57 protein-coding genes (1 of these 57 running past the window's edge) are annotated in these 57671 nt (G+C 39.9%); 21 read left to right on the top strand and 36 right to left on the bottom strand.

Annotated elements, in window-relative coordinates; translation table 11 throughout:
• Positions 1 to 455 carry the 5' end (the start) of a DNA-processing protein DprA gene (dprA, locus tag T432_RS0104665; protein ID WP_028884368.1) on the bottom strand. 673 nt of this gene lie to the left of the window's left edge, so 455 of the gene's 1128 nt are visible here — the first part of the coding sequence; it begins with the start codon at positions 453 to 455; its stop codon lies beyond the left edge, outside the window.
• 115 nt (positions 456 to 570) lie between these two features.
• On the opposite strand from dprA, the gene def reads away from it, so the two are divergent.
• Positions 571 to 1083, top strand: a complete 513-nt coding sequence (gene def, locus T432_RS0104660; protein WP_014112092.1) for a peptide deformylase — start codon at positions 571 to 573, stop codon at positions 1081 to 1083.
• Here the strand turns inward: def and T432_RS0104655 are convergent.
• Positions 1080 to 1802 carry a YggS family pyridoxal phosphate-dependent enzyme gene (locus tag T432_RS0104655; RefSeq protein WP_014112093.1) on the bottom strand — a complete coding sequence of 241 codons (723 nt, stop codon included), beginning with the start codon at positions 1800 to 1802 and terminating at the stop codon, positions 1080 to 1082. The genes def and T432_RS0104655 overlap by 4 nt on opposite strands.
• A gap of 93 nt (positions 1803 to 1895) precedes the next feature.
• Between T432_RS0104655 and T432_RS0104650 the strand changes: the two genes are divergently transcribed.
• The 3 genes from T432_RS0104650 to msrAB all read left to right on the top strand — a co-directional run bounded on the left by T432_RS0104650 (position 1896) and on the right by msrAB (position 6702).
• Positions 1896 to 3179: a hemolysin family protein gene (locus T432_RS0104650; RefSeq protein ID WP_028884367.1), complete on the top strand. Its 1284-nt coding sequence runs from the start codon at positions 1896 to 1898 to the stop codon at positions 3177 to 3179.
• Positions 3180 to 3276: 97 nt separating this feature from the next.
• Positions 3277 to 5115, top strand: coding sequence for a glutamine--fructose-6-phosphate transaminase (isomerizing) (gene glmS / locus T432_RS0104645; protein WP_028884366.1), 1839 nt, complete (start codon positions 3277 to 3279; stop codon positions 5113 to 5115).
• A 12-nt stretch (positions 5116 to 5127) separates the two neighbouring features.
• On the top strand, positions 5128 to 6702 hold the full coding sequence (gene msrAB / locus T432_RS0104640; RefSeq protein WP_028884365.1) for a bifunctional peptide-methionine (S)-S-oxide reductase MsrA/peptide-methionine (R)-S-oxide reductase MsrB: 1575 nt from the start codon (positions 5128 to 5130) through the stop codon (positions 6700 to 6702).
• Between the two features lie 137 nt (positions 6703 to 6839).
• On the opposite strand, the gene ssb is transcribed toward msrAB, so the two are convergent.
• The 3 genes from ssb to T432_RS0104625 all read right to left on the bottom strand — a co-directional run bounded on the left by ssb (position 6840) and on the right by T432_RS0104625 (position 9075).
• Positions 6840 to 7343: a single-stranded DNA-binding protein gene (gene ssb / locus T432_RS0104635; protein WP_015551936.1), complete on the bottom strand. Its 504-nt coding sequence runs from the start codon at positions 7341 to 7343 to the stop codon at positions 6840 to 6842.
• A 62-nt stretch (positions 7344 to 7405) separates the two neighbouring features.
• Positions 7406 to 7807, bottom strand: coding sequence for a single-stranded DNA-binding protein (locus T432_RS0104630; protein ID WP_028884364.1), 402 nt, complete (start codon positions 7805 to 7807; stop codon positions 7406 to 7408).
• An 80-nt stretch (positions 7808 to 7887) separates the two neighbouring features.
• The gene (locus T432_RS0104625; RefSeq protein ID WP_028884363.1) at positions 7888 to 9075 is read right to left on the bottom strand and encodes an MFS transporter; all 1188 of its coding nucleotides are present in this window, start codon (positions 9073 to 9075) and stop codon (positions 7888 to 7890) included.
• A gap of 57 nt (positions 9076 to 9132) precedes the next feature.
• Between T432_RS0104625 and uvrA the strand changes: the two genes are divergently transcribed.
• On the top strand, positions 9133 to 12003 hold the full coding sequence (gene uvrA, locus T432_RS0104620) for an excinuclease ABC subunit UvrA (RefSeq protein ID WP_028884362.1): 2871 nt from the start codon (positions 9133 to 9135) through the stop codon (positions 12001 to 12003).
• 27 nt (positions 12004 to 12030) lie between these two features.
• Here uvrA and T432_RS0104615 read toward each other — a convergent pair whose 3' ends face one another.
• The gene (locus T432_RS0104615) at positions 12031 to 13215 is read right to left on the bottom strand and encodes a deoxyguanosinetriphosphate triphosphohydrolase (protein WP_028884361.1); all 1185 of its coding nucleotides are present in this window, start codon (positions 13213 to 13215) and stop codon (positions 12031 to 12033) included.
• Between the two features lie 50 nt (positions 13216 to 13265).
• Here T432_RS0104615 and T432_RS0104610 point away from each other — a divergent pair, with 50 nt between their 5' ends.
• Entirely contained in the window at positions 13266 to 15734 is a 2469-nt protein-coding gene (locus tag T432_RS0104610; RefSeq protein WP_028884360.1) for a penicillin-binding protein 1A, read from the top strand.
• A gap of 20 nt (positions 15735 to 15754) precedes the next feature.
• On the opposite strand, the gene lysA is transcribed toward T432_RS0104610, so the two are convergent.
• Both lysA and T432_RS0104600 read right to left on the bottom strand, forming a co-directional pair.
• Complete coding sequence (lysA, locus tag T432_RS0104605) at positions 15755 to 17035, bottom strand: diaminopimelate decarboxylase (protein WP_081799295.1); 1281 nt, start codon at positions 17033 to 17035, stop codon at positions 15755 to 15757.
• 6 nt (positions 17036 to 17041) lie between these two features.
• Positions 17042 to 17275, bottom strand: a complete 234-nt coding sequence (locus T432_RS0104600; RefSeq protein WP_028884358.1) for a lipoprotein — start codon at positions 17273 to 17275, stop codon at positions 17042 to 17044.
• A gap of 20 nt (positions 17276 to 17295) precedes the next feature.
• Between T432_RS0104600 and cyaY the strand changes: the two genes are divergently transcribed.
• On the top strand, positions 17296 to 17616 hold the full coding sequence (gene cyaY / locus T432_RS0104595) for an iron donor protein CyaY (RefSeq protein ID WP_028884357.1): 321 nt from the start codon (positions 17296 to 17298) through the stop codon (positions 17614 to 17616).
• Here cyaY and ccsB read toward each other — a convergent pair.
• The 3 genes from ccsB to T432_RS0104580 form a co-directional block, all read right to left on the bottom strand.
• The gene (gene ccsB, locus T432_RS0104590) at positions 17613 to 18962 is read right to left on the bottom strand and encodes a c-type cytochrome biogenesis protein CcsB (RefSeq protein WP_028884356.1); all 1350 of its coding nucleotides are present in this window, start codon (positions 18960 to 18962) and stop codon (positions 17613 to 17615) included. The two genes, cyaY and ccsB, sit on opposite strands and share 4 nt — an antisense overlap.
• Positions 18955 to 21012 (bottom strand): cytochrome c biogenesis protein ResB, encoded by a 2058-nt coding sequence (locus tag T432_RS0104585; protein ID WP_028884355.1) that lies wholly within the window; start codon positions 21010 to 21012, stop codon positions 18955 to 18957. The genes ccsB and T432_RS0104585 overlap by 8 nt, the downstream gene beginning before the upstream one ends.
• An 83-nt stretch (positions 21013 to 21095) precedes the next feature.
• Complete coding sequence (locus T432_RS0104580) at positions 21096 to 21803, bottom strand: c-type cytochrome (RefSeq protein WP_028884354.1); 708 nt, start codon at positions 21801 to 21803, stop codon at positions 21096 to 21098.
• Positions 21804 to 21943: 140 nt separating this feature from the next.
• Here T432_RS0104580 and yihA point away from each other — a divergent pair, with 140 nt between their 5' ends.
• The 3 genes from yihA (at position 21944) to T432_RS0104565 (ending at position 25666) form a co-directional block, all read left to right on the top strand.
• On the top strand, positions 21944 to 22564 hold the full coding sequence (yihA, locus tag T432_RS0104575) for a ribosome biogenesis GTP-binding protein YihA/YsxC (RefSeq protein ID WP_014112111.1): 621 nt from the start codon (positions 21944 to 21946) through the stop codon (positions 22562 to 22564).
• A gap of 32 nt (positions 22565 to 22596) precedes the next feature.
• Entirely contained in the window at positions 22597 to 23607 is a 1011-nt protein-coding gene (hemB, locus tag T432_RS0104570) for a porphobilinogen synthase (protein ID WP_028884353.1), read from the top strand.
• Between the two features lie 115 nt (positions 23608 to 23722).
• Positions 23723 to 25666: a cytochrome c biogenesis protein CcdA gene (locus T432_RS0104565; RefSeq protein WP_028884352.1), complete on the top strand. Its 1944-nt coding sequence runs from the start codon at positions 23723 to 23725 to the stop codon at positions 25664 to 25666.
• A gap of 73 nt (positions 25667 to 25739) precedes the next feature.
• On the opposite strand, the gene T432_RS0104560 is transcribed toward T432_RS0104565, so the two are convergent.
• The 21 genes from T432_RS0104560 to rplN form a co-directional block, all read right to left on the bottom strand.
• Positions 25740 to 27014, bottom strand: a complete 1275-nt coding sequence (locus tag T432_RS0104560; RefSeq protein ID WP_028884351.1) for a DUF2254 domain-containing protein — start codon at positions 27012 to 27014, stop codon at positions 25740 to 25742.
• A 3-nt stretch (positions 27015 to 27017) separates the two neighbouring features.
• The gene (gene gltS / locus T432_RS0104555) at positions 27018 to 28211 is read right to left on the bottom strand and encodes a sodium/glutamate symporter (protein WP_014112115.1); all 1194 of its coding nucleotides are present in this window, start codon (positions 28209 to 28211) and stop codon (positions 27018 to 27020) included.
• Positions 28212 to 29237, bottom strand: coding sequence for a formimidoylglutamase (locus T432_RS0104550; protein WP_028884350.1), 1026 nt, complete (start codon positions 29235 to 29237; stop codon positions 28212 to 28214). It abuts the gene before it with no gap.
• A 247-nt stretch (positions 29238 to 29484) separates the two neighbouring features.
• A complete protein-coding gene (rplQ, locus tag T432_RS0104545) occupies positions 29485 to 29874 on the bottom strand; it encodes a 50S ribosomal protein L17 (RefSeq protein ID WP_015551158.1) in 390 nt (129 codons plus the stop codon).
• Between the two features lie 68 nt (positions 29875 to 29942).
• Positions 29943 to 30926, bottom strand: coding sequence for a DNA-directed RNA polymerase subunit alpha (locus T432_RS0104540; RefSeq protein ID WP_015551159.1), 984 nt, complete (start codon positions 30924 to 30926; stop codon positions 29943 to 29945).
• A gap of 98 nt (positions 30927 to 31024) precedes the next feature.
• Complete coding sequence (gene rpsD, locus T432_RS0104535; RefSeq protein WP_014112119.1) at positions 31025 to 31648, bottom strand: 30S ribosomal protein S4; 624 nt, start codon at positions 31646 to 31648, stop codon at positions 31025 to 31027.
• 22 nt (positions 31649 to 31670) lie between these two features.
• A complete protein-coding gene (gene rpsK, locus T432_RS0104530) occupies positions 31671 to 32069 on the bottom strand; it encodes a 30S ribosomal protein S11 (protein ID WP_013521707.1) in 399 nt (132 codons plus the stop codon).
• Positions 32070 to 32085: 16 nt separating this feature from the next.
• A complete protein-coding gene (rpsM, locus tag T432_RS0104525; RefSeq protein WP_014112120.1) occupies positions 32086 to 32451 on the bottom strand; it encodes a 30S ribosomal protein S13 in 366 nt (121 codons plus the stop codon).
• 28 nt (positions 32452 to 32479) lie between these two features.
• Entirely contained in the window at positions 32480 to 32593 is a 114-nt protein-coding gene (rpmJ, locus tag T432_RS08285) for a 50S ribosomal protein L36 (RefSeq protein WP_003805360.1), read from the bottom strand.
• Between the two features lie 22 nt (positions 32594 to 32615).
• Complete coding sequence (infA, locus tag T432_RS0104520; RefSeq protein ID WP_014112121.1) at positions 32616 to 32834, bottom strand: translation initiation factor IF-1; 219 nt, start codon at positions 32832 to 32834, stop codon at positions 32616 to 32618.
• Between the two features lie 27 nt (positions 32835 to 32861).
• Positions 32862 to 34190 carry a preprotein translocase subunit SecY gene (secY, locus tag T432_RS0104515; protein WP_028884349.1) on the bottom strand — a complete coding sequence of 443 codons (1329 nt, stop codon included), beginning with the start codon at positions 34188 to 34190 and terminating at the stop codon, positions 32862 to 32864.
• Between the two features lie 52 nt (positions 34191 to 34242).
• Positions 34243 to 34686 carry a 50S ribosomal protein L15 gene (gene rplO / locus T432_RS0104510; protein ID WP_028884348.1) on the bottom strand — a complete coding sequence of 148 codons (444 nt, stop codon included), beginning with the start codon at positions 34684 to 34686 and terminating at the stop codon, positions 34243 to 34245.
• Between the two features lie 10 nt (positions 34687 to 34696).
• A complete protein-coding gene (gene rpmD / locus T432_RS0104505; RefSeq protein ID WP_014112124.1) occupies positions 34697 to 34882 on the bottom strand; it encodes a 50S ribosomal protein L30 in 186 nt (61 codons plus the stop codon).
• Positions 34883 to 34885: 3 nt separating this feature from the next.
• Positions 34886 to 35407: a 30S ribosomal protein S5 gene (gene rpsE, locus T432_RS0104500; RefSeq protein ID WP_015551161.1), complete on the bottom strand. Its 522-nt coding sequence runs from the start codon at positions 35405 to 35407 to the stop codon at positions 34886 to 34888.
• Positions 35408 to 35420: 13 nt separating this feature from the next.
• Positions 35421 to 35786, bottom strand: coding sequence for a 50S ribosomal protein L18 (gene rplR, locus T432_RS0104495; protein WP_014112126.1), 366 nt, complete (start codon positions 35784 to 35786; stop codon positions 35421 to 35423).
• 21 nt (positions 35787 to 35807) lie between these two features.
• Positions 35808 to 36341, bottom strand: coding sequence for a 50S ribosomal protein L6 (rplF, locus tag T432_RS0104490; protein WP_028884347.1), 534 nt, complete (start codon positions 36339 to 36341; stop codon positions 35808 to 35810).
• A 12-nt stretch (positions 36342 to 36353) separates the two neighbouring features.
• Positions 36354 to 36749 (bottom strand): 30S ribosomal protein S8, encoded by a 396-nt coding sequence (gene rpsH, locus T432_RS0104485; RefSeq protein ID WP_014112128.1) that lies wholly within the window; start codon positions 36747 to 36749, stop codon positions 36354 to 36356.
• A gap of 10 nt (positions 36750 to 36759) precedes the next feature.
• Entirely contained in the window at positions 36760 to 37065 is a 306-nt protein-coding gene (rpsN, locus tag T432_RS0104480; RefSeq protein WP_014112129.1) for a 30S ribosomal protein S14, read from the bottom strand.
• Between the two features lie 11 nt (positions 37066 to 37076).
• The gene (rplE, locus tag T432_RS0104475) at positions 37077 to 37616 is read right to left on the bottom strand and encodes a 50S ribosomal protein L5 (RefSeq protein WP_014112130.1); all 540 of its coding nucleotides are present in this window, start codon (positions 37614 to 37616) and stop codon (positions 37077 to 37079) included.
• A gap of 10 nt (positions 37617 to 37626) precedes the next feature.
• Positions 37627 to 37947, bottom strand: coding sequence for a 50S ribosomal protein L24 (gene rplX / locus T432_RS0104470; RefSeq protein WP_014112131.1), 321 nt, complete (start codon positions 37945 to 37947; stop codon positions 37627 to 37629).
• Positions 37948 to 37958: 11 nt separating this feature from the next.
• Positions 37959 to 38327, bottom strand: coding sequence for a 50S ribosomal protein L14 (rplN, locus tag T432_RS0104465; RefSeq protein ID WP_014112132.1), 369 nt, complete (start codon positions 38325 to 38327; stop codon positions 37959 to 37961).
• Positions 38328 to 38799: 472 nt separating this feature from the next.
• On the opposite strand from rplN, the gene T432_RS0104455 reads away from it, so the two are divergent.
• The 5 genes from T432_RS0104455 to T432_RS0104435 all read left to right on the top strand — a co-directional run bounded on the left by T432_RS0104455 (position 38800) and on the right by T432_RS0104435 (position 45299).
• Positions 38800 to 40119: a Na+/H+ antiporter family protein gene (locus tag T432_RS0104455; protein ID WP_028884345.1), complete on the top strand. Its 1320-nt coding sequence runs from the start codon at positions 38800 to 38802 to the stop codon at positions 40117 to 40119.
• Between the two features lie 77 nt (positions 40120 to 40196).
• Positions 40197 to 41534, top strand: a complete 1338-nt coding sequence (locus tag T432_RS0104450) for a Na+/H+ antiporter family protein (RefSeq protein WP_028884344.1) — start codon at positions 40197 to 40199, stop codon at positions 41532 to 41534.
• A 187-nt stretch (positions 41535 to 41721) separates the two neighbouring features.
• Complete coding sequence (gene nirK, locus T432_RS0104445; protein ID WP_028884343.1) at positions 41722 to 42924, top strand: copper-containing nitrite reductase; 1203 nt, start codon at positions 41722 to 41724, stop codon at positions 42922 to 42924.
• Between the two features lie 67 nt (positions 42925 to 42991).
• The gene (locus T432_RS0104440; protein ID WP_028884342.1) at positions 42992 to 44065 is read left to right on the top strand and encodes an SCO family protein; all 1074 of its coding nucleotides are present in this window, start codon (positions 42992 to 42994) and stop codon (positions 44063 to 44065) included.
• Position 44066: 1 nt separating this feature from the next.
• Entirely contained in the window at positions 44067 to 45299 is a 1233-nt protein-coding gene (locus tag T432_RS0104435; RefSeq protein WP_028884341.1) for a twin-arginine translocation signal domain-containing protein, read from the top strand.
• Here the strand turns inward: T432_RS0104435 and T432_RS0104430 are convergent.
• Positions 45296 to 47440: a heavy metal translocating P-type ATPase gene (locus tag T432_RS0104430; protein WP_028884340.1), complete on the bottom strand. Its 2145-nt coding sequence runs from the start codon at positions 47438 to 47440 to the stop codon at positions 45296 to 45298. The genes T432_RS0104435 and T432_RS0104430 overlap by 4 nt on opposite strands.
• Positions 47441 to 47494: 54 nt before the next feature.
• Here T432_RS0104430 and T432_RS0104425 point away from each other — a divergent pair, with 54 nt between their 5' ends.
• The 6 genes from T432_RS0104425 to T432_RS0104400 all read left to right on the top strand — a co-directional run bounded on the left by T432_RS0104425 (position 47495) and on the right by T432_RS0104400 (position 52725).
• On the top strand, positions 47495 to 48055 hold the full coding sequence (locus T432_RS0104425) for a tripartite tricarboxylate transporter TctB family protein (protein WP_028884339.1): 561 nt from the start codon (positions 47495 to 47497) through the stop codon (positions 48053 to 48055).
• A complete protein-coding gene (locus T432_RS0104420) occupies positions 48055 to 49563 on the top strand; it encodes a tripartite tricarboxylate transporter permease (protein ID WP_028884338.1) in 1509 nt (502 codons plus the stop codon). Before T432_RS0104425 ends, T432_RS0104420 begins: the two co-directional genes overlap by 1 nt.
• Before the next feature lie 73 nt (positions 49564 to 49636).
• Positions 49637 to 50104, top strand: coding sequence for a hypothetical protein (locus T432_RS0104415; protein WP_028884337.1), 468 nt, complete (start codon positions 49637 to 49639; stop codon positions 50102 to 50104).
• A 5-nt stretch (positions 50105 to 50109) separates the two neighbouring features.
• Positions 50110 to 50583 carry a DUF1828 domain-containing protein gene (locus tag T432_RS0104410; protein ID WP_028884336.1) on the top strand — a complete coding sequence of 158 codons (474 nt, stop codon included), beginning with the start codon at positions 50110 to 50112 and terminating at the stop codon, positions 50581 to 50583.
• A gap of 123 nt (positions 50584 to 50706) precedes the next feature.
• Positions 50707 to 51318 carry a glutathione S-transferase family protein gene (locus T432_RS0104405; RefSeq protein WP_028884335.1) on the top strand — a complete coding sequence of 204 codons (612 nt, stop codon included), beginning with the start codon at positions 50707 to 50709 and terminating at the stop codon, positions 51316 to 51318.
• A gap of 177 nt (positions 51319 to 51495) precedes the next feature.
• A complete protein-coding gene (locus T432_RS0104400; RefSeq protein WP_028884334.1) occupies positions 51496 to 52725 on the top strand; it encodes an ATP-binding protein in 1230 nt (409 codons plus the stop codon).
• Between the two features lie 12 nt (positions 52726 to 52737).
• Here the strand turns inward: T432_RS0104400 and T432_RS0104395 are convergent, their stop codons facing one another.
• From T432_RS0104395 to T432_RS08795, 3 genes are all read right to left on the bottom strand, one after another.
• Positions 52738 to 54105: an FAD-binding oxidoreductase gene (locus T432_RS0104395; protein WP_028884333.1), complete on the bottom strand. Its 1368-nt coding sequence runs from the start codon at positions 54103 to 54105 to the stop codon at positions 52738 to 52740.
• A 102-nt stretch (positions 54106 to 54207) separates the two neighbouring features.
• The gene (locus T432_RS0104390; RefSeq protein ID WP_028884332.1) at positions 54208 to 57156 is read right to left on the bottom strand and encodes a YadA-like family protein; all 2949 of its coding nucleotides are present in this window, start codon (positions 57154 to 57156) and stop codon (positions 54208 to 54210) included.
• A gap of 336 nt (positions 57157 to 57492) precedes the next feature.
• Positions 57493 to 57671: YadA C-terminal domain-containing protein (locus T432_RS08795; RefSeq protein WP_156026337.1), on the bottom strand; the 179-nt coding region annotated here is incomplete at its 5' end.

The raw sequence follows: 57671 nt of genomic DNA, 5'->3' as shown, positions 1-57671 counted from the left end.
CCACTGTTTGCAAAACCTTTAGCAAAACTTCGTGCCGTGAAATTCGAGTGATACGTTGACTTACGTGAACCTACTAGGGCTATGCATGGTTTGCTTATTGTTTCTCTTTTTCCGCGTAAATATAAAAGTACTGGTGGATCTGGAATTTTTTTAAGCAATGGTGGATAGTCCGAATCGAAAATACTTAATATCTGATTATGTTCTTCTTCAAGCCAATCCAGTGTTCTATTTAGCTGGCTATGGTTAAAGCGATTTTCTTGATGTATTAAGGTATAAATATCTCCCCTATAGTTTCCACCAGATGCTTTAAATAAACTTAACGCAGAATTAAATTCAGACTCTTGAACCTCAAATACTTTATGTGCCTCCTTAAAATGTTTGATTAAGAAAAAAATTAGTTTCGATGGTAACTCATCAAATAATGAGAGCTTTATAAGAGATTTTGTGTTTTGCATGTGAACTCAAAAAATCCCAGTATAAGAATTAACGCAGATTCATTTAAGGGGGTGGAAAAATTTGTCCATAATGAGTTTTTACTATAATTAGCTATTCATAATTTCATTTTTAACTATGGCTTTATTACCTATTCTTAAGTATCCTGACCCTCGTTTAAAAAAAATAGCTAGTGATGTTGAAGTCGTTGACGATTCTGTTCGAAAAATTGTTGAGGATATGGCAGAAACGATGTATGCATCAAATGGTGTTGGACTGGCGGCCACACAAGTTGATATTCATAAACGCATAGTTGTGATTGATGTGAGCGAAGAAAGAAATAACCTACTCGTATTAATTAATCCTGAAATTACTTGGTTTAGTCCAGAAAAAATTGTGCATGAGGAAGGCTGCCTTTCTGTTCCAACAATTTACGATAATGTTGAACGATTTTCAGAGGTGCGAGTTAAGGCCTTAGATTTAAACGGCAAAGAATTTGAGCTAAAAGCTGATGGGCTCTTAGCGATTTGTATTCAACATGAACTTGACCACTTAATGGGTAAAGTTTTTGTAGAAAAACTGTCGGCCTTAAAACTAAATCGAATAAAAACTAAGATTAAAAAAATGCAAAGGGAAGAAAGTAAAAACTAAATTCTCTCAGACATACCTTGTTTGTAATCACGGTCACCGAAAATTGCGGTTCCAATTCGAATTTCAGTGGCCCCTTCCTGAATTGCAATTTCAAAATCTCCACTCATACCCATAGATAATTGTGGCAATGCTAAACCTGTAATATCACGGCAACGCTCCGCCAACTCTCTTAAGTCAGAAAAGCACTTACGAACTGCATCTTGATTTGAAGTATTTTCCGCAATCGTCATAAATCCTTGTAGATCTAGAGTTTGTATACCAGATTCTTTTAATTCATTTAAAAATTTAGGAACTTCGCTAATTTCTAGACCAGATTTCGTCTCCTCAGGACTTGTTTTTACTTGTATCAAAGCTTTAATTGATTTCCCAGCGGATTGAAGACGGTTATCCAATGCTTTAGCTAATTCAATACGATCTAAAGATTGAATCTCTGAAGCATAAGTAGCAACTTCTTTAGATTTATTAGTTTGTAAATAGCCGATAATCACCCACTTTAATTGATCGTATTCTTCAAGTTCGATTGCTTTTTCCTTTAATTCTTGAGCCTTATTTTCTGCGAACCTGTGATATCCCAAATCGATGGCCATTTTAATGGTATCAGTGGAAAACGTTTTTGTAACTGGCAATATATTTACTGACCCTGGCTCTCTTCCAGCTTGCTTACAGGCTTCGTTTACTCTTTGCTCTATTGCACGAAAATTATCTGCTAAAAAAGTCATAATAAATCCTCGAATCAAAAAAAATTAAAAAATGTAATAATTTAGCCTTAAAATGAAAAACCTTGTTTTTAAAATGGTGGTGGCACCAACTATATGATAGATATATTAATAATCTTATTTCTAACCTTCATTAATGGCATATTCGCCATGTCCGAAATCGCAGTAGTGTCATCCAAAAAAACACGCCTTCAAAAACAAGCAGAAGATGGAAAATTATCAGCAAAAGCTGCACTAGCACTTCAACATGATCCAGCAAGATTCCTATCTACAGTTCAAATTGGTATTACCTTAATAGGAATTTTTTCGGGTGCTTTTGGTCAAGCTTCTTTAGTTTCAAAGCTGACTCCAATTTTAACGCCTATTTTCGGCAATTTTGCCAGTGAAATATCTTTAGCAATAGTAGTTATATCAATTACTTTCTTATCGATAGTTTTTGGGGAGTTGGTTCCTAAACGACTTGCGATTCACTATCCGGAGCGCATTGCCAACTTAATATCGCGGCCTATGACCATACTATCAAAAGCCGTTGCTCCATTTGTGTGGATTCTTTCTTTTAGTACCAATCTTGTTTTAAAACTAATCGGTATATCAAAAAAAGAAGAAAACAGTTTGACCGAGGAAGATATAAGCGGCATTTTGCATGAAGGGGCCTCGGCTGGTTTATTTGAGAAAACAGAGCACAATATCGTGGAACGGGCACTTAGTCTTGACGACAGGCACATTGCCTCCATAATGACTCCTCGAAGTGAGATTCATTATATTGATATTAATGCACCATTGAGTGATACCTTAAATACTATTGCAGATAGTCCGTATTCAAGGTTTCCTGTGGTCGACGGGCAGTTAGATAATGTTTTGGGCATAGTTGATGCGGGTTCTTTATTTGAGCAGCAAATTCGTGGGCAAGAAACTGATATCCGCAAGACAATGAAGCCTGTTAAATTTGTTCCCGAAAACATAAGTGCCATGGATTTATTGGAATCATTGCAGGAACATAAATCTGAAATTGCTGTGGTCATAAATGAATATGGCGAAGTTGAAGGTGTAGTTACACTAAGAGATATATTGACTGTATTGGTAGGCCATACTATTCCAGTTAATGAAAATGAAATGCTAGATGCAGTCCAGAGAAAAGATGGTTCATGGCTTATTGATGGCACGATGACTCTAGAGAGATTTGAGGAAATTTTTGATCAAGATTTAGAGGAAGCAGGAGATGAAGACTCGCATTATCACACAGTTGCAGGCTTTATCATGCATAAATTGGGCCATATTCCTAGAGAAACTGAATCGGTTGAATGGAACAACTATTATTTTGAAGTAGTTGATATGGACAAGCATAGAATCGATAGAGTATTGGTTAAGATTCAAAATTAACGCAATAGAATTACAAATTATTTCATGGGGTAGGCTAGTGGTCTACCCTTTTTCGTATAATTTATTACCGTTTTATTAAGCGTAAGTGGAGAGCAATATGTGCGGCATTGTGGGTGGCGTTTCACAAAGTAAAGATGTAACTTCAATCTTAATTGAGGGGCTTAAAAGGCTTGAGTATCGAGGATACGATTCATGCGGGGTTGCAGTTATACAAGACGGTGAACTACGTAGATCAAGAAGCACCCAAAGAGTACAAGAACTAAAGTTGCAAGTCGAATCTGATGGGCTGCATGGAAGCGTAGGCATTGCCCACACAAGATGGGCTACGCATGGAGCTCCTGAAACTTATAATGCTCATCCTCATTTTTCGCTTAAAGAAGGAGTACCATTCATTGGCATAGTACATAACGGGATTATTGAAAACTATGAATCTCTACGTGATGACCTTAAGCAAAAGGGATTTGTATTTGAAAGCCAAACAGACACAGAGGTAATCGCCCATCTGATCCATTCAGTGTACGAAGGGGATATTTATGAGGCCGTAAAAAAAGCTTGCAAATATCTTCAAGGTGCTTTTGCATTAGCTATTGTTTCGAAAACCGAACCCAATGTTTTAATAGCGGCTAGACGTGGGTCGCCTCTTGTAATTGGTTTGGGAGATGGACACAAAGCTAATTACATTGCCTCTGATGCACTTGCCCTTTCAGGTGTAACTTCTAAAATCATTTATCTTGAAGAAGGAGATATAGCAAGGGTTACGAAAGATTCAATTGAAATTGTCGATGAAGATTTAAACCCTGTCGAACGCGAATTTCATAACGTAAATGCCTACACGGCTTCAGCTGAATTAGGGCCATATAGCCACTATATGCAGAAAGAAATATTTGAACAACCTCGTGCAGTATCAGACACATTGCAGGATATTGAAAATATTAATCCGTCATTATTTGGTGAAGGTGCTGAAGAGATTTTCAAACGTATAGATAAAATTCTAATCTTAGGATGTGGAACTTCTTATCATGCTGGATTGGTAGCGAAATATTGGATTGAATCTATAGCGAAAATACCTGTGTCTGTAGAAATTGCGTCTGAATATCGTTATCGTGACAGTGTTCCAAGCCTTAACACTCTTGTTATTACGATTTCTCAATCTGGAGAAACGGCAGATACTATTGCGGCCTTAAATCATGCAAAATCTCTTGGCATGGAAGACACTCTTACTATTTGTAATGTGGCTACTTCGGCCATGGTTAGAGAATGTAAGCTTAGATTCTTAACTAGAGCTGGAGTTGAAGTTGGTGTCGCATCTACAAAAGCATTTACCACTCAATTAGTTGGGCTATATCTTTTGACAGTGTGTTTGGCTCATATTAAGGGACATGTTTCACAACAAGATCAAGAAAATATCATTAAGCAGCTGCGTCATTTGCCAGTAGCAATCTCATCGATTTTAGCTCTAGAGCCACAAATAATCGCATGGGCCGAAAAATTTTCTCCTCGTGAACATGCACTATTTTTAGGGCGTGGTGTTCACTACCCTATAGCAAAAGAAGGTGCTTTAAAACTAAAAGAAATTAGCTATATTCATGCTGAAGCATATCCAGCAGGAGAATTAAAACATGGACCTCTTGCACTTGTCACAAGAGAGATGCCAGTCGTGGTCATTGCCCCCCATGACAAACTTTTAGAAAAACTTAAATCAAACATGCAAGAAGTCAAAGCACGTGGCGGTCAATTATATGTGCTTGCAGATTCCGATACGCATATTGTTCAAGCTGATGGAATGCATGTAATTCGAATGCCTGAACATTATGGGCATTTATCACCGATTCTTCATACTGTGCCTTTGCAATTATTGGCTTATCATACGGCCATTGCCAGAGGTACAGATGTAGATAAACCTAGAAATTTAGCAAAAAGTGTAACCGTTGAATAAAGAGACTTACCTATGGGTAAATTTTTGAAAGTTTTATTTTCTGTGTTCTTAGTGGCTGCAACTCAGATTGCTTGCTCACAAGCAAAATCTAATAGCACACTATCGCAACTAAAGGACGTGGACAACAAAAGTTTTAATATTGATTCGTCAAAACCAACACTAATTAAATTTTGGGCTAGTTGGTGTCCATTATGTTTGGGTGAACTGCCAGATGTAGAAAATTGGTATAAGGATGAAGCATTTAAAGGAGTTAATCTCGTGACCATTGCCTCCCCCTCATATCTATCAGAAAAAAAGGAAGAGGCCTTTAAAAATTGGGCCAAGCAATCTGGTATATATGAAAGTGGAAGCTTCCCAATATATGTAGATCCTAAGGGTTCACACGCAAAAAAATGGGGCATAAAGGTCTACCCTTCATGGGTGCTTTTAGATAAAAATCAACAAGTTCAAAGAATTATCAAAGGAAGCATTTCTAAAAAACAAGCATTAGCACTAATAAACAACAAGGATGCAAATTTAATGGAAACCGAAAAGAAATACTATAAAGAATCAAATAACGGAGAAAGCAAAATACCTCTACGCACAGAGACAATTTATCTTGCAGGGGGCTGCTTTTGGGGTGTTGAAGCTTACTTTCAAAAAATACCTGGCATAGTGGATGCCGTATCAGGCTACGCAAATGGCAATGTTGAAAACCCTCATTATCGCTTGGTCACAACTGGCACCACTGGATTTACAGAAACCGTAAAAATTACATACGATATCGATAAAATCGGTATCCAAGAGATTCTTGCACATTACTTTAGGATTATTAATCCTACAAGTTTAAATAAGCAAGGTAATGATAGGGGCACGCAATATCGCACTGGTATTTATTACGAAAAACCTGAATACAAAGAGATTGTCGCTAAGGCTTTGGAAGACTTACAGAAAAAATATTCTGAACCAGTAGTCGTAGAAAATATGCAATTGAAAAACTTCTACATGGCCGAGGAATATCATCAGGATTATCTTATCAAAAATCCAAACGGATATTGCCATATTGATTTAAGTTTAGCGGACAAACCTCTTGAGGGAGTTAAAAAAATGAAAAAGGGATTCGATGAGGCTTCATACGTAAAACCGTCAGACGAGGAATTAAGAAAAACATTGACACCTGAACAATATCGTGTGACTCAAGAGGAAGGTACTGAGTTCGCATTTAGCCATGAATACGACAATTTATTCGAACCTGGCATCTACGTGGATGTTGTAAGTGGAGAGCCATTATTTAGTTCAGATGATAAATATAATTCTGGATGCGGTTGGCCAAGCTTCTCTAAACCAATTGAAGACGATAATATTCACGAGAAAAAAGATTTCAAAATCGGATATCCACGTACTGAAGTTCGTAGTAGTGCCGCTGACTCGCACCTTGGTCATGTTTTTAATGACGGTCCTAAGGAATTGGGTGGCCTTCGTTATTGCATAAATGGAGCTAGTTTGCGATTCATTCCTTATAGCGAAATGAAAGAGCAAGGCTATGAAGAATGGATGGATAAAGTTAAACCAATCAAAGGCGGTGCTACCGAAGTAAATAAAAAATAATCGCACATGAATAATCATTAAGGGCCTATTAAAGGCCCTTTTTTATATATTTATGCATTCTTTAATAAAGTTCGAATAACTATTTCCGTTAGAGTCTAATTCCAGTAAAAAACCCACATAAAAGTGGGTCATAAAAATTAGAATGGAAAGTCATCTACTACAAAATCAACATCCGAATGAGAAGAACCTACATTCGGGGCATCAGGTCTAGTAGAGCTTGAACCTGTGCCATATCCAGTTCCTGAAGATCTGCTAGGCCTTTGATTACTAGTAGATTCTCTTGAGTAACCGCTGCCACTATCAGAATCACCCTTACTCCCAAGCATCTTGAGAGTTTCAGCGATAATGTCAGTAGAGTATTTTTCTATGCCATCCTTATCTTGATATTTATTAGTTTTGAGACGCCCTTCCACGTAAACTTGAGCACCTTTTTTAAGATAATCTCTAGCTACTTCAGCAGTGCGTCCGAAAAACACTACTCGATGCCACTCTGTTTCTTCGCGGCGCTCTCCAGTATTTCTATCATTCCAAACAAGATTAGTACCAAGACTAATTCTAGTCACTACTCTGTTATCCTGACCAGTTCGAACATCTGGATCATTTCCCAACCTACCAATAAGAATAACTTTATTTACTGTCATAAGAGCACCTTGAATTTGATTATTTAGTAATTTTAACGGTAAAAAATCAAAAAAGCGTCGAATTAATTTGCTTCAATCATTTCGATTTCTTCCTCCCCTTCTGCCTCATGACCTCCATTATCCTGACTAGGTGGGCGATTAAGCATAAGCATAGAATTCGCATAGATTTCGGTGATATATTGATCATTTCCATCTTCGTCCTCCCATTTCCTGTTTCTTAGACGTCCCTCTATATAAACATGACTTCCTGTTTTAAGAAATTTCTCAGCCAAGTCCGCAAGGTACCCGAACATAATTACGCGATGCCAGTCGGTGCGTTCGTGACGTTCTGAATTTTCCTTATCCGTCCAAACCACAGAGGTGGCAATGCTTAGTGTCGCTACTTTTGTATTATTTTTATTCGCACGTATTTCTGGATTACGGCCGAGATGACCTATAAGAGTTACTTTGTTTAAATTTGCCATGATATCTCCTTAAAAAGTAATAGCCTTATTAGATTAAGAAGATAAAGCTTGATTTATAAGAGGCTGGATAAAAAAGTCTATTAGGATTTAGACGCAGAGAACTTGCTTGAGAATGCCACTACAAGCCATGATGCATAAAGTAGTGCAATTAATAAAAAAAGTGATACTTCACTGTAGTATTGAAGAACATAACCTCCTACAAAACCGCCAAAAGCCACACCAATGGCTTGGGCCATGTTATAAAGCCCCATAGCCAATCCCTTATGCTCAATAGGCGTTACACGAGAAACCATAGAAGGAATCAAAGCCTCGATAACATTAAATGCCGTAAAAAAAACCGTAAGCAACGCAGCCGTCCACCAAAACGAACTCAGATTCACTGCCCAAAGCAATGCTATCGCCAATAACACTAAAACGCTAGCTAACAACCCCTCTTTATGCTTATAACGTGTCTCTATGCGAATTATGGCAGGAATCATCGCAACAATTGCAACAAGAATAACGGGCAGATAAACGGTCCATAAATTCCCGACTGCAATGCCCATTCGTCCTAGCAAATCGGGCATAAGCACAAACAAAGCCATAAGAGAGGCATGCAGAACAAACATTCCATAATTAAGACGCATCAACTCAGGAGAAAAAAATACGCTCGCAATAGATGCATTGGACATGGACTTCGTACTCATATCTACCACTGGAGTAAGCAAGGTGGCAATGCCTATGCATACTATCCCTAGTCCTGTAATCACCCAAAATAGCCCGCTCAATCCAAGATATTTAACCAATAATGGCCCAAGAACAAGCGATAGTGCAAATGATAAACCGATAGAAGATCCAACCATAGCCATGGCACGTGTTCGAACTTCTTCGCGAGTGGCATCAGCCACCCAAGCCGTAATAGCCGCAGATACGGCTCCAGCCCCTTGTATGGCCCGTCCAATCATTACTAAATGCACCGAATCAGCAAGTGCACAAATGGCTCCACCAATTACAAAAAGTGAAGTGCCGATAATAATAATGGGTTTTCTACCAAATCGATCTGACAAAAATCCAAATGGCAACTGCATTATTGCTTGTGTAATGCCGTAAATTCCTATGGCGAGCCCGACCAAGGATTTTTGATCACCGCCTTCTAATTCAACAGCGGCAGCTGCAAAGACAGGGGTAAGAAGAAATAACCCGAGCATGCGAATAGCAAATAAAAATGCCAGCGAGGAAGATGTTTTTTTCTCAAGGGATGTAAAGGAAACTTTACTTTCTTTAGGCATATTTACTGGGTTAAAATGATAGATTAGTCGTAAATTTTAGCAAAGCTTTTTGGGGATATGAATAATTTCATTAGAATTCGTGGGGCTAGAACTCACAATCTAAAGAACATATCGATCGATATACCTCGAGAAAAATTCGTAGTAATTACGGGTGTTTCTGGATCTGGTAAGTCGTCGCTAGCATTTGACACCCTATTTGCTGAAGGACAAAGAAGGTATGTAGAAAGCCTCTCCCCATATGCTCGTCAATTTTTACAGCAAATGGGCAAACCTGATGTGGACTTGATAGAGGGTCTTTCGCCTGCTATTGCTATTGAACAAAGGTCTGCTAGCCAAAATCCTCGCTCTACAGTAGCAACGACAACCGAGATACATGATTATTTGCGCCTACTTTATGCACGAGTAGGCACCCCATATTGTCCCGAACATCATATTCCTATGATAGCCACGACTGTAACTGAGATAGTCGATATGATACTGAGTCAGGCGAATGAAGATAAGATTATGATATACGCACCCATTGCCACAGGGATTACGGGAGCTCAGGGTATTTCTGATCTGAAATCTAAAATCGCTCAATTTGTATCTCAAGGGTTTATAAGGGCTAGGCTAAACGGAGAGACTTATCTACTGGAGTCATTGCCAGCTCTATCTGAAAATGAGATATATGATCTGCAATTAGTTGTGGATAGGCTTCGTGCAAAACCTGAAAACAAGCAACGCTTAGCCGATAGTTTAGAGATGGCTTATGAACTCTCAGGGGGGCGACTTATTGTAGAGCGCGATAACGGCAAGGAAACGACTGCCGCTATTTATTCGAGCAATTTCTCCTGCCCTATGTGTGAGCGGAATATACCAGAGCTAGAGCCTAGGCTTTTTAGTTTTAATAACCCGGTGGGGGCTTGTCCGCATTGCAAGGGGCTTGGGCAGCTTGATGTGTTTGATGAGCGGAAAGTGGTGTCATTGCCATCGCTAAGCATTAACGGTGGGGCTATTGCGGGATGGGACATGCGAAACAGTTTCACTCGAAGCATTATGAGCAGTTTAGCGGATCATTACGGCTTTAGCTTAGATATACCATATGAAGAATTGTCGGCACAGGTCCGCGAAGTTCTTTTGCACGGATCTGGAGATGAAAACATAGGTTTTGCTTATCTTGGGCAAAATGGTCGAACAAGCATTCAATATCATCCTTTCGAAGGGATTATGCCTAATTTGCTTAGGCGTTGGGAAACGACCGATTCTTCAAACGTTAAAGAAGCTTTAGGCAAGCTTCGCACTAATACAGTTTGTCCAAGCTGCCACGGTTCTCGATTAAGGGAAGAGGCACGATTCGTAATGCTTGGAGATCAAAAGCGTGAAGATTCAGAGAGCATGAAGGGCCTAGGAATCTATGAGATTGAGGGGCTATCTCTTGTTGATTGTTTAAGCTGGTTTAAGGAACTAAAACTTGAGGGTGCGAAGGGAGACATTGCCACCCCAATGCTGCGGGAAGTTGTGAATCGCCTTCAGTTTTTAAATGATGTAGGTCTATCATATCTATCGCTTGATCGGCGGGCAGACACAATCTCGGGCGGAGAGGCTCAGCGCATCAAGCTTGCTTCGCAAATCGGGTCGGGCCTATCGGGTGTGATGTATGTTTTGGATGAACCTTCAATTGGTCTTCATCAACGAGATAATGAGAAATTAATTCGCACTTTGCAAAATCTTCGTGATATTGGAAATACAGTAATTGTGGTCGAGCACGACGAGGACATGATTCGCGAGGCAGATTGGATTATCGATATGGGGCCAGCTGCTGGAGAACATGGTGGACTCGTGATTTCGCAGGGTACTATCGATGAAATACTGGCTGATAGTGCATCTGTGACGGGGCAATATTTAGGCGGTAAGGTGAGCATGATCTCAAGTGAGGCTCGTGTGCTGGATGAAGAACAAAAATGGCTTAAATTCACTGGCTGCCGAGGAAATAATCTGAAGAATATCGATGTGCAGATTCCGCTCGGGCGATTTGTATGCTTTACGGGAGTTTCGGGCTCAGGAAAATCGACTTTGGTAAACGAGACCATTGCCACCACATTAGCGAGAAAACTAAATCGAGCACAGGCTGAATCTCAACCATTCGAAGAAGTGCATGGACTCGAGTTCTTGGACAATGTAATAGTTGTAGATCAAAGTCCAATTGGACGAACGCCAAGAAGTAATCCTGCGACATATGTGGGCGTTTTTATAGCGATTCGAGAACTTTTTGCATCTACTAAGGACGCCCGTCAACGCGGATATGATGCGGGCCGCTTCTCATTTAACATTAAGGGCGGGCGATGCGACGTGTGCGATGGGGATGGCATAAAAAAAGTGCAGATGCATTTTTTGCCGGATATGTATGTGAAATGCGAGGCCTGTGATGGTACGCGATATAACCGTGAGACGCGTGAAATTTACTATCGCGGGAAAAACATAAGCGATGTGCTTGAGATGACCGTAGAGCAAGCAGCCGAATTTTTTGCGAATATTCCTAAGATTTCAAATAAGCTTTCGACATTAGTTGAGGTGGGACTTGGGTATATCAAACTTGGGCAAAGTGCGACCACATTATCAGGCGGTGAGGCTCAACGCATGAAATTGGCCCTGGAACTATCTAAGCGAAGTACAGGGCGCTCTGTTTATATTTTGGATGAGCCTACTACTGGATTGCATTTTTCTGATATTGATCAGCTGCTTCGTGTTTTGCAAAAATTTGTTGACAGCGGAAATACTGTGATTGTGATTGAACATAATCTTGAAGTTATTAAGAATGCCGATTGGATTATTGATCTTGGACCTGAGGGAGGACATAGGGGCGGCCAAATCATCGCATTTGGTACTCCTAAAGATATCGCAAAACATCCTAAGAGTGAGACAGGAAAGTATTTGGCTAAATTGATTTAGGTTTTTTTGCTGTTCCTAACAAATCCCCTAATTCCCTACATTGAAAATCTTTTTATGTTCTTTGATTGCAAATCTGTCTGTCATCCCCGCCACATAATCCGTCACAGATAAAATCAATTCATCTGTAGATGATTTTTGGTAATCAGGTGGCAATAATCTCGGTTCCTCCATAAACACATCAAATAAATCTGTGATGATTTTCTGTGCTTTAAATGCCATTCTCCAGACCTTATAGTGCCTATAAAGATTAGTTAGCAAAAATTTTCTAAGCTCCGCCTCTTTTAAAGCCATATCAGGAGAAAACTCTACCAAAACTGGGGCTTCATATACATCTTCCAACGATTTAATATCGTGAGCAACAATATTTTTTCTTGTTTGCTCAACCAAATTCACAATTAAGGTATTAATCATGCGACGAGTAGTTTCCGATATGATGCGTCGTCCTTTGAGATCTGGATATTCTGCCATAACCACATCAAAATGTTCTTTAAATAGAACGACTTCCTGCAGTTGCTCAAGGTTTATAAGCCCAGATCGCACCCCGTCATCTATATCATGATTATTGTAGGCAATACCATCGGCTACATTCGTTACTTGTGCCTCCAAACTTGGCCGCTTATTGCTTAAAAATCTCTCTGCAATATCCCCAAGTCGTAATGCATTTTTTCGAGAGCAATGCTTTAGTATTCCTGCACGTGTCTCAAAACTCAAATTAAGCCCAGGAAATTCCGCATACCTTTCTTCGAGCAAATCTACAATCCGCAAACTATGCATATTATGCTCAAATCCAAAACCGTCGGGGTCATATCGTTTAACGCAATCGTTTAAGGCATCTTGCCCTGCGTGTCCAAATGGTGTGTGACCTAAATCGTGAGCAAGGGCTATGGATTCGACTAAATCTTCATTCAGATGCAGTTGTCTGGCAATGGCTCTGGCTATCTGTGCAACCTCTAATGTATGCGTCAGACGGGTTCTAAATAAGTCTCCTTCGTGATTAACAAAAACTTGCGTTTTATATTCAAGCCTACGAAAGGCTGTACTATGGGTTATACGATCCCTGTCTCTTTGAAACACGCTTCTTGCTGGATCAGAGGGTTCACTGTGAATTCGGCCTCGAGTTTCATCCTCTTTGGTCGCATATGAAGCGTGATAATGTGCACAAAAACTAGAAGTCATAAGCATTGCCATTTCAATAGGTTTAAATCTTAACATTTCACCATAGAAATGACTTAAAAATAATGCTTATAGGATAAAATTGCCATATGAGCAAAAAAGTTAATAGTACAACTAAGAAGCCCTCAAAAACCAATAAGAGTTCCTTCTTATCTCGATATATCCTTAAGCCCCTAGTATTTGTTGCGGGCTTAGGTTTATGTTTTCTTTTAATAGCCGTTCTAGCAATCAAGTTGACATGGTCATCATTGCCAGATTTAAGTGCTATGACGGAATATAAACCTAGACTACCGCTTTATGTATATTCTAGTGATGGCGTTCTATTAGGTGAATATGGGGACGAAAGACGTAATGTTTTGAATCTCCAAGAAATTCCTATGGTCATGCGTCAGGCGATTCTTGCAGCTGAAGATGATGGATTTTATAAGCATGGTGGTGTGGATTGGAAGTCCATGGGACGAGCAGTGCTTGCCAACCTTACTTCAGGAAGACATAGCCAAGGGGCCAGTACTATTACGATGCAGGTTGCACGTAATTTCTATTTATCTTCAGAAAAGAAACTCACTCGTAAGTTCTATGAGTTGTTATTGACCTACAAGATTGAGCAAACACTAACTAAAGATCAGATTCTTGAACTCTATATGAATCAGATTTATTTAGGTCACAGGTCATATGGATTCGCAGCTGCAGCTAGGACTTACTTTAATAAACCGCTTTCGGATGTAACTTTAGCCGAAGCGGCTGCACTTGCTACCATCCCCAAATCACCTTCTCGCACTAATCCTCGAACAAATCTTAAAGCCGTAAAAATCCGTCAAAAATATGTTCTTAGAAGGATGGAGGAACTTGGTTTTATAACGCAAGCAGAGATGGATGCTGCACTTAAAGAATCATTAATTCCGCAAGAGGTTGAAGTTGAACGCGATAAAAACTTCGCTCTATTTGGTCAATACGTTGCTGAAACTACAAGACAGTTGATCTATTCAATGTATGGAGAAAATACATATGGACGCGGCTTAAAAGTTGTGACCACAGTAAGTTCCGAGGATCAGAGAGCTGCTTATAGAGCTGTTCGCAATGGGGTTATGTCCTATACTCGTCGCAAACCTTATCCAGGTCCTGCTGGATACATAGAGCTTCCTAAAGATATAGAAAAAGATCAGGAAGCTATGGTTGAAATTCTAGAAAGAATGCACGAAAAATATCCAGATAACGATGAATTAGTTGGAGCTCTTGTACTGGAAGCTAGTCCTACTAAGGTAGTTGTTGTTCGTAACGAGGATGAGATAATTGAACTTCAAAAGGATCAATTAAAAACCGTACAAAGAGCTCTAAAACCTAACGCTAAAGATAATGTAAAAATTAAACGTGGTTCAGTAGTATATCTAGAACAGATTAAACTGAAGGATGAGTATGTATGGAGTATTATAAATTTACCGATTGTACAAGGCGCACTCATTGCCATGAACCCAAATGATGGGGCTATTAAAGCTATGATTGGCGGCTTTGATTTTACAAATGGTGGATTTAATAGGACCACTCAAGCATGGAGGCAGCCAGGGTCTACATTTAAACCATTTATTTATGCTGCTGGTATAGAGAAAGGACTTACACCTGAGTCTAATATATCGGATCAACCTTTTGTTTTATCCTCACGTCAAACAGGGGGCAAACCATGGACTCCGAAGAACTACGGGAATAACTATACTGTAAGCCAAACTGTACGCAGGGGCTTATATAAATCGAAAAACATGATTTCAATTCGAGTATTAAAAATAGCCGGTGCTGATTATGCTGCTGACTTTTTAACTCGCATGGGTTTTGATATGAAGAATCAACCTCCTAAAGGTGCATATCTAACTATGGCTTTGGGTGCTGGAAGTGTAACACCTCTTCAAATGGCCACTGGATATTCGATTTTCGCAAATGGTGGATTCCGCATTAATCCTTACCTTATCGATTATGTTGAAGATTTAAATGTTCAAGAAGACGAACCTGTAGTAATAATGCGAGCTCAGCCGATTAAAGCAGGAAATGAAGCGAATCGTGCAATTGATGCAAGGACAGCTTGGATTATGAATAATCTTCTTCATGGCGTTGCTACCTCTGGTACAGCTGCAAGGTCAACTGTACAGCTAAAACGTCGTGATTTGCACGGAAAAACTGGTACAACTAACCGTTCAGTGGATGCGTGGTTTGTTGGATATACCCCAGAATTGGTAGGTGTTACATGGCTAGGTTTTGACCAACCAACTCCATTAGGTAATCGTGAAACTGGTGGTGGATTGGCTATGCCTATGTGGATTGAATTTATGAAAACTGCCTTAAAAGACATACCACAGGCTAAACCAGCTCCAAGACCTAAGGGAATTATTGCTTCAGGAGGTAATTACTATTTAACAGAGTATCCTCCAGGAAAAGCAATCGCAAATGTGGGAGTCGATGGCCTTCCTACTAACAACTTAACAGCACCAGTATTTACATCGATAAGTACAAGGCCTAAGGCACCAGATGCAATCGGTGACTTAATTAAGTCCATCACTCCAAACTCAAATTAGAGTTGTGCTTTAAGCCATATCTAAAGAGTTTGTTCTAGACTCCATATATCCTTAATGTTCTGAGCTTTGCGAATTTGATAAAGCTCAGAACCGACAACCATATATTCGGCTAAAAATGGACGAGAATTATAATTGCTGGCCATGGTCGTACCATAGGCACCCACGGACTCAATAGCTATTAGATCGCCCTCTTGAATGCAAAGATTTCTATCCTTAGCCAACCAATCACCTGTCTCACAAATTGGCCCTACAATATCGTATGTATCAGTATCTCCATCCCGCTCTATCACAGGCAACACGCCATGAAAAGCTTCGTATAAGCTTGGCCTAATAAGATCGTTCATACCTGCATTAAGAATCACAAAATTCTTAAATTCCGTCTTTTTGATCACAATAACAGAAGCCACGAGAATTGCCGAATTAGCGACTAATGAGCGGCCTGGTTCCATAATTACTTGCATATCGCCCAATTCCGCTTCCCGCAGCTTTGAATCGAGTGCCTGACGCAAATAGATAATATCTAGCGGCTTTTCATCCAAATATCGGATACCAAAGCCACCCCCGATATCAATATGTTTTAGCTCAATCCCTGCTTGCACAAGGGCTTTAATTAAATCAATCACACGATCAACCGCATCAAGATACGGCTCAGTCTCTAAAATCTGTGAGCCAATATGACAATCAATACCAACAATCTCAAGAGAATCAAGAGTAGCCGCCCTTTTAAAAATATCTAAAGCCCTAGAAAATTCAATACCAAATTTATTTTCCTTAAGCCCTGTAGATATGTAAGGATGTGTTCTTGCATCGATATCTGGATTAACTCTGATTGAAACTTTAGCTTTAATACCCACTTCCCTCCCTAAGGTGGCAATGCGCTCGAGTTCGGACTCACTCTCTACATTAAAGCATTTAATACCACTCTCCAGTGCAAGTTTTATCTCCCAATCCTGTTTGCCCACTCCAGAGAATATAATTTTTTTCGGGTCGGCCCCTATCTCCAAACATCTTAATAATTCACCGCCCGATACAATATCGAATCCAGAACCCGCACGAGCAAAATACTGAAGTATTGCGAGATTAGAATTTGCCTTCACGGCATAGCAAATTAAAGTATTAGGATAATTTTTTGCAATACTGCCATATGCTGACCAAGCCTCATATAATGCAGCTTTAGAATAAAGAACAAAAGGTGTTTGCACATTTTTTTTTGAAATTGTTTCTGAAACTGAAAGGTTTTCTACGTAAAGAAAACCGTTTTTGTAATGTATATGTGGAAATGAAATTGGAGATTGCAAAATAAATCCTTAATTTGTTGGTTTGCTTGTAGTCTGGCTAGCTTTCGCTTCTTGTTTTTTCTTAGCCTCTAAACGACGAGCCTCTTTTCTAGCTTTGATTCTTACATTTCTTTCTTTTATTTGCTGCAGCTCTTCATCAGTAGGAATTCGTAGATCGGTTTTATAACCGCAAGCAGACAAAAACCCTAAAAGCATAATAGCTAAGACGGTCTTATTGATAGAGGATTTAGTAAAATTAAGCATCTTCAATGTTTTAAATCAAAATGACGGAATCAGAATTTTTATTACAAGCAAATAATTATCTTACAAAAATCGAAACCTTAGCAGAGAAATGGATTGATGAAGATATAGATATAGACTGTTCTCGTCAAGGTAATGTTCTAACTCTTGATTTTAATGGACAACAAGTCGTTTTGAATATACAGACACCTATGAAAGAGTTGTGGATAGCTTCTAAGTCAGGTGCATACCATTACAAATTCGACGGCTCAAAATGGGTTAATACAAGAGAGGGAAAGAACGACTTAGATACTGAACTATCTGAGGTATGCTCATCCCTCTCAGGCGTCAAACTGACAGTTTAAAGCTGCCCGTAAGAGTGAAGTCCCGATAAGAATATATTCACTCCAATAAATGCAAAAGTAGTTATAACCAATCCGATTAATGCCCAATAAGCGGCAACTAATCCTCGCATACCCTTAATAAATCTTAAGTGAAGCCAAGTTGCGTAATTTAACCAAACAACTAATGCCCATGTTTCTTTAGGGTCCCACTGCCAATATGTGCCCCAAGCATCAGCCGCCCAAAAGGCCCCTAATACTGTAGCGATAGTGAAGAATACAAATCCCACGGCAATCGACTTATACATAATATCGTCTAGCACTTCAAAAGAAGGCAATTTGCGTGCAAGTCTTTTGCGAATCATAAGTATGCCTGCAACAAGCACTAAACTTATTGCAAAATAGACAAGCCAAAATATTGAAATTTTGCCGCGATTACCGAATATAAATACTTCTGCCACCAACATAGCACCTACTATTAATACAGGCAGTAATGACTTCCACGAAGTTGTATTTTCGTGATGCTTCACTATATAGGCAAACCCAACCATAGCTGCAAGTGCAAAGGTGCCATAACCAACAAAATTTGCAGGGACATGTAGTTTCATCCACCAGCTATCGAGTGCATTATTTAGAGGGCGAATAACTGCCGCATCACGTTCAAACGTATACCATAACAAGAAAATAACTGCGGCTGAAACGACCAACATAACAAAGCCACCAAGTGCCCTGGTTTGATATCGTCTTTCGTAGAAGAGATAAAAAAGAGTAGTAATTAAAGCAAATAGAATAAATACTTCATAAAGATTAGATACTGGAATATGGCCTAACTCATAGGCAATCAAATGCCCCTCACGCCATCGAACCAATAACCCAGAAAAACCAAGACCTATACCTAGCCATGTAAATAGGCTGCCCATCCAGCTTAAACGTTCCACAAAATAACCAAGCCAGTATGAGACTGTGGCAATGATAAACATCGCACTCATCCAAAGTATGGATGATTGCGAAGATAATAAGTATTTAAGCCAAAATTTCTGGTCCCCATTTGCGATATTACCGTCGTACATTCCAATGGCTAATAAAGCCATAGATCCAGATATAAGGGCAACTTTTCTAATAGCTGGCCAATACCAACCTAGTGCAGATAATACTATAACCATACCGACCAATATCCACTTCTCGTAAATATTCATAGAATCTGGCCAATACATTAATAGATATGCAGCTCCTGCGGCTAACAATAAGAAAAATGCAATATCCCACAGCGTAATGCCTCGTGATGAAGTCTTTTCTTTTAATTTAATTTTTTTCTGTACGGTCCACTTATCAGAATTTAATGGAACCTTAGTTTGAATAGTGCTAGACATGTGAATCAGTCCTCGCTAACTCTTTAAAATCATTTTTAAATTCCTCGAAATCTTCATGGAAATCGAGCGTGTTTTTCTTACTGTTCATGGCGGCTTCAAGATGCACTCCACCATCTTGTAGAGGTGTCATCCACACCCAGATTCTACGTTCAATGATATAGGTCATCTGATAAATACCAAACATTAAGAATACACATCCTAAGTATACAATCCATTTACCTGGTGAACGAGTAGCTTGTAACACCGAAGCTTGAATATGGTTATATTCTTTAATTTGAAAGGCAATAGGTGAAGGGTAAAAACTTAAATCTGAAATCGCTTTAATAGCTGTATCAAACCATAATGCAGATTTTTTATAAGCTTCTTGGTCTAACTTATCGTACTCGATTTTAGGCATTCCAATTCTCTCACGCACAAGTGTACGCAATTCAACAGAAGCAAAAATTAAATACTCTGCTATTATTTGTTTCATAGGCTCTCGAATTCTTTCAGGAATTCTCTCGGCTTCTGGTATCCCTACTCCGTTAACGAAATCTTCCACCCCTTTAAACCCATTTTCGGAGAATACTTTAAGTGCTCTTTCTGCAAGGGTGGCAATGGCCGCCTTCTCTAATCTATCATCTTTTACCTTATTGCTATATGCTCGAGCAGCTCTAGCTCTTAAAGCTGCATCACTAAAAGCAGCCCTAAAAGCTTGGAATTCATCTAAAGAAATATTTTCGTCTGCAGGAATGCGAATATACCTAAATCCAGGTTGTCCTGGATATTCGACACCAAATAAATAAATTAATTGCTCATCTAACTCAATAGGAAGCATGTAATTTTGATATTTGATGGACTGATTGCTTTTATCAGTAAGTGTGTATTTAACAAGAGGGCCTACATTCCTCTGATTTGCAGCATTTTTATCTTGAGCCGCACCAGTTACATCGAGAATTCTTTCTTGAAAAGATTTCTCTTTAGCCATGCTATTTGTATCGTTAATATTCTCTACATTTATGGGTCGAAAATCATCAACAGTTAATTTATAAACCCTATCTTCGCCCTTAAAGGAAAATTTGATTTCTGAAGATTTTCCTACAAATGTTTTAAGCTCAAATTGCTCGTTAGTATTACCTTTTAGTGGAACACCAGTAAGTGTTAATTCAGAGCCACCATCATGAAAACTTGATTGATATAAAGTAATTCCATGAATAGTGTAAGGGTGATTCACTTCTACGATTTTATTGATAATCTTATCGTTATTTAAGTGATCAGTAATGGTTATGTCACTAGCAAATCGTTTAGGCATAGCATTAGTTTCGTAGTACTCAATAATAAATTTATTAAGCTTTACAGTAAATGGCAATCTTTGAAGATAAAACCCATCATCAAGTTGAAGCATGGCATTATTTGCTGAAGCCCCTTCAGAGATTGAAATATTTCCTCTAAATGATGGATTTCTAGAATTAAATATTGAGGCTTCAGGAACATCAGATACAAACCTAAGCTCTGAACTAATGGGGTGCTTATTATATAGATTTATTAAAATTCTATTTGGTATATCACTATCAAGAAGCCCACCAATACAAATAACAATAATTGATAGATGGGCAAATAAATAACCCAATCTACTATAACTACCTTTACGTGCAGCTAAAAGAGTAGTTCCATCTTGATCTTTTACTTTGAATTTAAAGGAATGATTCTTAAGCCAAGCAGACACCATTTCCTGAAGTTCAGCTTGTTTAAAATCGGATTTAATATCAACTTTGTGCTTAAAGGCCCGCATACTTGTCTTTTTGACATACTCTTTGAAGGAGCGGACATCCTTCATAATCTTAGGAGTAGTTCTGATTACACAAAGAGTAGTAGAAATGACCAAAAAGGCCATTATTACTGTAAACCACGTGGTATCGTATATTTGAGAAACACCAAATTTCTCAAAAACTTGGGCCCAAAAAACGCCGAAAAGATCAATATAGAAAATCTCTTCACGGTTTTGCTCAATTAGAGTACCTATAGCACTTGCTATACAGATAATAACTAAGAAAGCAACTGCAAATCTCATAGAGCCTAATAGCTCTATGAGATCGCCCCTTAAATTGCGTTTTTTCTTTGGTGTATGAGAGTGTGACAAATTAAAAAATTTAACTATCTAAGACCAGCTGCATAGTCAGCCACGGCTTTCATATCAGCAATACTCATACGATTAGCAATTGTACCCATCATATTTTCTGTACCACCGTTATTACGGTAGCCATCAGCGAATGAGCGCAACTGACCATATAAATATTCTGGATGTTGTCCAGCTAAGAATGGATATTGCTCTGGCATACCTTTACCAGAAACCCCATGACATGCTGCACATGCAGGAACACCTCTCTCGGGGATACCAGCTCGCCAAATTTCACGACCTCTATGAACAAATTCAAGATCCCCAGCATTTTGAGATTTTGCAGGGCCTGTTAATTTCAAACCTGACACATAAGCAGCAATATCCGCCCTATCCTGAGGAGTAAGAGCTGGTGCAACAGCCATCATAACCATAGAGTTAGTAAAACCCTCGTAGTTATTACGGTGCTTTTGAGTGCCTTCTGGAGTAAGGTCAAGATTGTTTAACTGAGCAACAATATACCCAGCAGGATGACCAGCTAAGGAAGGTTGAGTAGCAATCACACTATTACCGCCCTCTCCATGGCATGAGAAGCAAGGGATAACACCACGATTCACGTCTCCTTGAGTAAATAAGAGTTCACCGCGTTTAGGGTCAGGTGTGATAGTAGCATCTTGAGCTAGTGCAGTCTGCGTACAGGTAGCAAATGCAAATGCTATGCCGAGACCTTTTAATAATTTTTTCATTGATAAAACCTCAACCTACATAATATATGGGCTATATTTTACAAAAATTCATAAAAAAATATTAGGTCACAATGTATTAATATGTTAATTATCTCTATAACAGTAAAATAAATATCCTAATAATTTAATAAGAGGTTTTAGTGTCCCTATTACACAAAGCTAAGTTTTTTGTATCAGCTTCACAATTAAAGCAGCTTCCAGAGCCATCAGTTCCTGAAGTTTGCTTTGTTGGACGTTCGAATGTCGGAAAATCCTCCGCAATTAATGTTTTATGCAATCAAAAGAAACTAGCCTATGCCTCTAAAACCCCAGGTCGCACTAGACTTATAAACCTATTTGGAATACCAAGCTCGGAAGATCCAGATCAGGCCTCTGCATTTTTAGTTGACCTTCCTGGGTATGGATACGCTTCCGTAGCCCAAAATACTAAGGAAGAATGGGCTGAGACATTAGGAAGTTATTTAAGAACCCGCTCTTCATTAGCGGCTGTCGTCCTTTTAATAGATATTCGTAGAGGATTAACAACATTAGATAAAATGCTGATTGATTGGATTGCACCTTATGAAATCCCACTTTTAGTTTTACTTACGAAAGCAGATAAACTTCCATATGGGCAGAGAAAAACAACTACATTTGCAATTAGTAAGTCAATCAAACAAATAAAAAATTTAACAGTTATTCCCTTCTCATCTACAGAACGTTTAGGAATTGAAGAAGCGGATGAAGCAATTTTGAATTATTTAGGTCTTTCAAAGGATTAAAATTAAAGTAAATTATTTTTACCTAGAAGACCATGTATTCATTATTGCCACCAAAATATCCAACTCAACGACTTCGTCGCAACCGTAAAGACGAATTTTCGCGTCGTCTTGTACAGGAAAATCACTTAAATGCTAGCGATTTTATTTATCCTGTATTTGTTCAAGATTCGCAGAAAGAGCCAGTGGCAGTGGAATCATTGCCAGGTGTAGTAAGGCATAGTTTAGAGAGCCTACTGCCTGTTGCGGAAGAATGTGTGAAGCTGGGTATACCAGTGATGGCCCTATTTCCAGCTATTGAATCGGATCTAAAAACCCCAGATGGTATTGAAGCTTGTAATCCAGATGGCTTGATTCCTACCGTTGTTTCTCGTTTAAAGAAAGAATTTCCCGACTTAGGCATATTGTGTGATGTAGCCCTTGACCCTTACACCAGTCATGGGCAGGACGGTATCATCGACGAAAATGGCTATGTTTTAAATGATGAAACCATAGAGGTGCTTCGTAAACAGGCACTAACACAAGCTCAAGCAGGCGCAGATTATGTAGCACCTAGTGATATGATGGATGGACGCATTGGACAGGTACGTGAAATACTAGACTCAAACGACCTTATTTATACCAAAATAATGGCCTATTCCGCTAAGTACGCAAGTTCTTTTTATGGACCATTTCGCGATGCTGTTGGATCTGCAAGCAATCTTGGTAAATCAAATAAATATACATACCAAATCGATCCAGCAAACAGACTTGAAGCCTTTCATGAAGTCGCAGCCGATATACAAGAAGGGGCAGACCTAGTTATGGTTAAGCCAGGCCTACCCTACTTAGATATTCTTCGCGAAGTTAAAGATATGTTTGCTAAGCCTACATTTGCTTATCAGGTCAGCGGCGAATATTGCATGTTAAAAGCTGCTGCTGCAAATGGTTGGATTAATCATGACGCCGTTATGATGGAATCTTTGCTCTGCTTTAAGCGCGCAGGGGCCGATGGAATCCTTACATATAGTGCGATTGAGGCCGCAAGGCTCTTGAAAAATATTTAATTTGTAAGCAACTAGTATCCGTTTGTAAAATTCAATTCAATTTATTTATAGTGTTTTAGTATCAGATAAATTTTTACGATAATAGTTGCAATTTCAAATCCGTATTTATTAATTTATGAGAAAAATTTTTCGTTTATTTTTATTTGCTTTATTAGTTATTGGCTTTAACTTTCAATTTGGCAATGATGCCGTTGCCCAAAAGTCATTGCTTTCAAGTCCTGGTCTAAATTCTCAAGAAGAATTTTTAGAACCAAATCAAGCATTTAAATTAGATGCAAGTATCGTAGACGGAAAAGAACTCAGACTATTTTTTGAAATCGCACAGAATTACTACATGTACAGAGAGCAATTTGAGTTTTCTGTAATTAGAAACGGAAAATACGTAGAGAAGCTTACTCCTTCAAAAATTCCAGAAGGTGTCATTAAATTCGACCCAACTTTCAACAAGGATCTAGAGGTATATCACGATAATGTAGAGATTAGGTTCGCATTGCCACCTCAAGGAGAAGCATTTACGCTAGAGGCACGCTCTCAAGGATGTGCAGAGGCTGGATTGTGCTACCCACCTGCGTATTTTCACGTACCAATTGTTCCTATGAAAGATGGGTATGAGATTACATTGCCAAAAAGAAAAGAGATTAAAGGGCAAGTAGAATCGCCTGAAGCATTGTACGAGAGTCGGGCTGGAAAGACTTGGTATGAAGTGCCTATGAGTGAGGAATCGTGGGAGGATTCAAATGGTGCTACGGGAGCTAGTTCTGATAGTGGCGGTTCTGGCGGTTCTGGTGCGTCTGTTGGGTCGGATAACGCAAGCTCAAGTGGCTCTAGTGGAGGGTTTTCCTTCGGGGCATTATTTGAAAACAATGACATTGCCATAGCGGATTTTTTGCAAAACAATAACATTGCCATCATGGTATTGGGGGCGTTCTTTTTAGGCGTTTTACTATCATTTACTCCGTGTGTTCTACCTATGCTTCCAATATTACTTTCTGTTTTAGTTGGGCATCAGGGCGGGCGTTCAATGGTCATGGCTGGAGCTGGTGCGGGTGCTGGAACTGGTGCGGGAGGCGTTTCTGCATCTAAGGTTGCTGACTCTACATATGAGAAAAAAAAGTCAGCAGGCAGTCTACGACTTACGCTTTTTTATGTGCTTGGCACTAGTATCGTTTATACAATTTTAGGTGTGCTTGCCGCAAGCATAGGTGCGAGCCTCTCTAATTGGATTCAAAATCCATGGGTGGTAGCGGTTTTTGCATTATTTTTAGTGGCATTTGCATTATCAATGTTCGGTGTTTTTACCTTTCAAATGCCAAGCTCGATTCAGACTAAACTAACGGTTTTGCAAAACAAACTGCCTGCGGGAAGTGGTATTGGAGCCATGGTCATGGGTATGATTTCGGCCTTGATTGCGGGACCTTGTGTGGCGGCTCCATTGGCAGGGGTGTTGCTTTTTATTTCGCAAACAGGGAATGTGGCTCTTGGTGCACTAATTCTTTTTGTTCTGGCATGGGGCCAAGGAACATCGTTGATATTGGTGGGTAGTAGCTCCCATGCCCTGCTTCCAAAAGCTGGTAAATGGATGGAAAAGGTAAAAACCGCATGCGGCATACTATTATTGGCCGCAGCGGTTTGGATGATATGGCCAGTAGTGGGGAATTTATATGGTGATTCTCGCGAGGGGGGTTCAGGTTCTGCTCTGAATTTCGTTAAGGTGGAGCGAATTGAGGAATTTGAGTCTCAGTTGAAGGGTGCGGTGGCTGATGGGAAGCCTACGATGCTTTATATCTCAGCTGAATGGTGCATCTCTTGCCGTGAGCTGAAACACTTCACCTTTTCCGATTCTAAGGTTCAGGAAGAATTAAGTAAGTTTAAGGTTGTGGAAGCGGATGTGACCACGAACAAAGCCTATCACAGAGATCTGCTTAAAAAATTCAAATTTTTTGGACCACCAGGACTGATTTTCTTTGATAAAGAAGGCAATCAAAGCAAATTGAGAATTGTTGGATTTGAAGGGCCGGAAGATTTTGTTAAAGACATAAAGTCTTCAAATTTGTATTAGCTTTTTAGGATTCTCTTCATAATTAAGTTGGGTATAGGTTTTCGCTTATATCCAACTTAATTTTTTTTAACTTTTATATATCTTTCTGTTTTTCAGATTTCTTATCTTCTCCAAAAAGCTCCTCGTGTTTATCGACTATTTTTAAGTAATCTTCTTTGTAGGTACATGCTGCTTCATGTCTCTCAAGGGCTTCTTCAGCCAATTTACGAGCTTGTTGAACAATAGCTGGATTAGGTGAATTTCTTGATATCCCCGCAAGTATTTTTTGCGTTACGATTCCGACCTCAAGACTACTTGCGCCATCCCTTAAAATTGGAAGCATAAATTCACTAATCCATTCACCTGCATCTGTTGGAGGCATATAAATGCGGTCGTATTTGCATTCCTCTTGCTCTGGCAATGGTTCCACGACCAAAGCCATCATGCTATGCATCGCTTGAATCGCAGTTCCCTGATCATTTATCCCTGGTGACAATGCCTTAGCCGCAACCTCCGACAACACCACAAATCCCCAACCTGGGTCTTGTTTATAATTGCGTTTTTTATCGACAAGAATAGTGGATTTAAGCTGATCTCTAAGCTCAGTCTCTAAATCCTTATTTATCCTCATAATCGGAGTGTCTTGAAATACTAAATCACCTGGCCTTGTAAGAATTTCAATATAAATATCCATATCTTCAGCAAGTTTGTTTAAACCAGCCATATTGATATTTACAACAAATCCCGCTTCTTTCATATACACTGTCACGGGCTCAATACCGTTCCACTCCAAATTCCAACACGCACCCAATGTTGGATTTTTATAGTGCTCCGTTAGAGAAATTTTCGTACGGTCATGGATTTTTTTAATCGTATTTTCCATACGACCTAGCTCTGAAAGAGTACGTACCCACATAATCAATCGCACTACCACATGTAAAACCATAAGCAATGAGCTTATAAATAGAATAAATAAGCCGTTTGGTGAGTAATACCCGATGCCTAACGCAATTTTTGCGATTATGGCATAAATAAACGCCGCAATAAAGGTGGCAATGGTCCTGCGTGTGTTATCGTCCCCCATCACAAGTTCCGTAGCCCTTGGGGTAGCAGCACTTGAAGCAGAAGCTGCCGCAGAAACCATAATAGATAAGGAGAACGTACTAACTGCAAGCATGCTACTTGCAAGAATGTCGATTAATCCATTAACCGTTTCTAATTTTATGGTCGGTAAGAAATCCTGAGGAATCAATCCCCCAAAATAATCGGCCAAAAGCACCCATAGAACAGCAAATAGCCCCCACCCTGCAGGTTCAATCCATAACCTATTACTAGGTCGGTTAAGAATTAATAAAAATCGTTGAAACATAAACTATTTAACCAAGTAATTAATAAGCCAAGTGTGCCAAGGAACAGAAACTATATCTATAAGCACTGCCCCACACAAAGGTATGATTAAAAATGCTTTTGGAGAATGAACACCATATCGTTCAGTTACTGAAGACATATTTGCTACTGCATTTGGAGTCGCACCTAGTCCATGCCCCATCATACCAGCACACATCACTGCAGAATCATATGATTTTCCAAGCAACCTAAACAGAACAAACACAGTCAACACAACCAAACACAGAACCTGTATAACCAACATAAGAATCAACGGTCCCGCAACATCGGCCAATTCCCAAAGACGCATATTCATCATGGCCATAGTAAGGAAAATACCTAAAGAAATCTCAGCTATCAAATTCACAGCTTTTTCGTTCAACGTAACCATATGCACCATATCATTAAAATTTCGCATAACTATGGCTACGAGCATAGAACCTACATAAGCTGGCAATGAATATCCTGTGCTTTGAGTGATTAGGCCTGCAACATATTCTCCTAAAACCATAGCTACAAGTAATAGTGCCAATGTGTGGATAAATGTATAAGCTCGCACCTCTGAGTGTCTATCGTGTTTTGTTTCGTATGTAATCTCTTCGGCTTCTATCTTAAGATTGTGTTTGCGAATCAAGTAACCACCGATAGGACCACCTAAAAGGCTTCCTGCAATCAAACCGAATGTAGCTGCCGCAATGGCCACAGCTGTAGAGGAGCTAACACCGAGATCCTCAGCCATGCTGCCGAATGCGGCGGCATTGCCATGGCCACCCTCAAGTGCTACAGCTCCAGACATAACACCTATCACGGGATGTATATCCATAATCGATGCGAGCAAGACTCCAAGACCACTTTGATAAAATGCTACAAACCAACATAACAAGAGGTAAACAATCATGGCCTTACCGCCAGCTTTTAAAAGTGTATAACTTCCGCCTAAGCCAACAGTCGTGAAGAATGCGACCATAAGCGGCGTTTGAAGCTGCACATCAAACAGAATATCTACTCCAAAAACTTTCTTTAAAATTAGAACAATAATACTGGCAATAAACCCGCCAATCACTGGTGTAGGTATCAAAAATCGCTCAAAAAATTTCACATTCACCCTGAGCGAACGACCAATTAAGAGCATCACACATGCAATCAAAAGAGTAGTTACAGAATTGAATTGAACGTGCATCTAAAGTCCTCCATGTGCAAATTCATAAACTATGTGAGCCGCTAATTTAGCGGTCCTTGAGTCGATATCATAATTTGGATTTAGTTCAGCCACTTCGAGCAAAAGAGTCTTATTGGACTTAAAGATATGTCGAAGTAACGGATGGACGATATTGTAGCCTACTCCGAGAGGTGCTGGGGCACTAACACCTGGGGCTTGTGATTGTGGAAATACATCTAGATCAATGCTTAAATGCAAAATATCTATCTGCTCGAGAAACTCATCAATGGCCGATACAAGCTGTGCGTGCGGCTTTGTGATCATTTCATAATCAAGAATATATTGCACCCCAAGTGCATTAGCACGGTCAAAAAGAATTTTTGTATTGGATTGGGTTGCAATACCCAAGGCCATATACTTCGCATTATCATATGCGTGGAGAGCTTGATAGAATGGTGTGCCTGAAGTTGAATAGCCGTGAGTCCAATCTTGTGGTGTGTTTAGTGTTTTCTTTATTTCAGGGGGCTGGCCAGATTTGAGCGAATTGCTGAACACATGGAATTCGGGAGGTTCCGGTGTTTTAGGAGGCTCTCGCAAATCAAAATGAGCATCGAAATTGATAATGCCCAGTTTTTTATTTTGGGATCTTGCATACTGTGTAGTTGCTAGCAACGAGCCGAATGCTACCTCGTGCCCTCCTCCAAGTACTATGTTTTTATTATGTTCACTTAAGTGGGGCAGTATCGTTTCAGCGAGCAGAGTTTGTGCATTTTCAAGGTTACTATCCTCACATGAAACTGTACCTAAATCTTGAATTAAAAGAGGTTTATGAACAGCAAAGCCTGCAAGCTGTTTACGAATTAAATTTGGTGCTTGGGCGGCTCCAATTCTTCCGTGATTTCTTCCAACACCCTCATCAGATGCAAAACCTACAATGATGTTATCGGCTGGTTTTTCTGTATTAATGCAATTATGAATGCGGGCATGTGCCTCACCTTCACCATCTGAACGTCCAGTCCATTCAAAATCTTTTAATAATTTAGCCAAAACAAATTCTCTAAAAGCAAATTGAGATTGCCTATTTTAAAGGATTGTGTTGAGACTATTCAAAAGTAATATCATTTAAACGAGGATAGTCTTAAAAGCAAAAACATTGCCACAATCAAGGAATTTAAATTTTTCATCAACTCTTCTAAAGCAAACTAAGACGACCTAAATGCTTACGATCTTAAATAAAAAAACCTAGCAACGGCAGGCATTGCTAGGTTTACAAAACGCTTAAAAGAAACTAGAACTATTCGTCTACTTCTTCGTCCTCAGTAGGCTCTGGACGATCTACAAATTCCATGTAAGCCATTGGAGCATTATCCCCTTGGCGGAAGCCCATTTTAAGAACGCGAGTGTAGCCACCTGGACGCTCTTTGAATCGAGGACCAAGCTCATTAAAAAGTTTCACAACTGCATCGCGGTCACGAAGACGTGCGAAAGCAATACGGCGATTTGCAACTGTAGGTTCTTTAGCTAAAGTAATTAGAGGCTCAATAATTCGACGAAGCTCTTTTGCTTTTGGCAATGTTGTTTTGATAGCTTCATGGTGAATTAAAGAAACAGACATATTTCTGAACATAGCCAAACGATGGCTTGATGTTCTATTTAATTTACGGAGACCTTGACGGTGACGCATGTTTTTTCCTTATGAATCTAAAAATACGGGTCTTCTATCCTCTAGAGGCGGCCCGTTTAAGTTAAAAATTATGGGCGTTCCAAACCAATTGGAGGCCAGTTTTCAAGCTTCATACCTAATGACAAACCGCGAGCTGTAAGCACATCTTTAATTTCATTAAGTGACTTACGACCAAGGTTTGGTGTTTTAAGTAATTCATTTTCTGTCTTCTGAATTAGATCGCCAATGTAGAATACATTTTCTGCTTTAAGGCAGTTTGCTGATCGAACTGTAAGCTCAAGGTCATCAACTGAGCGAAGAAGTACAGGGTCGATTTGCGGTGTACCACGTGCTGGTGCTTCATACATATTCGGAGAACCTTCAAGAGAAGCAAAGACACTTATTTGATCCATTAAGATGCGAGCAGCTTGACGTACCGCATCTTCAGGAGTAAGTACACCGTTAGTTTCGATATCAAGAATTAATTTATCTTGGTCTGTGCGTTGACCAACACGTGCATTTTCTACTTCATAGCTTACACGACGGATTGGGCTATATGAAGCATCAAGAATAATACGACCAATAGAGTGATGACGGTCTTCACGTAGAGCACGTACATTTCCTGGGACATAGCCGCGACCTTGCTCTACTTTAATATGCATATCAAGTTTACCGCCCTCTTGTAAGTTTGCGATAACGTGATTTGGATTAATAATTTCTACATCATGTGGCAGCTCAATATCAGAAGCTTTAATTTCGCCTGGCTCAGATTTTGAAAGTGAAAGAGTAACTTCCTCGCGACCATGCAATTTAAATACAACGCCTTTAAGGTTAAGAAGAATATCAACAACGTCTTCTTGTACGCCTTGAATTGATGCATACTCATGCACAACACCTGCGATTTGCACTTCAGTAGCTGCATAACCTGTCATAGATGACAAAAGAATACGTCTTAGTGCGTTACCTAGTGTATGACCAAATCCACGCTCGAACGGTTCCATAACAACTTTTGCATGGAAATCCGTAATTGGATTTACGATTATTGTTCTTGGTTTTAAGAATGCTTCTGACATAAATTTTCCTTTTCAATACCCTCGGCTCGTTACACCGATAAGGCTGATGGATAAAAATATGCATCACACTGCAAAGTGGCAATGCGATGCAATCTATACTATCGAGAATAAAGCTCTACGATTAGTGATTCGTTAATATCACGTGCAACATCAGCACGATCAGGAACTTGTTTAAATGTACCTTCGAATTTTTTAGTATCTACAGAAACCCACTCAGGGAATGTTAAGCTTTCAGCCAAATCTAATGCAGATTTAATGCGAGCTTGCCCTTTAGATTTTTCACGTACTGATACTACGTCACCTGATTTAACGATAATTGAAGGAATGTCAGCTTTTTTGCCGTTTAATTCAATTGCACCATGGCTTACTAGCTGACGTGCTTCTGCACGTGTAGAGCCAAATCCCATGCGATATACAACATTATCTAAACGAGATTCAAGAAGTTGAATTAGAGTTTCACCAGTATTACCGCGACGACGCTCAGCCTCAGCAAAATATTTACGGAATTGCTTCTCTAGTACACCGTACATACGTTTAAGTTTTTGTTTTTCACGTAATTGTGTACCGTAGTCTGATGTACGAGCACCAGAAGTACGTCCATGCTGACCCGGTTTAGATTCAAACTTACATTTAGAATCTAATGGGCGACGTGCGCTTTTTAGAAATAGATCAATACCTTCACGACGTGAAAGTTTACATTTAGGACCTGTGTAACGTGCCATTTATTATTGTTCCTTTAAGTTGCTAGATACGACGACGTTTAGGAGGACGGCAACCATTGTGCGGAACAGGAGTAATATCTGAAATGCTAGTGATTTTGATACCTAAAGCATTTAATGCACGCACAGAAGATTCACGACCAGGGCCAGGGCCTTTGATACGTACATCTAAAGAGCTGATACCATATTCCATAGCAACACGTCCCGCTGACTCGGCTGCAACCTGCGCTGCAAAAGGCGTCGATTTGCGTGAGCCTTTAAAGCCCGCTCCACCCGACGTCGCCCATGACAAGGCATTGCCTTGACGGTCAGTAATTGTGATGATGGTGTTATTAAAAGATGCGTGAACGTGGGCAATACCCTCGCTTACAACTTTTCTTACTTTTTTACGCGCACGAGTTGCGCTGTTAGAAGCTTTTGCCATTATTTAGCTACTCCGATTATTTCTTCAACGATTGAGCCGCACGACGTGGACCCTTGCGTGTACGTGCATTAGTACGAGTGCGCTGACCACGTACTGGCAGACCACGTCTGTGACGCATGCCACGATAAGTTCCAAGGTCGATAAGACGCTTAATCGAAAGTTGAACTTCACGTCGCAAATCACCTTCTACTGTAAATTCACCGATTTTTTCGCGAATTTTTTCTAATTCTTCGTCGGTTAGATCTTTTACCTTTTTAGTAGTCTCAACGCCTGCAGCTTCGCAAATTAAGCGAGAGCGTGAACGTCCGATTCCATAAATAGCAGTTAGACCGATTTCAGCATGCTGATGCGGCGGAATATTAATACCTGCGATACGAGCCATGTATTTTCCTCTATGATTGCATCAAGGCTTAGCCCTGACGTTGCTTATGTCTTGGATCTGTGCAGATTACACGCACAACTCCGTGACGTTTAATAATTTTACAATTGCGGCAAATACGCTTTACCGATGCCATGACTTTCATTTGTCACTCCTAAATAAATCCACTACTTAGAGCGGAAAACAATCCTACCGCGACTTAGATCGTATGGAGTTAGTTCCACAGTCACTTTATCGCCCGGAAGAATACGGATGTAGTGCATCCTCATCTTTCCAGAAATATGACCTAACACAACATGGTCATTTTCTAGTTTCACACGAAATGTAGCGTTCGGAAGATTCTCGATCACCTCACCCTGCATTTGAATTACGTCGTCTTTAGCCATGTATCTACACCTAGAAACTTATGCCGATTATCTCATCGGTAGATTGCCGCGGAAATTTGATTTCTTAAGCAAGGCATCGTATTGATGAGACATCAAATAAGCCTGTACTTGAGCTAAAAAATCCATAGCAACAACCACAATAATTAGTAGAGATGTACCACCAAAATAAAATGGTACATTACGCCACTGCATACGCAAGAACTCTGGCATTAAGCAAACTAATGTAATGTAAACAGCTCCCACAAGAGTCAAACGCATCAAAATCTTATCGATATATTTTGCTGTATTCTGTCCTGGACGAATACCTGGGACAAAAGCCCCTGACTTTTTCAAATTATCTGCAGTTTCTCGGCTGTTAAACACAAGGGCCGTATAGAAGAAGCAGAAAAATATAACTAAAGCAGCAAATAAAGTAGTATACAAAGGTTGACCTGGGCTTAATGTAGCCGCTAAGTCGCTTAACCAACGAATGTCGCTAGAACCTGAAAACCATTGTGCAATAGTCGCAGGGAACAAAATAATTGAAGATGCAAAGATTGGTGGAATTACACCAGCCATATTAATCTTAAGCGGAAGGTGCGATGACTGCCCACCCATAATTTTGTTTCCTACTTGACGTTTTGCATAGTTGACTGTGATACATCTTTGAGCACGCTCCACAAAAACCACAAGCATAGTAACGCCTATAACCAAAGCCAAGATAATCATCGTAGCTAAAGCACTGATCTGATTTTGAGATACCAGCTCGAACATCCCAGCCAATGCCGCAGGCAACCCAGCAACAATACCTGCAAAGATAATGATAGAAATACCGTTACCTAAACCGCGTTCAGTAATTTGCTCACCTAGCCACATCAAGAACATAGTTCCAGTCACAAGACTTACTACAGTAGTAAATATGAACATAGGACCTGGTGTATAAACTAATCCAGGATAAGATTCCATAAATCCTTGTAGCGATGCGGCAATACCAAATGCTTGTAAGGTGGCAATGAGCACGGTGCCATATCTTGTATATTGCGTAATCTTACGACGTCCTGCTTCACCCTCTTTCTTAATAGCTTCAAGCGACGGGATTGTCGAGGTCATCAATTGCATAATAATAGATGACGAAATATAAGGCATAATCCCTAGTGCAAACACCGAGAATCGTGATAATGCACCGCCTGAGAACATATTAAAGAAACCTAAAATCCCGCCTGACTGAGAAGAAAACACTTGCTCCATCACGGTTGGATTGATACCAGGTACAGGTATATGAGTTCCTAAACGATAGACAACTAAAGCTAATAATAAAAACACAAGACGAGAAGTCAAATCGCCATACTTCTTAGTATTTCCTAATTGATCAGGCAATGATGATTTTCTACTAGTCTGAGTTTTCTGAGCTTTTGCCACTAAATACCCCTTATTCAGCTAAAGAGCCACCAGCCGCTTCAATAGCAGCTTTTGCACCAGCAGTTGCTTTAATTCCGCGAAGAACCACTTTGCGAGAAATCTCACCTGATTTGATAAGTTTCACAAATTTAACTGCTTGATCAACAATACCAGCAGCTTTAAGTGATTGAACATCGACTTCTTCGTCAGTTAACTTTTGTAAATCAGATAAACGAATCTGAGAGTACAAATGCTGATTTAACGGAGTAAAACCACGTTTTGGTAAACGACGATGAAGAGGCATTTGGCCACCTTCAAAACCTACTTTATGAAAACCACCAGAACGTGATTTTTGACCTTTGTGTCCACGTCCAGAAGTTTTACCTAAACCGGAACCGATACCACGACCAACTCTACGTTTTGCGTGTTTGCTTCCTTCAGCAGGAGATAATGTATTAAGTTGCATTTCAGCCATCATGATTCCTTTAGACTTCTGAAACTTTTACTAGATAATCCACTTTGCGGATCATGCCGCGAATCTCTGGAGTATCAAGAAGAACACGACTGCTATTTACTTTACCTAAACCTAAACCACGCACTGTAGCACGATGGTCGCTTTTAGTACCAATAACAGATCGAACTAATGTAACTTTAATTTGCTTTTGAGACATGACTTATCCTAGAATTTCTTCAACAGTTTTACCGCGTTTAGCAGCAACGTCTGATGGTGTCATGCAAGCGTTTAAGCCGTTTAAAGTAGCACGTACTAAGTTATATGGATTTGAAGAACCCAAGCTTTTAGCCACAACATTACGGACACCCATAACTTCGAAAATTGCACGCATAGGACCACCAGCAATTACACCAGTACCTTCAGCAGCTGGAGAAATTAGTACTGTAGATGCACCATGTTTACCTACAACTGTATGATGTAATGTACCATTAATAAGAGGGATCTTAGTCATACCACGACGAGCTTGTTCCATAGCCTTTTGAACCGCAACAGGAACTTCGCGTGCTTTACCTTTACCTACACCGATACGACCATCACCGTCGCCGACCACTGTTAAAGCTGCGAAGCTCATAGTGCGACCACCTTTTACAGTTTTGCTAACGCGGTTTACTGCGATCATTTTTTCGCGAAAACCGTCATCACGTTCTTGGTCAGCAGTGTTTTTATTTTGTGCTTTAGCCATTTAAAACCCTTTCTTAGAACTTAAGACCAGCTTCGCGAGCAGCTTCTGCAAGCGCTTTTACGCGGCCATGATAACGGAAACCGGCACGATCAAATGCAACTGATTCGATCCCCTCAGCTTTAGCTTTTTCTGCAATACGTTTTCCAACGATAGCTGCGGCTGCCACATTTCCCCCGAATTTTTTATCGTTAGCTAGTTCTTGACGAACTTCAGGCTCTAGAGTAGAAGCCGTAACTAACACTTTGTCGCCCTCTGGCGAAATAATATTTGCGTAGATGTGCAGATTCGTACGATGTACAGATAAACGATGTACGCGTAACTGAGCAATTTTGCGGCGGGAAGCCACTGCACGACGCAAACGAGATAATTTCTTGTCCATGATATTTCCTTGCTTGCGTTATTATTTTTTCTTAACTTCTTTGATGGCAACATGCTCATCTGCGTATCTAACGCCCTTACCTTTATAAGGCTCAGGTGGACGATATGCACGAATATTTGCTGCAACTTGGCCTACTGCTTGCTTATCGTGAGATTTAAGAACGATCTCAGTTTGCGATGGGCATTCAGCTTTAACACCTTGTGGCAATGGATGAATAATATCGTGCGAATAACCTAATTCAAGTTTAAGATTTTGACCTTGAACTTGTGCACGATAACCGACACCGATAAGTGTTAAGCGACGCTCAAAACCTTTACTCACACCAGTAACCATATTATTTACTAGAGCACGCAATGTTCCTGACATTGCATTTGCGTGACGTGAGTCGTTTGCTACAGAAAATGTGATTTTTCCGTCATCTAAGCTAACAACTACATCGTTTGAAAGTTCCTGTTTAAGCTCACCTAAAGGACCTTTTACGTTTATGCTATCAGCTGCGATTTTAACTTCAACTCCACTAGGTACTACTACTGGATTTTTTGCGACACGAGACATCTATATACCCCCTTACGCTACGTAGCAGATAACTTCACCGCCAACGCCTTCAGAGCGCGCTTTGCGGTCTGTCATAACGCCACGGGAAGTGGAAACAATAGCAACACCTAAGCCATTCATAACTTGAGGAATGCTGTCATGACCTTTGTACACGCGAAGACCAGGACGAGATACACGTTCGATACGTGAGATTACTGGTTCATCTTTATAGTACTTAAGTTCAATCTCAAGTTGAGGCTTAGTTTTATCGCCGTTAACTTGATAGTTTTCGATATAACCTTCTTCTTTTAGAACTGCAGCAATAGCTACTTTTAGCTTAGAAGATGGCATAGAAACTGATACTTTTTCGACTTGCTGTGCATTACGAATGCGAGTCAACATATCTGCGATTGGATCGCTCATGCTCATAATATTTCTCCTACCAGCTCGCTTTAGTCATACCAGGCACTTCACCACGCATAGCTGTCTCGCGTAGTTTGTGACGAGTTAAACCAAACTTGCTGAATACGCCACGTGGACGACCAGTAACAGAACAACGGTTACGTACACGAGTTGGATTCGCGTTACGTGGAAGTTGCTGTAACTTCAAACGTGCTTGATAACGCTCTTCATCAGTTTTAGATTGATCATCGATAATCGCTTTAAGAGCCGCACGTTTAGCTGAATATTTTTCAACTAATTTTGCACGCTTGATATCACGATTTATAAGTGAAAGTTTAGCCACTATATCGCCCCTTAGTTTCTGAATGGGAAGTTGAAGGCTTTTAATAAAGCTTTTGCTTCCTCATCTGTTTTAGCTGACGTGGTGATACTAATGTTTAAACCACGTAAAGCATCAATTTTGTCGTACTCAATTTCAGGGAAGATAATTTGCTCTTTAACCCCTACGTTGTAGTTACCGCGTCCGTCAAATGCACGGCCAGAAATACCACGAAAGTCTCTTACACGTGGCAATGCTACCGTAACTAAACGATCAATAAATTCGTACATGCGTTGACCACGTAAAGTCACCATGCATCCAATTGGATAGTTTTCGCGAATCTTAAATCCTGCAATCGCTTTACGAGTTTTAGTAACTACAGGTTTTTGACCAGCGATTTTAGTTAAATCCGCAACTGCGTTTTCGATAACTTTTTTATCTGATACAGCCTCTGAAACACCCATGTTAAGTGTTACTTTAGTAATGCGAGGCACTTCCATATCGCTTTTGTAGTTAAATTGAGATTTCAATTCAGCTACGATTTTATCTTTGTATAAATCTTGTAAACGAGCCATAATTCACCGCCTATGCTTTAACGCCAACGACTTCGCCGTTGCTACGGAACACACGAACTTTACGACCGTCTTCTTCTTTAAAAACTACTTTATCCGCTTTACCTGTAGCAGCATTGAAAATCTGCACATTAGAAATATGGATAGGTAAATTTTTAGACACAATACCACCAGGATTATTAGCCATAGGGTTTGGTCGAGTGTGTTTTTTAACTACGTTAACGCCTTCTACGATTACGTGATCAGCATCAACCCTCTCAAGCACTACACCACGACGTTTTTTGTCGCGACCTGCGATAACAATAACTTCATCGCCTTTACGAATTTTATGCATAGTGCCGCTCCTTAAATAACTTCTGGAGCCAATGAAACGATCTTCATAAAACGCTCTGTACGTAATTCACGAGTTACAGGGCCGAAGATACGAGTACCAATAGGCTCTAGTTTAGAGTTAAGAAGTACCGCAGCATTTCCGCCGAAACGGATTAGAGAACCGTCTTTACGACGCACACCTTTAGCTGTGCGTACAACTACTGCGTTATAAACTTCACCTTTTTTTACGCGGCCGCGAGGTGCAGCATCTTTAACGCTTACTTTGATTATGTCACCAATAGAAGCGTAACGGCGCTTAGATCCGCCTAATACCTTAATGCACATAATGCGGCGTGCACCAGTGTTATCAGCCACGTCTAACGTGCTTTGCATTTGTATCATGATGTCAATCTTCCGATTTATAAATCCAACTTAATTCCTAAAAGGCAAAAGTCACATTAAGGCTGGGTGCCATAATTGAGCTTTACAAAAAGCCTAATAAAAATCAGTTTTGGCCAAGCAAAATTGCTTAAAATCTACTAGATTAAATTTCTAAATAAGCTAATAGATTACTAACGTTGCGGCTAATACTTATTTGTTTTTATACGCACTAATCCGCTAAAAATCTTTAAAATTTCTTTTTTTATCCTTTCTCTTTTTGTATTAAAAAGAAAAAGTAAAGACTCATATTCTAAAAAAAATTTTATATTAATGCAAGATATTTTGCTAAATTTATATATACAACCGTTGATTTTTATCATTTTTTGTACGAAAACCACAAAAACTCCTAAGGGCAAATACCTATTTTTAAAATTTTTTTTGAAATTGAGTGTATCTTTTTTAGTAATGTTTAATCTTTTTTTCGGAGGGCGTCATGAATGCAGTTGTGCTAGCAGTGATTGTAATGCTTGTTTTAGCAGTGTCACGCGTGCACGTTGTACTAAGCCTTCTGATTGCAGCTTTAGTAGGTGGTCTTGTTTCTGGCCTTTCACTTAAAGAGACGGTTGATGCTTTTCAAGCTGGTTTAGGAAACGGTGCACAAGTTGCATTGTCTTATGCTCTATTAGGTGCTTTTGCAATGGCTATTGCACACTCAGGACTACCTGAGATGTTATCAAGTAAAGTAATTACTACTATACGAAATAATCCTCGAAGCACAAATCTAAAATGGATGGTTATCACTGTCGTTGTGATTATGGGCATGCTCTCTCAAAACATAATCCCTATCCACATTGCCTTTATACCGATTGTAATTCCTCCGCTTTTAGTTGTATTTAACCAATTTAAAGTAGATCGTCGCATGATTGCTTGTGCTATTAGCTTTGGTTTAGTCACATGTTATATGACCCTACCTTATGGATTTGGTGAAATTTATCTTAACCAAATTCTTCTTCCTAATATCGAGCAGGCGGGACTAAGCACATCAGATATTAGCATTATTAAAGTTATGCTTATTCCTGCTTTAGGTATGATTTTTGGTTTGTTATTTGCTATTTTTGTAAGTTATCGCAAACCACGTACTTATCTTGATGCAGATTCTACTAATATGGTAGCAAATATGAAGGCTCCTGAGATCTCTAGCTTTAGGAGCCTTGTTGCAATTGGTGCAATTGTGGCGGCTTTCGTTGTGCAACTAATAACAGACTCATTGATTTTAGGAGCTCTGTCTGGGTTCGCTCTATTTATAGTAACTGGTGTTATTAAATGGAAAGCATCAGAAGGAATATTCTCTGAGGGGCTTCGTTTAATGTGTATGATTGGCTTTATCATGATTACAGCTCAAGGATTTGCTGAAGTTATGAAAGCTACTAAAGAGATTGAGCCTCTAGTTCGTGCTTCTACTGAGATTTTCGGTGATAGCAAGTTGATGGCTGCTTTTTCGATGTTACTTGTTGGATTGCTAGTAACTATGGGTATCGGTAGCTCATTCTCTACTCTTCCAATTATTGCTGCCATTTTTGTTCCAATTTGTACAGCATTAGGATTTAGTCCTGCAGCTACGGTTGCACTTATCGGCACAGCTGGTGCACTTGGTGACACAGGGTCTCCAGCTTCTGATTCTACACTTGGTCCAACTTCAGGTCTAAATATCGACGGTCAGCATGATCATATTAGGGATACTGTTATCCCTACTTTCCTGCATTACAACGTACCTTTACTTATTGCCGGGACGATCGCTGCCTTAGTACTCTAAATTAACTTTAGCAAATGCGACCCTAGGACCGGCAGGTTCTAGGGTCTTTTTTTTACTTCTTTAAAAAGGAAATTATTATGAACTCAGTAGTTTTAGCCGTGATAGTGATGCTTGTTTTATCAATAGCACGCGTTCACGTGATTCTAGCCCTGATTATCGGGGCATTGGTTGGAGGCCTGGCCTCGGGACTATCCCTGTCAGATACCTTAGGTGCTATGTCAGATGGCCTTGGCAATGGTGCCGAAACCGCCCTCTCTTACGCTTTACTAGGCGCTTTTGCTATGGGTATCGCTCATTCAGGATTACCTGAATTCATCACAAGCAAAGTGATTGAGAGCACTAGGAGAAATCCCAAAAGTACGACCATAAAATGGGCCGTCATATTTGTTCTTTTCCTACTCGGTTGCTTCAGCCAAAACCTAATCCCAATTCACATCGCGTTCATTCCTATCGTAGTTCCACCTCTAATCATTATTTTCAACACATTTAAGATGGATCGCCGCATGATTGCGTGTGCTCTAAGCTTTGGTATGGTTGCGTGTTATATGGCATTCCCATATGGATTTGGTGATATTTTCTTGAACAAAATTATTATTCCAAACGTTAATAGTGCTGGTAAGCCATATGGCCTAGACGTAAGCAAAGTAAATATTATCGGATCAATGATAATTCCATTTATCGGGATGTTTATCGGCTTACTTATTGCCATTTTCATCTCATATCGCAAACCTCGCGAATATCGCACAATCGAAAGCGTTGCTGATACATCATTAGAAACCACAGATCAACCGCAATACTCTACATTCCGCAATTTAGTGGCTCTTGGCTCAATCGTGGTTGCGTTTGTAGTTCAGCTTGCGACAGGCTCCTTACTTATGGGGGCAATGCTCGGGTTCGCATTATTCCTAGTAACTGGAGTGATTAAGTGGAAATCTGCAGACGGCATTTTCACTGAAGGTTTGAAAATGATGTGCATGATTGGATTTATCATGATTACCGCTCAAGGCTTTGCTTCCGTGATGAATGCCACTAAAGAAATTGAACCCCTTGTTCGTTCATCTATCGAGATATTCGGTGGCAGCAAAATGATGGCTTCATTTGCAATGCTGGCAGTTGGTTTGCTTGTAACTATGGGCATTGGTAGCTCGTTCTCAACAATCCCTATTATTACGACTATTTTCGTTCCTATTTGTGCAAGTCTTGGATTTTCGCCTGAGGCTACTATCGCATTAATCGCTACAGCTGGTGCTCTTGGAGATACAGGGTCCCCTGCATCCGATCAAACCCTAGGCCCTTCTTCAGGTTTAAATGTCGATGGACAACACGACCACATTAAGGACACAGTAATTCCTACTTTTGTTCACTTTAATATTCCTTTACTTCTTGCTGGAGTTGTAGCAACTATGGTTTTATAGTTGTAGGGTGGCAATGCGAACGTATTGCCACCAAACGTTGTTTTAAAACTAAATCCCCTAAAAAACGTACGGAATCTAAGTTATTGATATAGTATGGGGCGGCTTAAAAAATTGATTCAAATCAATTTATTGTCCACACAATATACTAAACTATTGGCAGAGACCTAAATTTTTTAAGGGGAGTTATATGAAACAAAAACTAATTCTTTCGGCACTATTGGCGGCGTCGGTGTTTGGCGGGGGCATTGCCACAGCACAAGAAGCTGCTCCAGCAACCACAGGCGGACTACCTGGCTATGAAGTTAAAAAGGCTCCAGATTCAATCAAGGACCTTGAACGCGTAAAACTCGATTTGAAAGAGCCTCCGTTCGTTCATGAACATAGTCTAGAGGCACCTGCGGCTCCTCGCCTAGTAGAAGTTACTATGGAAATCGAGGAAAAAGAAATCGAAGTTGAGCCTGGTGTGTTTATGTGGGCTTTTGCATATAACGGAAGTGTTCCTGGTCCGCTTATTGTTGTACATGAAGGCGACTATGTTGAATTGACTCTTAAAAACAAAGCGACAAACACGTTGGTTCATAATATTGACTTTCACGCATCAACTGGTGCTCTAGGAGGTGGAGAATTAACTTATGTGGCTCCTGGTCAAGAAGTTAAGCTTCGTTGGAAAGCAATTAAACCAGGCGTTCATATCTATCACTGTGCTCCAGGTGGTGCTATGATTCCTTGGCACGTAGTTCATGGCATGAACGGTGCTGTTGTAGTTCTTCCTAAAGAAGGGCTTCGCGATAAAGAGGGTAATAAACTAACTTACGATAAAGCTTTTTATATCGGTGAACAAGACTTCTATATTCCAAAAGATAAAGATGGAAAATGGATGCGCTTTGAAAATGCGTCTATGTCTTACGCTGAAGACGTAGCAACTATGAACACTCTTATTCCTACTCATATCGTATTCGGTGAACGCAAACACCAATACACAGGCGAAAATGCTATGACTGCTAAAGTTGGCGAAACTGTGATGATTTATCACTCACAAGCGAACCGTCAGTCATATCCTCACCTCATCGGTGGTCATGGTGAATATGTTTGGGAACGCGGTAATTTTAACGATGCTCCTGTTACTGACATAGAAACTTGGATGATTGCTGGTGGGTCGGCTGGTGCAGCTATGTATAAATTCAAGCAACCTGGCACCTATACATATCTGAGCCATAACTTGATTGAAGCAGTGAACTTCGGTGCATTGGCACATATAAAAGTAGATGGTGTTTGGGATAATGATCTTATGGAACAAACATTGGCTCCTACTATGATGGACCAAGAGGCTGCTAAAGCTGAAGAGCCTGCTAAAGCTGAAGAGCCTGCACAAGACAAAGCTAAGAAATAAGCTAAATTCTGTGTAATATATAAGGCGGCTTTTATGGGCCGCCTTTTCTACATTTTATGAGTTAAACATGATTAGATTATTGATGGCAATGCTCCTGCTTTTATCAACTCCAATCCTTTCAGCACAAAGTGCTATCCAAGGGAAGCCGCTAGAGTTCAAGCTAATGGACAATTTGGGCACTAAAACAGAGGCTGATTTCAAGGGCAAATACATGATCTTGGCTTTTGGATATACATCTTGTCCCGATATATGTCCGATGACATTGGCACAAATTAATGAAGCCCTAGATAAGATTCCAAACGATGTGGCTCAAAATATTGTTCCAGTATTCGTAAATATCGATCCAGTTAATTCAACGCCTGAAACTCTTAATGCATATGTTGATTATTTTGATGAACGGTTTGTTGGATTGACGGGAAGCATAGATTCTGTGCAATCTTTGACAAATCAGTTAGGTGCTACATTTGGATATCGTCTTGACGGGAAAAAACTAGAGGAGCCTAAGCTTGGGATGATGTACACGGTATATCACAGCACTCTAATTTATCTTATTGGACCAGATTCAAAACTTATAGACACATACGATTATCAAATCGCACCAGATGATTTAGCTAATAAGGTGACTGTGGCTATTGCCCCTAATATTACTAACGAAAGAGAGCCAGAAAAGAAAAAGATCACATCAATATCTAAGCAAGTGGCACATAAGAGAAGCGAGAAGGCGTGTGCATTGCCAGAGGGATTTAAAGAAGCGAAAACAGGTTTTGAACTCTCTCAAATCGATGCGATAAAAAGTAGCGGAAAAAAAGTGGAATTACTTAATATGTGGGCTTTGTGGTGTGCTCCTTGCCGCAAAGAGTTGCCTGTACTACATGAATTCAAAAAGCATAGTAGTGAAATGGGCGTAATCACGCTAAATTTAGCCGATGGGGAAGAGAAAATCACAAAATTTTTCGATGAGCAAAAGTTTGTCCATCTAGACAAATTCACCTATCCTAAAATGGATTTACTTCGCAAACTCGGAGGAATCGGATTGCCGTTTAATGCCTTATTTGTAGATGGAAAACAAGTTGCATTTAAAAACGGAATTATTAAAGAGACAGAGTCACTAAGTGAATACGCAAATTGCGTTGCAAAATGATATGAAAAATTCGAGAAGATCTTTTCTTAAGGGTGTTGCGGCAGGTGCATGTGGACTAGGTTTTGGGGGGAAGCTGGGGGCTCAGGCATTTCCACGGCAAGATCTAAAAATTGAGCCTAAGTATCAATCAAAAAAATCTTTACATGAGCCGACTCGATATCTTTTTATTACCGATATTATGTCTACATATTTGAGTGTATATGATATTGAAACTGCTCATCGTGTTGCACATATTAATTTAAATTTTAGGCCCGATACCATTGAGATGGCACGCGACGATAGTATGCTTGCAATTGGAAATCGTGAGCTAAATGGGCTGGTGCTGCTTGACCTTAAAGATGCATCTTTTCGCACACTTGCGATGCCCTCACCAGTGCATCAAATATTTTTCATTCCGCAAACTAAGTTGCTGGCAGTGGGTTTGAGAGATCAGGTAGGTGTCGTCGATTACGAAAACGATAAGGTCGATATTTTTTCAAGAAAATTCGATTCGGAAAATCGCACAAACTCTCAGTTCACTTATTACAAACTTCTGTTTAGCTCTTTTAGTCAAACATATTGGGTGTTAGATCGCGAAAAGCCCACTATCTATCGCAAGAATGGCTTGGATAAAAGCGATTGGACAACCTTAGATCTTAGTAAGCGGCTACGAAAGCCGGCTGGATTGGACAAGGGCATTGCCAGTCCAGAAGATTTTATGCTTGCCTTCAATACTTTTGAAGGAGACGAGGGGCTCATCTATTTTCCACAAGAGGATAAGCTTTTAAGCACAGGCCCAATGTACACGGTAGGCTCAACATGGCGGCCGCTAGTTATGCCCTATATCGATCAGTATTCGCAACGTGTGATTTTTGCGGATATGTCAGGCCATGTGGCCTATTTTGATTTACGCGAAAAGGATCCTAAGCCGCATCGGTTTGAGCTGCCTTTTTCACCGCGCATCATACGAAGCGGATGGCTTGAATCGACTTGGATTGTGGGCGGCGATAAGGCTTTGCATTTTCAATCATATGAAGATCCGTCGGATAAAGTCACCTATGAATTCCCATATCAAGTTGTCGATATGTGGGTGACAGGCGATAGCAAAACCTTACTGCTCACTGTAGACGAAGGGCCAGCCGAGATCTGGAGATTCGATATTCGATCCCGCGAGATGCTCGACCCAATTAGCGTGCGTGGTGTTGTTATGGCCAACCAGATTCGTATGGGAAGCAACAACAGTATTTGCTACTAAAATTTCCTCAAACGCATCGCATTTGTGACCACGCTTATCGAGCTAAGAGCCATGCATAGTGCGGCTAATGAAGGAGTGAGATATCCAGCAGCTGCTAGTGGAATGCCTACTGCGTTGTACACAAGTGCGAAAAATAAATTTTGTTTTATATTACGCACAGTAGATTTTGCAATGCTAATCGCATGACCTACGTTTGCGATATTATTCTTCACTAATGTAATATCGGCTACCTGCTCAGCCACAGCTGCAGCGGATTTCACGGAAATACCTACGTCTGCCTGTGCAAGTGCGGCGGCATCGTTTATTCCGTCCCCGACCATAGCGACAATATTTCCCTGCGATTGAAGTTCCTTGATTTTTTCAAGCTTATCGCGTGGTTTAACTTCAGCAAAGAGCCGTGTGATACCTAGTTCTTGGGCGATTCGCTTTACTGTGCTTTCGCGATCTCCTGATAGCAAAAAAGCGGCCACTTCGTGCCGACCCAATTCATCGAGTACAGCTTTACTATCTTCTCGAAGTTCATCTGCGATCAAAACAGTCCCTAAGAGCTCGCCTGTTTCTGCGTTTGAGATACATATGATGGATCCTCGTCCTTCCCACTTCTCAAGTATGTTCGATGGCACTTGAGCTTGCGTAAATGCAGGGCTTCCTACTTTAAGTGGCAATGCCCCCGCTTCCATCTCCACTTTTCCGCTTGCACCCTCACCGACAATATTCTCCACATTATCGGCAAAGTGCAAATCAAGCCCTTCTTCATAAGCTTTGCTTACTATTGCGTGTGCTAGTGGATGCTGAATAAATTGCTCCAATGAAGCCGCCAATTGCAAGGCATTATGCGAACCAAAGTTTTCATACTCCACAACAGTTGGCTGCCCCCGTGTCAATGTCCCCGTCTTATCAAAAACTACAGTATCGACTTTTGCAGTTTGCTCAAGTGTGGCCGCCTCCTTAACCCAGATACCTTTACGAAATGCATTTCCAAGGCCGACCATCATAGCCGCTGGAGTAGCAAGCCCTAACGCACATGGACACGCAATCACAAGCACTGCCACTGCATTCATAAGCCCCCTCTCCCATTGAGGCAGATACCACAAGAAAGTGACCGCAGAAATAAGAATGACCACAGGAACAAAAACAGCTGAGACTCTATCCGCAATACGTGAAATTGGCGCTTGGCTGCCCTGAGCTTCCGATAATGCCGCCATTAAATCACCCAAGAAGGTCTCGCGTCCTACGCTTGTGGCAATGTATTCGACACTCCCATCCTCTACTAATGCACCCGCAGAAACCATATCTCCAACAGCCTTTTTTACCAATTCCGACTCACCAGTAAGATGACTCTCATTGCACATCGCTACGCCCTGATACACCTCTCCATCTGTGGCAATGCGATCGCCGTGATTCGACCTAATTCGATCCCCAACTTTAACTTTATGAAGTGGAACCTTCATCCACTCTCCATCTCTGAAAGCCATGACCTCAGGCGGGAGCAGCTTCAATAGCGACTGAAGACTATTAAGACTTTGCTTTTTATTGCGAGTTTCTAAAAATTTACCGAGGCTTACGAAAGCCACAATCATCACTGAGCCTTCAAAATAGACATTATGTGCATGGCCGTAAACGAGCCACATTACAACTGAATACACATAAATGGCAGTCGTTCCTAAAACGACAAGCACGTCCATATTTGCCATGCCACCGCGAACCGATGCCCATGCACTTTTATAAAATGGCAATGCTATCCAAAATTGCACCACAGTTGCGAGCAAGAACTGAAGCCATGCTGGAATCATCCACGAATGCGAGCCAAAAAGCATTCCAATCATGCCCACAAAAAATGGTAATGAAATTAAAATCAAAACTTTCAGACGCAAAGGCAACTTCATCTCTACAATAGTGTCTTTTTGAAGCTCACCTTTAAAGCCTCCCGACTGCATTGCTAATAGAATCTTCGGCATCACATAGTCGCGATCCGTTCCATCATGAAGTTCAATCTGAGCCTCTTCACTTGCAAAATTTACTGAGGCTTTTTTTACATAGGGTTGAGAATTAAGTAGTTTTGTCAGACGCGTTGAGCAACCCTGACAATGCATTCCACTCACAGAAAGTCGAAGTTTATCAGTGGCTGTATTATTAGACATGTTAAAATTATCCCCTTTAAAATCCAATAGATACGTTCATTTTATCCACCCATCATGATAATTAAAAACGAGCAAGACTTCTATAGTGGCCTTATGTTTATGGCATTTGGCGGCTTCTTTGCGGTCTACTCATATATCAAATATGATATGGGCGATCTTATGCGATTAGGTCCAGGATTTTTCCCTCTCGCCTTAGGCTTATTGCTTGTTGTGATTGGTGCAATCGTTGGACTGCAAGGGCTTCGTGGAGAAGCTAATCCCGAGACTCGCATCGGAAAATTCGATTGGGATATTTTAATACTTATTATCGGCTCAGTACTCTTTTTTGCATTTGCACTTAAAGCACTGGGACTAATGCTCACAATTGTTTGCGTGTGCCTTCTAAGTAGCCTTGCAAGCCATGATTTTAGTTTCCGTGCGGCCATAGCTATCGCAATATTTATGGCTATTTTTTCATGGCTTGTATTTATCGAAGGGCTCGGGATGGTACTTCAAATGTGGCCTAGTCCACCATCTGAATGGTCTTTTGTAGCGATAGCATTTATTGTTTGTGCCTTATTTCTAGCTGCATTTTTATTATTTCGTCGCACCCGCAATGAGAGTGTGAACTTATGATGGACATCATTCAGAATTTAGCTTTAGGGCTTGATATCGCATTTACTCTTGAGAATCTTGCGTATGCACTTATTGGGTGTTTGCTAGGGACCATGATAGGAGTGTTGCCTGGTATCGGGCCAGTGCCGACGATTGCGATGTTATTGCCACTAACATATGTCTTGCCGCCCACTGCAGGGCTTATTATGCTTGCAGGAATCTATTATGGGTGTCAGTATGGAGGCTCGACAACCGCAATTTTAGTGGCTTTGCCAGGAGAGACAAGTTCCGTTGTGACGGTGCTTGATGGACATAAGATGGCACAGAAAGGGCGTGCGGGGGCGGCATTGTCACTGGCGGCGATTGGCTCTTTTTTTGCGGGATGCGTGGCCACTTTATTGCTTGCGGCCTTTGCAGCACCTATGTCTGCTATGGCCTTGAAATTCGGTCCTGCAGAATATTTTTCCTTAATGGTGCTTGGTCTAATTGGTGCCGTGGTTCTTGCTTCGGGATCGTTCATTAAGGCTGTCGGCATGATTATTTTGGGACTATTGTTTGGGATGATAGGCACGGATGTGGATTCTGGAGAGCCTAGATACGACTTTGCTTTGGGACAGTTGCAGGATGGTTTGGATTTCGCTGTCGTGGCTATGGGTATATTTGGCCTTGCTGAGATTATGCGAAATTTGTCCATGCGTGAAAATCGTCTTACGCTTACGGACAAAATCGGTTCTTTGTATCCGAATCGAGAAGAGATTAAGCAGTCAGTCCCAGCTATTGCACGGGGCACTGTCATAGGATCTGCACTAGGTGTGCTTCCTGGCGGAGGTGCAGTGCTTTCATCTTTTGCTTCATATACGGTTGAAAAAAAGTTAGCAAAAAATCCTCAGCAAGTTGGCAATGGCTACGCCCCCTGTCTCGCTGGTCCTGAATCCGCCAACAATGCGGCTGCTCAAACTTCATTTATTCCAATGCTAACCCTAGGCATTCCTGGAAATGCAGTGATGGCTTTAATGATTGGGGCGATGATTATTCATAATATTCAACCAGGCCCACAAGTTATGACAAGTCATCCTGAGATGTTTTGGGGATTGATTGCATCAATGTGGATTGGTAACTTGATGCTAGTTGTACTAAATCTTCCATTAATCGGACTGTGGGTTAAGTTATTGAAGGTTCCGTATCGCATGCTATTTCCTGCAATATTGATTTTTTGCTTAATTGGTATCTATTCTCTTGAGAACGATACTTTTGATATCTTTGCACTTGCAGTGTTTGGAGTGTTGGGATTTTTTTGGAACAAGCTTAAATGCGAACCTGCACCACTACTTTTGGGATTGGTGTTGGGAGGCATGATGGAAGAGAATTTCAAGAGGGCAATATTATTATCGCGAGGCGATTATACGACCTTCCTCACAAGACCAATATCAGCCGTGATTCTTGCTATTGCCGTGGGATTGATAGTTGCGACGGCATTGCCAGCGATACAAAGAAAACGCAAAGAAACGTTTGTCGACGAAATGGATTAAAACATCCACCCCCCCCCTTTCTCTTATAAGAAATAGCTCCTAAACTCAAGATTGATTTATTTAGGAGATTGATTTGTTTGCAACACCACCAAATTACGAGGAATATTTGCATTTTCTTCGAACGCACAAATTCTATGCAAAAGAGTTGCCTCAATGGGAACTGGATAAAGTTGAAAAAAGATTAGTTTCATTAGAATTTTTTTTGCACAATGAAAAAAATGAAATAACTAGATTCTTCGTGCATTTCAAAATAATAAAGCTGAAGAATAAAAATGTTTTTAAATATGATTTTTCCTTAAGTTATCTAACTAAGAGTGCTAAGATAAGAATCTACCAAATAGAGATAGGTCTGATAAAAGACAGAAGACATAAGCACACATTACCTCATGAGCATATTGGTGATAGTCCTGAGGGGAGAATAATTGGTAGTTATGATTGGTTTGATTGGTCTTACAATGATGTACTTGAACATTTTTGTTCTAGAGTGTTGATTGATTTTGATTGCAAGCCTATTAACCCCTTAAATTTATTTATGGATTAAAACATATGAACACGACAAATGATTTAATTACTCAAAACGACTATCCATCACCTAGTATATTCACTGAAGATGGATATACCTATGTAGCCCTTCCTTTTCTTCATTGGGATTATGATGCAATTTATTTGATAGTTTCACAACTTGAAAATGGAGACTATCTTATTTCTGATCAGTATGAAATTTTCGACCATTTTAGTGGTAGTGGTGTGAATAATATCTATTCTACGGAGCTATTTCCTGAATTCAGTGAACTTTTTAGCTACTACGGTATAAATAATAAAAATGGTGAATTAACGTTAAGATCTACCAAGCAAAATCTAGTCAAAAATTTTTATAGGTTTGTAGAAGTTATTAAGCAAATAGTGAAATGGGAAAGTGATATTTTCAAGGACCATATCTATAGACCTTTTGATACTGTCTTGAGTACTCCTGATTATTTAAAAGACGAGAAAAAATTAACTCACAATATTAATCCCTAGCTAAAGTATCAATACGTTTCATTTCAGGTTAATTGTAATTAATGCTCGTAAAATCTAGTAAAAGCTATGCTTAACTTTATAGTTCGATGGCATAGTTTAGGAAATTTAATTTTGGAGAATGATATGAAACTTTATTATGCACCTGGTACTTGTGCTGTTGCATGCTGGATTGCGGCTGAATGGGCTGGAGTTGACTACCAAGTAGAAAAAGCTGCTTTGGGTACTGAAGAATACAAAAAAATAAATCCACTAGGTTCTGTTCCTGCTTTAGAGCTTGAAGATGGGCAGGTTCGTACCCAAGCGGTTGCGATTATGAATTATATTGCTATACAAGCGAAAGAAAAGGATTTACTAGCTGATCAAGGCGATGCTGAAGAAGCTAAATTTGATGAGATTATGTTTTTTCTAGCTTCTGATTTTCACCCTGCTTTTTGGCCATTTTTTGGTCCACAAAAATTCACTACTTCAAGCGATAATGCTGCTCTTGAAGCTGTGAAAGAGGCTGCTTATGCACGTATTGACCGTGTTATGAATCATCTTGACTCATTAATCGGGAGCGATGACCATGTTTATAATAATAAAAGAACAATTGCGGATGCTTATGCTTATGTAATGGCTAATTGGACTAAGAAAATCCCTAAAGATTATACGAACTATCCTAATGTAAATCGCTTTATGGAGTCCATGAATCAATGTGAGGGCGTAAAAAAAGTAATGGCTGATTCAGTTAAGTAGCCCTTATTTTCAAATCCATTAATAGAAACACCCATCCCATGTGGGTGTTTTTTTGTGCTTAAAGGCCGTTTAGCTGATTAGGGATCGAATGTTTTTATACTTATAATGAATAAAATACTCTGAAATCGAAAGTTTTTATACTTATAATGAATAAAATCCTCATTTTAAGTTTAAATTATGATTCCTAGACCCACTTACTTAGACAAAATAAAAAAATTCATAGACCTGCCTGTGGTCAAAGTCTTAACAGGAATACGTCGTAGTGGGAAGTCTACTGTCTTAAAGCTTCTGGCCCAAGAATTGAAAAATCGAGATATAAATGAAAGAAATATTATTTATATAAATTTAGAAATGCTCTCAAATGAAAATCTATTAAAAGAAGGAGAATTATATAAATATATTTCTAGCCAAGTTAATAAAAAAGAAAAATTTTATGTTCTTTTAGATGAAATACAAGAGGCCTCTAAATGGGAAAGGGTTATTAATTCCTTAATGGCTGAGTTTGATCTTGATTTATATATTACTGGATCAAATTCTCGATTATTATCATCTGAACTATCAACTTATTTAGCTGGAAGATATGTAGAAATTAATATATTCACCTTGTCCTATTTAGAATTTATTGATTTCAAAAAGCATTATTCAACACTCACAGATACAAATCCTAAAAGTTCAAGAGAGCTATTTATTGAATATAGTCAAAAAGGAGGGTTTCCAATTGTTCATCTAGCAGAGCACTCCTTAGACACATGCTTCAAACTTGTTCAGGATATCTATAGCTCAGTCATCTTGAGAGATACTATTCAAAGACATAATATTCGGGATACAGAACTTTTGAATAGAGTCGTAAATTATGTCTTTGATAATGTTGGAAATACGTTTTCAGCTCAGAATATTGCTGACTACTTTAAAAGTCAGCAAAGAAGTATCAGTTTAAACACAATCTACGAATATCTGAATGCTCTTGAAGGTGCATTTATTATATATAGATGCAAGCGGTATAACCTTAAAGGAAAAGAGATTTTAAAAACTCAAGAGAAGTTCTATCTGGCAGATATTTCTTTACTTTATTCAATGCTAGGATTTAGGCCAACTTATATTTCTGGAGTTCTAGAAAATATTGTCTATTTAGAATTAAGAAGAAGAGGATATGATGTATTTGTGGGAAAACTTAACTCGATGGAAATCGATTTCATTGCCACCCAAAACAATATGAAATTATATATTCAGGTGGCATACAAAGTAGAAAGTCCTGAGACTGTAGAGCGTGAATTTAAGCCCTTGTTAGCGGTGAAAGATAATTATCCTAAATTTGTAATATCCACGGACGAGGCCAATTTAGGGAATCATGAAGGCATAGAGCACAAAAATATAGTCGATTTTCTGATGGAAGGGGCTCAGATTTAAAAGCCTATGATATCAATCGATTACTCGACTGCGATTTAACAAATCCTTGCTATTTATTGTATTCTTAATCATCTTCATCACTTCGATTTGGTCGGGGTCGCGAGTGTATGTCAGGAAATCTTTTTTGATCCGTCCGATGCCATGCTCTGCCGTTATACTACCTCGCATAGGTTTAATGATTTCATACATCATCGTTTCAATCGGAATAATATCGGCTTCGGTGATATTTCCAGTGGTGACATGAAGATTACCATCACCAACGTGCCCGAAAATTAGATTCACCATATCGGGATATTTTTGTCCTGCAATATCGACCCACTTTTCGTAAAACTCTTGCATATATTTGATGGGCAAGCCAATATCAAAATTAACGACTACACCCAACTTACGCATGCAATATCCAATGCCGTCGCGAATCTCCCAAAGTTCTTCGGATTGCGATTCGCTTTGGGGCACGAGTGCGTCGACGGCAAGCCCCTCTTCAATGATGGCCTCAAGATACTCATGAAATCTATCGTTCAGGTCATCCCTTGAGCCTTCCACCTCCATAAGTACATATAATGGATAAGCACCATCAAAGGGGACCTTAATCCCCTGAAGCTGTGCGGACATAGAGAGATAATCATGCCACATAACTTCAAAACTCGCAATTTCAGCTAATGCCGCTCGCGTCTTTGTGAGCAATTTCGTGACCGATTGGAAATTCTCTAAAGCTACAAGGGCGTTGTGTTTGTGAGCTGGCTTTGGAAAAAGTCGCAACACGGCACGTGTAACGATACCGTACCGCCCCTCGGAGCCTATAAACAAATGCTTAAGGTCAAGACCGGTATTGTTTTTTATCATGCTATAGGTCATATCGAGCAAAGTGCCATCGGGCAACACAACCTCCAGTCCAAGCGTAAGTTCACGCATCGTACCGTAGCGGAAGACCTTATTGCCACCTGCATTTGTGGCAATATTCCCGCCTACAAAACATGACCCCCGTGCTCCCAAATCAAGCGGAAAATACCATCCTTTATCTAGGGCAGCCTTCTGCAGGTTTTCGAGAATGACACCTGCTTGCACAAGAGCAGTTCCACCCACGGTATCGATCTCCTCGATTTTATCCATTTTCTCGAAACTAATAACAACATCGCCTTCGTTAGGAACGGCCCCAGCAGCCAACCCTGTAAGCCCACCTTGAACAGTAAAAGGAATATTATTCTGGTGGCAATGCTTAACGATTTGCACCACTTCTTCTGTACTACGTGGTCGATAGACTATAGAGGGGGAGGCTTCGGGATATCCACTTGCATCTGATGAATATTTTTCGAGAAGGCTTGCATCGGTTATGTTGTCGATATGTGCGAGGCTTTCGATATGTGGGAGGGTGTCACTCATTATTTTTCCTTATTATGTATGAGGAAAATTATAACTTGTAAAAAAAACCCACGACCGAGGCCGTGGGTATTGTATGGAGAAGAATTAATAAAAATTAAGTATTTACCACTGATACCCTGCACCTATGGTAGCACCAAGTTGTTTTCTACTAGAGCCAGCAACAGACCCTTTAATTACCCATTTTCCATTACCAGAAACAGTAGAAATACCAAGTGCATAACCCTGTTTTCCATCAAGTGTACTACCAGCTACAGACACCATACTTTTACCTGGGGCAGTAGCTTGAGGAAGACCACTAGTAGCCATGGCCATAGCTGAAGCCCCTAAAGCATCATCGTATCGTTCTTCAACCTGACCAACTGTAGCAGCTGAATCGTGTCTTGTGCCAGGTTTCAAGTTAGTGATTTCTTTACCGCCTGCATCACCATTAAATCCGCCTGAGCCGCCTGAAGTACCGCCTGAACCATATTTCTCAAGATAGTTTTCTAGTGATTTAACGCTTACTGCTTTATTTTTGTTTGCATCACTTTGCATTTCATCGTAAGACATTTCTTTTAAGCCATCGATACTTTCAATCCCTTTAAGGTTTTTCGCAAGACGAACGTTTAGGGTGTTATCATTTCCTTTGACGACTCCGATATTGTTTTCGGTAGAGACATCTGTAGCTCCGCCTTTGAGGTTAAGTGTTTGGTTTAATGGGATATTTACTGCTTTACCGTCGTCGCCTGCAAAGTTAGTGCCCATGGCTTTGGTTTCATAAACTGTTTTACCCTCTTGGTCTTTGACTACATCTCCATTTTCGTCTTTTTTAGCGACTTTAGTTTCAATTCCGTCCTTAGTGATTCGTGTTCCTTCACCTTTGTCGTCAGTAACCTCAATGGATTCAAGGCCTTTGATATTTTTGGCTAATTTAATAATGAGCTTACCATTACTTTCATCGTCTTCTCCCTTCTCTGTTTCAGATGTGATATTCCCAGTCGTGAAATTTTCTGGTTTATTTTCTTCTTCAGCTACGCCGCCACCAATAACAACTTTTTGATCTTTAGGTTTTACTGTTGTGCCTTTCTCATCTGCTATTGCTGGTAGTAGCTTACCAATCTTCTCATCTAAAGATTTTTTAAACCAAAATAGTTGAGAACCATTAATAGCATCAGTACTGTCCTTAGTTACTCGTCCAGCGGCTACGTTTTGGATTTGACGTTCAGATCCAGCTTTGCCCACTGTAACTATACCAAGAGTATTACCTGGTCTACTAGGCACACCCTTCCACTCAGCATCTTCTGGCACATCTATAGTGTGATATCCATCTGAAGAAGATCCACCACCTAAGAATACTGAGTTATATACATTTGCTAATATGCCATTACCTATAGCCACTGTGTTCCAACTCCATTTATTTAAATCATCATCAGGATTGGATAAAGCTTTGCTACCGTTACCAATAATAATTGCATTTTTAGCTAAATAGTCCGATTTATTATTGTTACCAATAACAATATTTCTAACCCCGTCAACGATATTATCGTGACCAGCAACTAAGGCGTCAAATGCTGCCACTTCTCTTACGTAATTTTTTACTTTTTCATTTTCTTTTAAAGCTTTGAAATCGGTTTTTTTTGCGATCGTATTTTTGTACCCAAATACACTAACTTGATCAGAGCCTTTGATTTGGTTTCGTCCACCAATAACTGTAGAATTATTTACTCCTTCTAATTTATTGTCATATCCAAATACCCAATCTTTACTAGATCTAACTATTTCTTTTTCGTCTGGGTTTTGAGCTGAAGGCCTTTCAAAATTAATTATCTTATTGCTCACACCAAAAGCGTATGTATCTGCAACAGTTGTATTACTCCTACCAACTGATATTGCAAGTTTTTCGGCTTTATTAAAATATCCAAATGCAATAGCAGGAGCATTTTGTGATGTAGAATAGTTATCGGATATTGCTTGGTTTAATACACCATATGCAAGAGAAAACCTTCCAGTAGCAACGTTTCTACTACCAACAGCTGATGCTTCTGGACCAACTACTAAGTTGCCATATCCAAAAGCAGATGATTTTGTTCTTAGGGCTGAATTGGAATTACCAAAAACAGATGACAATTGTCCTAAAGCGAAGTTATTGGAACCAACTGCTGTTGATTCTGAACCAGTTGCTATATTATTTGAACCTAGAGCAGTTTGCTGTTTAAAAGGTCTACAACTATCGTTAATCCTGCAACTATCAGTATTATAGGCTTCTATTGATTGATCAATTATTTCTGCTAGGCCATCCCTAAATTCCTTAGTCAAATTGGAATATAAACCTTTACCCTTTCCATTGCTAGAATAGAAATCCTTAAGTTTGCCATCCATCTTTCCATTAAGAACAGACCCAGCATATAACTCTTTTAATCGATCCTTAAGTGATTTAGAAGCAAATTTCTCGTTATATTTAGCGGCATCTGCATCAGAAACTAAATCAAGGAATTTGAAGTTTCCAGCATCATCAACCCCAAAATTTTTAAGCTCGCCAGCATAGTTGTTTGAACCAAAAGCATTTGCATATTCAGAAGATGTAAGGTTTTGATAACCTACTGCAGATGATTTAGTGCCAAGTGCAATATTATTTTCGCCAACTGAGAGAGAATGTTCTTTGAATGCAAAGCTATTCAAACCAAAAGACAATGCATTTGTAAGAGCAAAGGTACCATTGCCAATTGCAGTTGCATTTTGCCCTGCTGCAAATGCATCTTTACCAATTGAGATGGCATTTTCTGAATTAGTGCCTTTGTATTCTGCAGCAACAAAACCGCCCGCAGCAGCTAAGTTATTATTACCCCCTTTTACTTCTGAGCCATTACCGATTGCAACACTATCTGTAGCCGTTAGGTCAACAACACCACCCTCAACTTCACCAGGTGCTGCATGAGCAGAAGCAGTCAATGCAACGAGTGCAATAGCTGTTAAAGATGATTTAGAATTTTTGCAGAAGCCTTTAACAAGTTCAGAAACAGCAACCCAAGAACCTAAAGTTTTATTAAATTTAGATTTAAAGATTTTATTCATAGCAATTTGAAATAATAAGTTACAAAAAAAACAAATATAAGTCTTACAAATTTTAGTTTATAGGGCAATAACAAATATTTTGTAACTAATAATGTCTATGAGTATACTGTAGATATGGCAATTAAACTTGTATATACAATCCTTAAAAATATTTAATGACAATGCTATTAATAGATTCCCCCCCCCCACGCAAAACTGTAAAAACTCTTGTTTCATAATTTACAAAACGTTACAAAAATGTTGTTAAAAAACCCACGTCTTATGCGTGGGCTATCAAGTGATGTGTAAGCGGGGGCATTGCCACCTATGTAACTAATGCCCCTAGCTTAAGCCAAGCTACTTCCAAGCGTATCCTGCTCCAACGCCGGCACTGATTTGACCGCGGCCATTGCCAGTGACATTGCCTTTGAGGATCCATTTACCGTTATCGGATACAGACGATACACCCACAGATAAAGCTGTGTGGCCTTCGTGAGTGCCGCCTGCTACTCCGACGACGCTTTGGCCAGGCTCGT

Origin of the sequence: Taylorella asinigenitalis ATCC 700933 (genome assembly GCF_000687755.1) — a bacterium.
Lineage (GTDB): Bacteria > Pseudomonadota > Gammaproteobacteria > Burkholderiales > Burkholderiaceae_B > Taylorella > Taylorella asinigenitalis.
Note: the sequence above shows the minus strand (reverse complement) of the source record. Positions and strands in the feature narration are given on the sequence as shown.

Excerpts from the sequence above, each read along its gene's own strand:
- def (WP_014112092.1), top strand. The coding sequence starts at position 571 with ATGGCTTTATTACCTATTCTTAAGTATCCTGACCCTCGTTTAAAAAAA.
- T432_RS0104655 (WP_014112093.1), bottom strand. The coding sequence starts at position 1,802 with ATGACTTTTTTAGCAGATAATTTTCGTGCAATAGAGCAAAGAGTAAAC.
- T432_RS0104650 (WP_028884367.1), top strand. The coding sequence starts at position 1,896 with ATGATAGATATATTAATAATCTTATTTCTAACCTTCATTAATGGCATA.
- glmS (WP_028884366.1), top strand. The coding sequence starts at position 3,277 with ATGTGCGGCATTGTGGGTGGCGTTTCACAAAGTAAAGATGTAACTTCA.
- msrAB (WP_028884365.1), top strand. The coding sequence starts at position 5,128 with ATGGGTAAATTTTTGAAAGTTTTATTTTCTGTGTTCTTAGTGGCTGCA.
- ssb (WP_015551936.1), bottom strand. The coding sequence starts at position 7,343 with ATGACAGTAAATAAAGTTATTCTTATTGGTAGGTTGGGAAATGATCCA.
- T432_RS0104630 (WP_028884364.1), bottom strand. The coding sequence starts at position 7,807 with ATGGCAAATTTAAACAAAGTAACTCTTATAGGTCATCTCGGCCGTAAT.
- T432_RS0104625 (WP_028884363.1), bottom strand. The coding sequence starts at position 9,075 with ATGCCTAAAGAAAGTAAAGTTTCCTTTACATCCCTTGAGAAAAAAACA.
- uvrA (WP_028884362.1), top strand. The coding sequence starts at position 9,133 with ATGAATAATTTCATTAGAATTCGTGGGGCTAGAACTCACAATCTAAAG.
- T432_RS0104615 (WP_028884361.1), bottom strand. The coding sequence starts at position 13,215 with ATGTTAAGATTTAAACCTATTGAAATGGCAATGCTTATGACTTCTAGT.
- T432_RS0104610 (WP_028884360.1), top strand. The coding sequence starts at position 13,266 with ATGAGCAAAAAAGTTAATAGTACAACTAAGAAGCCCTCAAAAACCAAT.
- T432_RS0104600 (WP_028884358.1), bottom strand. The coding sequence starts at position 17,275 with ATGCTTAATTTTACTAAATCCTCTATCAATAAGACCGTCTTAGCTATT.
- cyaY (WP_028884357.1), top strand. The coding sequence starts at position 17,296 with ATGACGGAATCAGAATTTTTATTACAAGCAAATAATTATCTTACAAAA.
- ccsB (WP_028884356.1), bottom strand. The coding sequence starts at position 18,962 with ATGTCTAGCACTATTCAAACTAAGGTTCCATTAAATTCTGATAAGTGG.
- T432_RS0104585 (WP_028884355.1), bottom strand. The coding sequence starts at position 21,012 with ATGAGATTTGCAGTTGCTTTCTTAGTTATTATCTGTATAGCAAGTGCT.
- T432_RS0104580 (WP_028884354.1), bottom strand. The coding sequence starts at position 21,803 with ATGAAAAAATTATTAAAAGGTCTCGGCATAGCATTTGCATTTGCTACC.
- hemB (WP_028884353.1), top strand. The coding sequence starts at position 22,597 with ATGTATTCATTATTGCCACCAAAATATCCAACTCAACGACTTCGTCGC.
- T432_RS0104565 (WP_028884352.1), top strand. The coding sequence starts at position 23,723 with ATGAGAAAAATTTTTCGTTTATTTTTATTTGCTTTATTAGTTATTGGC.
- T432_RS0104560 (WP_028884351.1), bottom strand. The coding sequence starts at position 27,014 with ATGTTTCAACGATTTTTATTAATTCTTAACCGACCTAGTAATAGGTTA.
- gltS (WP_014112115.1), bottom strand. The coding sequence starts at position 28,211 with ATGCACGTTCAATTCAATTCTGTAACTACTCTTTTGATTGCATGTGTG.
- rplQ (WP_015551158.1), bottom strand. The coding sequence starts at position 29,874 with ATGCGTCACCGTCAAGGTCTCCGTAAATTAAATAGAACATCAAGCCAT.
- T432_RS0104540 (WP_015551159.1), bottom strand. The coding sequence starts at position 30,926 with ATGTCAGAAGCATTCTTAAAACCAAGAACAATAATCGTAAATCCAATT.
- rpsD (WP_014112119.1), bottom strand. The coding sequence starts at position 31,648 with ATGGCACGTTACACAGGTCCTAAATGTAAACTTTCACGTCGTGAAGGT.
- rpsK (WP_013521707.1), bottom strand. The coding sequence starts at position 32,069 with ATGGCAAAAGCTTCTAACAGCGCAACTCGTGCGCGTAAAAAAGTAAGA.
- rpsM (WP_014112120.1), bottom strand. The coding sequence starts at position 32,451 with ATGGCTCGTATCGCAGGTATTAATATTCCGCCGCATCAGCATGCTGAA.
- rpmJ (WP_003805360.1), bottom strand. The coding sequence starts at position 32,593 with ATGAAAGTCATGGCATCGGTAAAGCGTATTTGCCGCAATTGTAAAATT.
- infA (WP_014112121.1), bottom strand. The coding sequence starts at position 32,834 with ATGGCTAAAGACGACGTAATTCAAATGCAGGGTGAGGTGATCGAGAAT.
- rplO (WP_028884348.1), bottom strand. The coding sequence starts at position 34,686 with ATGGCTGAAATGCAACTTAATACATTATCTCCTGCTGAAGGAAGCAAA.
- rpmD (WP_014112124.1), bottom strand. The coding sequence starts at position 34,882 with ATGTCTCAAAAGCAAATTAAAGTTACATTAGTTCGATCTGTTATTGGT.
- rpsE (WP_015551161.1), bottom strand. The coding sequence starts at position 35,407 with ATGGCTAAAGCACAAAATAAAAACACTGCTGACCAAGAACGTGATGAC.
- rplR (WP_014112126.1), bottom strand. The coding sequence starts at position 35,786 with ATGGACAAGAAATTATCTCGTTTGCGTCGTGCAGTGGCTTCCCGCCGC.
- rplF (WP_028884347.1), bottom strand. The coding sequence starts at position 36,341 with ATGTCTCGTGTCGCAAAAAATCCAGTAGTAGTACCTAGTGGAGTTGAA.
- rpsH (WP_014112128.1), bottom strand. The coding sequence starts at position 36,749 with ATGAGCATGAGCGATCCAATCGCAGATATGTTGACTCGCATTCGTAAT.
- rplE (WP_014112130.1), bottom strand. The coding sequence starts at position 37,616 with ATGGCTCGTTTACAAGATTTATACAAAGATAAAATCGTAGCTGAATTG.
- rplX (WP_014112131.1), bottom strand. The coding sequence starts at position 37,947 with ATGCATAAAATTCGTAAAGGCGATGAAGTTATTGTTATCGCAGGTCGC.
- rplN (WP_014112132.1), bottom strand. The coding sequence starts at position 38,327 with ATGATACAAATGCAAAGCACGTTAGACGTGGCTGATAACACTGGTGCA.
- T432_RS0104455 (WP_028884345.1), top strand. The coding sequence starts at position 38,800 with ATGAATGCAGTTGTGCTAGCAGTGATTGTAATGCTTGTTTTAGCAGTG.
- T432_RS0104450 (WP_028884344.1), top strand. The coding sequence starts at position 40,197 with ATGAACTCAGTAGTTTTAGCCGTGATAGTGATGCTTGTTTTATCAATA.
- nirK (WP_028884343.1), top strand. The coding sequence starts at position 41,722 with ATGAAACAAAAACTAATTCTTTCGGCACTATTGGCGGCGTCGGTGTTT.
- T432_RS0104440 (WP_028884342.1), top strand. The coding sequence starts at position 42,992 with ATGATTAGATTATTGATGGCAATGCTCCTGCTTTTATCAACTCCAATC.
- T432_RS0104435 (WP_028884341.1), top strand. The coding sequence starts at position 44,067 with ATGAAAAATTCGAGAAGATCTTTTCTTAAGGGTGTTGCGGCAGGTGCA.
- T432_RS0104430 (WP_028884340.1), bottom strand. The coding sequence starts at position 47,440 with ATGTCTAATAATACAGCCACTGATAAACTTCGACTTTCTGTGAGTGGA.
- T432_RS0104425 (WP_028884339.1), top strand. The coding sequence starts at position 47,495 with ATGATAATTAAAAACGAGCAAGACTTCTATAGTGGCCTTATGTTTATG.
- T432_RS0104420 (WP_028884338.1), top strand. The coding sequence starts at position 48,055 with ATGGACATCATTCAGAATTTAGCTTTAGGGCTTGATATCGCATTTACT.
- T432_RS0104410 (WP_028884336.1), top strand. The coding sequence starts at position 50,110 with ATGAACACGACAAATGATTTAATTACTCAAAACGACTATCCATCACCT.
- T432_RS0104405 (WP_028884335.1), top strand. The coding sequence starts at position 50,707 with ATGAAACTTTATTATGCACCTGGTACTTGTGCTGTTGCATGCTGGATT.
- T432_RS0104400 (WP_028884334.1), top strand. The coding sequence starts at position 51,496 with ATGATTCCTAGACCCACTTACTTAGACAAAATAAAAAAATTCATAGAC.
- T432_RS0104395 (WP_028884333.1), bottom strand. The coding sequence starts at position 54,105 with ATGAGTGACACCCTCCCACATATCGAAAGCCTCGCACATATCGACAAC.
- T432_RS0104390 (WP_028884332.1), bottom strand. The coding sequence starts at position 57,156 with ATGAATAAAATCTTTAAATCTAAATTTAATAAAACTTTAGGTTCTTGG.